Genomic DNA, 55,914 nt, shown 5'->3' on the forward strand with positions numbered 1-55,914 from the left:
CCGCCTCCGCCACGTCGCGCGCCGAGCGCGACTTCTGGTCGTACACCGCATGCATGGCACCGAGCGCGAAGCTGCGTCCCGAGCCGATGCTCCAGAACTGCTTGAACTCGAACACCTCGCGGTAGCTGTAGATGCCGTAGATCCCGCTCGCGTTGGCAAGCAGCATCGTGAACTGGCTCGACTCGTAGGGCTCGTGGTCGTCTTCCTTGGTCTCCATGAAGAACGAGCTCTTGAGCACCGGATGCAGCATCGTGAAGGTGCGGAACACCTCGTGCTTGCTGCCGAACAGCAGCGACTCGCGCGGCTGCGCGGCCAGTGCATGCTGCAGCACCAGGAAGTGCGCCGCGGCGCCGGCCATCGCGAACAGGCTGTGGCCGGCGGCGTCCTCGATCGAGAAGATCTTCTGGTTCGCCTCCTGCCGGTGCGTGAGCCGCGTGTCCCCGAAGGTCACGAGCGCGTCGGCCGCCATGGCGACCTGGCCGTTCTTGCGGACGGCCACGACCGTGGTCATGGGGCCTCGCGCCGGTTCGCCAGGGGCGCCGAGGCCGCCGAGGCCGCCGAAGCAGCCTGGGCGCTCATAGCAGCACGCGGCGGAAGTCGGCGAGCACCTGGCCCAGGTAGGCGTTGAAACGCGCCGCCGAGGCACCGTCGATGACGCGGTGGTCGTACGACAGCGACAGCGGCAGCGTCAGGCGCGGCACGAACTGCTTGCCGTCCCACACCGGCTTCATCGCGCTCTTCGAGAGGCCGAGGATGGCCACTTCGGGAGCATTGATGATCGGCGTGAAGTGCGTGCCGCCGATGCCGCCGAGCGAGCTGATCGAGAAGCAGCCGCCCTGCATGTCGGCCGCGCCGAGCTTGCCGTCGCGCGCCTTCTTGGCGAGCTCGCCCATCTCCTGGCTGATCTGCAGGATGCCCTTCTTGTCGGCATCGCGCAGCACGGGCACGACCAGGCCGTTGGGCGTGTCGGCCGCGAAGCCGATGTGGAAGTACTGCTTGTAGACCAGCGTGTCGCCGTCGAGGCTGGTGTTGAACTCGGGGAACTTCTTGAGCGCCGAGACCGCCGCCTTGATCACGAAGGCCAGCATCGTGACCTTCACGCCCGACTTCTCGTTCTCCTTGTTGGTGGCAACGCGGAAGGCTTCGAGCTCGGTGATGTCGGCATCGTCGTTGTTCGTGACGTGCGGGATCATCACCCAGTTGCGGTGCAGGTTCGCGCCGCTGATCTTCTTGATGCGCGACAGGTCCTTGCGCTCGACCGTGCCGAACTTCGTGAAGTCGACCTTCGGCCAGGGCAGCAGGCCCAGCGCGGCGCCGTCGGCACCGCCACCGGCCGCGGGCTTGGCCGCGGCGGAAGCCTTGGTGGTCGCCTGACCGCTCATCACGGCCTTGGTGAAGCCCTGGACGTCTTCCTGCGTGATGCGGCCCTTGGGACCGGAACCCTTGACCTCCTCGAGCGGCACGCCGAGCTCGCGCGCGAACTTGCGCACCGAGGGCGAGGCGTGCGGCAGGCCGGCCGACGGGCTCTTGGTGGGATCGTGCGGCGCGGCGGCCGCCGGCGCGGGAGCAGCCGGAGCCGGTGCGGGCGCGGAGGCCGAAGCCGTGGCGGGCGCAGCGGCGGCTGCAGCCGCGGGAGCCGGCGCCGGTGCGGGCGCGGCGCCTGCAGCGGGGGCAGCGCCTTCGATCACCGCGATCAGGTCGCCGATGTTGACGACGTCGCCGACCTTGACCTTGAGTTCCTTGAGCGTGCCGGCGGCCGACGACGGGATCTCCATCGAGGCCTTGTCCGATTCGACCGTGATCAGCGACTGCTCGACCTTGATGGTGTCGCCGGGCTTGACCAGCACCTCGATGACCGCGACGTCCTTGAAGTCGCCGATGTCGGGCACCTTCACGTCGACCGGGCCCGCTGCGGCGGCCGGTGCAGCCGCCGCAGCAGGTGCGGGTGCCGCAGCGGCCGGTGCCGGCGCGCTGGCCGCGGGTGCCGGAGCACTGGCCGCGGGCGCCGGCGCGGCGGCCTGGCCGGCCCCTTCGGCCTCGAGCACCAGCACCACCGAACCTTCCTTCACCTTGCTGCCGACCTCGACCTTGAGTTCCTTGACCACGCCGGCGGACGACGACGGAATCTCCATCGAGGCCTTGTCCGACTCCACGGTGATGAGCGACTGCTCGGGCTTGACCGTGTCGCCCACTTTCACCAGCACCTCGATCACAGCGACTTCATCGAAATCGCCGATGTCGGGTACCTTGACTTCCACTGCTGCCATATCGTTTGTCTCCCGCCGGAAGGCGCGTCTTGGTTGTGGGGAATCGTGATTACGCGTAGAGCGGGTTCACCTTGTCGGCATTGATGCCGTACTTCTTGATCGCCTCGGCCACCTTGGCGGCCGGCAGCACGCCGTCCTCGGCCAGGGCCTTGAGCGCGGCCACCACGATGTAGTGGCGGTTGACCTCGAAGTGCTCGCGCAGCTTGTTGCGGAAGTCGCTGCGGCCGAAGCCGTCGGTGCCCAGCACCTTGTAGTTGCGGCCCTTGGGGATGAAGGGACGGATCTGCTCGGCGTAGGCCTTCATGTAGTCGGTCGAGGCGACCACCGGGCCGGTGCTCGCTGCGAGCTGCTGCGCCACGAAGGGCACGCGCGCTTCCTCGGTCGGGTGCAGCAGGTTCCAGCGGTCGGCGTCCTGGCCGTCGCGCGTCAGCTCGTTGAAGCTCGGGCAGCTCCACACCGATGCCGAGACGCCCCAGTCCTGTTCGAGCAGCTCCTGCGCGAAGAAGCTCTCGCGCAGGATGGTGCCGCTGCCGAGCAGTTGCACGGTCGGCGCTTCCTTGCCCTTGGCGGCCTTGATCGCCGGGCCCTGACGCGTCAGGTACATGCCCTTGATGATCTGTTCCTCGGTGCCGGGCTGCAGGCCGGGCATCGGGTAGTTCTCGTTGAGCAGCGTGATGTAGTAGTAGACGTTGTCCTGCTTCTCGACCATGCGCTTCAAGCCATGGTGCAGGATCACGCCGACTTCGTGCGCGAAGGTCGGGTCGTAGCTCACGCAGTTCGGGATGGTGTTGGCCAGGATGTGGCTGTGGCCGTCCTCGTGCTGCAGGCCTTCGCCGTTGAGCGTGGTGCGTCCCGAGGTGCCGCCGAGCAGGAAGCCGCGCGCCTGCATGTCGCCGGCCGCCCAGGCCAGATCGCCGATGCGCTGGAAGCCGAACATCGAGTAGTACACGTAGAACGGCACCATGATGCGGTTGTTGGTGCTGTACGAGGTCGCCGCCGCGATCCAGCTCGACATGCCGCCGGCTTCGTTGATGCCCTCTTGCAGGATCTGGCCGGCCTTGTCTTCCTTGTAGTACATGACCTGGTCCTTGTCGACCGGGGTGTACTGCTGACCGTGCGGGTTGTAGATGCCGATCTGGCGGAACAGGCCTTCCATGCCGAAGGTGCGCGCCTCGTCCACGAGGATCGGCACCACGCGCGGGCCCAGGGCCTGGTCGCGCAGCAGCTGCGTGAGGAAGCGCACGTAGGCCTGCGTGGTCGAGATCTCGCGGCCTTCGGCGGTGGGTTCGAGCACCGCCTTGAAGGTGTCGAGCGCGGGCACGGTGAAGCTCTCCTCGGCCTTGACGCGGCGGTGCGGCAGGTAGCCGCCCAGCGCCTTGCGACGCTCGTGCAGGTAGCGCATTTCCGGCGTGTCGTCGGCCGGCTTGTAGAACGGCAGCTCGGCGATCTGGCTGTCGGGGATCGGGATGTTGAAGCGGTCGCGGAAGGCGCGGATGTCGTCGTCGTTGAGCTTCTTGGTCTGGTGGACCGTGTTCTTGCCCTCGCCGATCTTGCCCATGCCGAAGCCCTTGACGGTCTTGACGAGCAGCACCGTGGGCTGGCCCTTGTGGTTCTGGGCCGAGTGGAAGGCCGCGTAGACCTTCTGCGAGTCGTGGCCGCCGCGCTGCAGGTTCCAGACCTCGTCGTCGCTCAGGTGCTCGACCATCTTCAAGGTGCGCGGATCGCGGCCGAAGAAGTTCTTGCGCACGTAGGCGCCGTCGTTGGCCTTGAACGACTGGTAGTCGCCGTCGTTGCACTCCATCATGATCTTGCGCAGCGCGCCGTCATGGTCCTTCTCGAGCAGCGCGTCCCAGCCCTTGCCCCAGATCAGCTTGACCACGTTCCAGTTGGCGCCGCGGAACTCGCCTTCGAGCTCCTGGATGATCTTGCCGTTGCCGCGCACCGGGCCGTCGAGGCGCTGCAGGTTGCAGTTGATGACGAAGATCAGGTTGTCGAGGTTCTCGCGCGCCGCCAGGCCGATCGCGCCCAGCGATTCGACCTCGTCCATCTCGCCGTCGCCGCAGAAGACCCAGACCTTGCGGTTCTCGGTGTTGGCGATGCCGCGGGCATGCAGGTACTTGAGGAAGCGCGCCTGGTAGATCGCCATCAGCGGGCCCAGGCCCATCGACACCGTGGGGAACTGCCAGAACTCGGGCATCAGCTTGGGGTGCGGGTAGCTCGACAGGCCCTTGCCGTCGACTTCCTGGCGGAAGTTGAGCAGTTGCTCCTCGGTCAGGCGGCCTTCGAGGTAGGCGCGGGCATAGATGCCGGGCGAGACGTGGCCCTGGATGTAGAGCAGGTCGCCGCCGTGGTTCTCGCTCTCGGCGTGCCAGAAGTGGTTGAAGCCGGCGCCGAACATGCTGGCCAGCGAGGCGAAGGAGCCGATGTGGCCGCCGAGGTCGCCGCCTTCGGCCGGGTGGTGCCGGTTGGCCTTGACCACCATCGCCATCGCGTTCCAGCGCATGTAGGCGCGCAGGCGCTGTTCGATCTCGAGGTTGCCGGGGCTGCGGGCTTCCTGCGAGGTTTCGATGGTGTTGACATAGCCCGTGTTGGCCGAGAACGGCATGTCGACCGTGTTCTGGCGGGCGTGTTCCAGAAGCTGTTCGAGCAGGAAGTGCGCACGCTCGGGGCCCTCGCTCTGGATCACGGCGGACAGGGCATCCATCCACTCGCGCGTTTCCTGGGAATCCGCGTCGTTCGCGGCCGGGCCGAATTGCTTCTCGGGATTTGCCGACATGCTTGTCTCTCCTTTTGGGGCTGTGGGCGTAATTTAGGCGCTCTGCGTGTGAGCGCGCGGAGTGTCGCACAGAAATAATGAGATTTCAAATAGTGCGTATAGATTTCTTAATGTGACATTCTGACGATTTTCAGCCAGCCCTAGACCGTGCCGGGACCAGTGCCACCGTCGATAACCCGGGCCTTGGGAAGCCCGCCACCTAATAAACTCCCGCAATGCCTTTTTCCTCCCCGCTGGCCGTGGCCCGCAGTGCCGTCAACGCCTCGCCGCTGTCGTGGTGGCGCCGCTGGTGGCGCCGCCAGACCCCGGTGCTGCAGGACGCCGTCGCGATGCTGGCCCCGATGGCCGCCGTGCTGCTGTTCCTCGCGGCGATCGTCACCGCCTTCTGGTACCTGCGCACCGAGGAGGTCGAGCGCGAGCAGGAATCGGTGCGCCGCGACGTCGAATACGCCCAGCAACGCCTGCGGCTGCGGTTGCTGGAACGCCAGGAGCAGCTGATGCGCATCGCGCGCGATGCCTCCAACCGCGAGATCGACCCGATCGAGTTCACCAGCCGCGCCGAATCGCTGGTCAGCCAGTTCCCCGAGCTGCAGACCATCACCTGGATCGACGACCGCCGCCGCTTCAAGGCCGGCTATGCCGCGCCCAGCGTGCATCCGGCGCAGCAGCACCTGATCGGCGACGTGCTGCGCCCCGGCGACATCGAGAGCAACTACGCGCTGGCGCGCGAACTGCGCCAGCCGGTGTTCTCCCAGCCCGCGGCCGGCGGCGATCCGCCGGCCATGCTGCAGCTGCACATCCCGCTGTTCGACCAAGGCCTGTTCGCGGGCGTGGTGCTCGGCGAGTTCTCGGTCGACGGCCTGCTGCGCTACGGCATGCCTTCCGAGGTGCAGGCGCGCTACGCGGTGTCGCTGCTCGACGCCAAGGGCAAGGTGATCGCGGGCAACACCGCCAACCTGCGCGAGACCGGCGCGCGCCTCCTGCCCTGGAGCGAACGCACCAACGAATACGAAGTGCCGGTCTCGCCCGTGGGCAACGCGCTGGTGCTGCGCGCCCAGGCCTACCGCACCTCGCAGGGCGTGGTCGGCAACGGGCTGTTCTGGCTGGTCTGCGCGCTCAGCGTGCTCACCAGCTGGATGCTGATCGGCACCTGGCGCCACACGCGCCGCAGGCTGCAGGCGCAGCAGCGGCTGGTGGCCGAGACCAACTTCCGCCGCGCGATGGAGAACTCGATGCTGACCGGCATGCGGGTGCTCGACCTGCAGGGCCGCATCACCTACGTCAACGCCGCCTTCTGCGCGATGACCGGCTGGGCCGAGGAGGAGCTGGTCGGCCAGACACCGCCCTTCCCCTACTGGCTCGAGTCCGACCGCGAGATCATGAACGAGCGGCTCGAGGAGGAACTGCACGGCCGCGCCCTGCCCGGCGGCTTCCAGGTGCGCGTGAAGCGCAAGAACGGCAGCGTGTTCGATGCGCGGCTGTACGTGTCGCCGCTGATCGACGCGCGCGGCCACCAGACCGGCTGGATGACCTCGATGACCGACATCACCGAGCCCACGCGCATCCGCGAACAGCTGTCGGCCTCGTACGAGCGCTTCACTACCGTGCTCGAGGCGCTCGACGCCGCGGTGTCGGTGGCGCCGATCGGCAGCGAGGAGCTGCTGTTCGCCAACAAGCTCTACCGCCTGTGGTTCGGCTCCGACACCGTCGGCCACCTGGGCATGGTGGCGCAGGCCGGCGTGCCGGCCTCGAACGCGCACGACGAAGGCCTGGACGACGTCGACCCCTACGCCGGCCTGCCGATCGACACGCTGACCGCGGCGCAGGCGGCCAACAACGAGATCTTCGTGCCCGAGCTCGGCAAGTGGCTCGAGGTGCGCTCGCGCTACCTGACCTGGGTCGACGGCCGCCTGGCGCAGCTGGTGATCGCCACCGACATCACGCCGCGCCGCGATGCCGAGGAACAGGCCGCCGCGCAGGCCGACCGCGCGCAGTCCGCGAGCCGGCTGATCACCATGGGCGAAATGGCCTCGAGCGTGGCGCACGAACTCAACCAGCCACTGACCGCGATCAGCAACTACTGCAACGGGATGATGTCGCGCATCAAGAGCCAGTCGATCGACAACGATGCGCTGCTGGCCGCGCTCGAGAAGACCTCGAAGCAGGCCCAGCGCGCGGGCCAGATCATCCAGCGCATCCGTTCCTTCGTGAAGCGCAGCGAACCCAACCGAACGCCGGCCGACGTCGCGACCATGGTCAGCGAGGCGGTCGAGCTGGCCGGCATCGAGCTGCGCCGGCGCAACGTGCGCCTGAACCACTACGTGGCGGCGCGGCTGCCGATGGTGCGCGTCGACCCGATCCTGATCGAGCAGGTGATGGTCAACCTGCTGAAGAACGCAGCCGAGTCGATCGACCTCGCCGAGCGCCCGCTGGCGCGGCGCAGCGTCGAACTGCGCGTGCTGCCGAAGGTGATCGAGGGCCACAACGCGATCGAGTTCTCGGTGCAGGACACCGGCAAGGGCCTCGCGCCCGAGGTCATGGACCGGCTCTACGAGGCCTTCTTCTCGACCAAGCCCGAGGGCATGGGCATCGGCCTGAATCTGTGCCGCACCATCGTCGAGTCGCACCGCGGCCGGATGCAGGCGGAGAACATCTACAATGGCCCGGATGTGATCGGATGCCGTTTCTCCTTCTGGATTCCGGTGTTGGACGCTATCAGTTCCCTAGCAAGTGACGAGGTAAAGGTACCTGCATGAGTTTGATTCCGAAAAAGGGCACTGTGTATGTCGTCGATGACGACGAAGCGGTACGCGATTCGCTCCAATGGCTGCTCGAAGGCAAGGACTACCGGGTCCGCTGTTTCGATTCCGCCGAGTCCTTCCTCTCCCGCTACGATCCCCGCGAGGTGGCCTGCCTGATCGTCGACATCCGCATGGGTGGCATGACGGGCCTGGAGCTGCAGGACCGGTTGATCGAGCGCCGTTCGCCGCTGCCGATCGTGGTCATCACCGGCCACGGCGACGTACCGATGGCCGTCGACAGCATGAAGAAGGGCGCGATGGATTTCATCCAGAAGCCCTTCAACGACGAGGAACTCGTCGCGCTGGTCGAGCGCATGCTCGAACACGCGCGCGGCGCCTTCACGCAGCACCAGCAGTCGGCCAGCCGCGACGCGCTGCTGTCCAAGCTCACGGGCCGCGAGGCGCAGGTGCTCGAGCGCATCGTCGCCGGCCGCCTCAACAAGCAGATCGCCGACGACCTCGGCATCAGCATCAAGACCGTCGAGGCGCATCGCGCCAACATCATGGAGAAGCTCAACGCCAACACCGTGGCCGATCTGCTGAAGATCGCGCTCGGACAGGCGGCGCCCGCTGCCAAGGCCTAGAAGCCAGCTATCTGCCTGATAGCGATGCATGACCCCCACGCCTGCGCAAGCGGGCGTTTTTACTTGGAAAATCGAAACCGATGACCGCCCAACTGATCGACGGCAACGCCCTCGCCAAAACCATCCGCGCCGAAGTCGCCGGCCGCACCGCGGCGCTCAAGGCCCGCGGCGTGAACCCGGCCCTTTCCATCATCCTCGTGGGCGAGGACCCGGCCAGCCAGGTCTATACCAAGCACAAGGTCAACGACAGCACGCAGACCGGCCTCTCGGCCACGCTCGAGACCTACCCGGCCGACCTGAGCGAGGCCGACCTGCTCGCGCGCATCCGCGTGCTCAACGACGACCCGGCGGTGCACGGCATCCTGGTGCAGTTGCCGCTGCCCAAGCACATGGACAGCCAGAAGGTCATCGAGACCATCTCGCCCGCGAAGGACGTCGACGGCTTCCACGTCGCGAGCGCCGGCGCGCTGATGACCGGCGCGCCGGGCTTCTGGCCCTGCACGCCCTTCGGCTGCATGAAGATGCTCGAGTCCATCGGCTACGACCTGCGCGGCAAGCACGCGGTGGTGATCGGCCGCAGCAACATCGTCGGCAAGCCGATGGCCATGATGCTGCTGGCCAAGAGCGCCACCGTGACCATCTGCCACAGCGCCACGCAGGACCTGGGCGCCATCACGCGCCAGGCCGACGTGATCGTGGCCGCCGTTGGCAAGCTCAACCTCCTCACGGCCGACATGGTCAAGCCCGGCGCGGTGGTCATCGACGTCGGCATGAACCGCAAGGAAGACGGCAAGCTCGCGGGCGACGTCGATTTCGACGGCGTGAAGGAAGTCGCCGGCTGGATCACGCCGGTGCCCGGCGGCGTCGGCCCGATGACGCGCGCCATGCTGCTCGCCAACACCCTTGAAGCGGCCGAACGCGTCGCCAAGTGAACACCATGGCCACCTCGAACAACCCCCTCCTCGATTTCACCGACCTCCCGCTGTTCGACCGCATCCGGCCCGAACACGTCGCCCCCGCGGTCGACGTGCTGCTCGCCGATGCCGAGACCGCGCTGCAGACGGTGACGGCCCCCGACTTCCCCGCGAGCTGGAGCGCGATCTCCAAGGTGCTCGACGTGGCCTCGGAACGCTTCAGCCGCGCCTGGAGCGCGGTCGGCCATCTCAACGCCGTGGCCGACACGCCCGAGCTGCGCGCCGCCTACAACGAGGCGATGCCGCGCGTGACCGCGTTCTGGACCCGCCTGGGCTCCGACGAGCGCCTGTACGCGAAGTACAAGTCGATCGACGTCGCCACGCTCGATGCCGAGCAGCGCCAGGCGCATCGCAACGCGGTGCGCAACTTCGTGCTCGGCGGCGCCGAGCTGCAGGGCGAGGCCAAGCAGCGCTTCGCCGAGATCCAGGAACGCCAGGCCGAGCTGAGCCAGAAGTTCAGCGAGAACGCGCTCGATGCGACCGATGCCTTCGCCTACTACGCGCAGTTCGGCGAGCTCGAGGGCGTGCCCGAGGACGTGGTCAACGCCGCGCGCGCCGCGGCCGAAGCCGAGGCCAAGGACGGCTACAAGCTCACGCTCAAGATGCCCTGCTACCTGCCGGTGATGCAGTTCGCCAAGAGCAGCGCACTGCGCGAGACGCTCTACCGCGCCTACGTCACGCGCGCCAGCGAACTCGGCGACCCGGCCTTCGACAACACGGCCCTGATCAGCGAGATCCTCGCGCTGCGCGAGGAAGAGGCCAAGCTGCTGGGCTACCGCAACTTCGGCGAGCTCTCGGTGGTGCCGAAGATGGCCGAGTCGCCCGAGCAGGTGGTGAAGTTCCTGCGCGACCTGGCCGCCAAGGCCCGCCCCTACGGCGAGCGCGACCTCGCCGACCTGCGCGTTTTCGCGTCCACCCAGCTGGGCCTGGCCGATCCGCAACCCTGGGACTGGAGCTACGTCGGCGAGAAGCTCAAGGAAGCGCGCTACGCCTTCAGCGAACAGGAGGTCAAGCAGTACTTCCCGGCGCCCAAGGTGATGGCGGGCCTGTTCAAGATCGTCGAGACGCTGTTCGAGGTCTCGATCCGCCGCGACAGCGCGCCGACCTGGCATCCGAGCGTCGAGTTCTACCGCATCGAGCGCGCCGGCCAGAAGGTCGGCCAGTTCTACCTCGACCCCTCCGCGCGTGCCGCCAAGCGCGGCGGCGCCTGGATGGACGACGTGCGCGCGCGCTGGCTGCGGCCCGACGACGGCCGGCTGCAAACGCCGATCGCGCAACTGGTCTGCAATTTCGCCGAGGGCGTGGGCGGCAAGCCGCCGCTGCTCACGCACGACGACGTGACCACCCTGTTCCACGAGTTCGGCCATGGCCTGCACCACATGCTCACGCAGGTGAACGAGCGCGACGTCTCGGGCATCAGCGGCGTCGAATGGGACGCGGTCGAACTGCCGAGCCAGTTCATGGAGAACTTCTGCTGGGAGTGGGACGTGCTGAGCCACATGACGGCCCACGTCGACACCGGCGAGCCGCTGCCGCGCGCGCTGTTCGACAAGATGACCGCGGCCAAGAACTTCCAGAGCGGCCTGCAGACGCTGCGCCAGATCGAGTTCTCGCTGTTCGACATGCTGCTGCATACCGAGTACCACGCCGCGGCCGCGAAGCCCGGCGACGTGCTCGCGCTGCTGGCCCAGGTGCGCGCCGAGGTGGCCGTGATGCCCTCGCCGCCCTTCAGCCGCACGCCGAACACCTTCAGCCACATCTTCTCGGGCGGCTACGCGGCCGGCTACTACAGCTACAAGTGGGCCGAGGTGCTGAGCGCCGACGCCTACGCGGCCTTCGAGGAAACCGTGGGCGCCAACGGCGAACCCAGCATCGAGACCGGCCGCAAGTATCGCCAGGCCATCCTCGAGGCCGGCGGCAGCCGCAGCGCGATGGAGTCGTTCAAGGCCTTCCGCGGCCGCGAACCCCAGCTTGATGCGCTGCTGCGACACCAGGGCATGGCCGAGCCGCAGCCGGCTTGATGCGGCGCTGAAGCTTGAGATACTCGGGCCATGCGCCCGATTTACAAATTCTCACCAAGTCGCCTGACCGGTTTCGTCCTCCTGCTCGCCGTCGCGGGCGCGATGGCGCAACCGGTCTACCGGCAGGTCGACAAGAACGGCCGGGTCACCTTCTCGGACCGCGCGCCCACCGCCAGCACCGAACCAGCCGCCAATGCGCAGCCGGCGCCCGGCGCCGCCGCCAATGCGGGCCTGCCCTACGAGCTGCGCCAGATCGCCCAGCGCTATCCCGTGACGCTCTACAGCGGCGACGACTGCAGCCCCTGCGCGATGGCACGCACGCTGCTCACCACGCGCGGCATCCCGTTCCAGGAACGCACGGTGAACGGCAACCAGGACGTGGAGGCGCTGCAGAAGCTCAGCGGCCAGACCTCGCTGCCGCTGTTGACCATCGGCACGCAGCAATTGCCCGGCTTCTCCGACACGCAATGGGGGCAATACCTCGACGCGGCCGGCTATCCCAGGAGCAACGGCCTGCCCAGCGGCTACCGCAATCCGCCGGCGCAGCCGATGGTCGCGCAGGTCACGCGCGCGCCGGTGCCCGCACCCGCCGCCGCGCGCGCGGCCCCCGACGAGCAGCCGCTGCCCGCGGCACCGCCGAGCGGCCCGACGCCGGAGAACCCGGCCGGCATCAAGTTCTGATCAGGCGAAGTCCAGCGTGCGCACGCCCTCGGGCGTGCCGAGCAGGCACACATGCGCCTTCTGGTGCGCGAACACGCCGACGGTGACCACGCCGGGCCACTGGCTCACCTCGGATTCGAAGGCCAGCGGATCGGCGATCTTCAGGCCCGTCACGTCGACGATGTGCTGGCCGTTGTCGGTGACCAGCGGCAGGCCGTCCTTCTCGCGCACCTGGGCCTGGCCGCCGAGCGCCGCGAACTGCCGCATCACGCGGCGCGCCGCCATCGGGATCACCTCGACCGGCAGCGGAAAGGCACCGAGCGTGTCGACCAGCTTCGAGGCATCGGCGATGCAGACGAAGCGGCGCGACTGGGCCGCGATGATCTTCTCGCGCGTGAGCGCGGCACCGCCGCCCTTCACCATGAAACCCCGTGGATCGATCTCGTCGGCACCGTCGATGTAGACGCCCAGCTCCTCGACCTCGTTGCTGTCGAACACCTGGATGCCCAGCGCCCGCAGGCGCTCGGTGGAGGCGATCGAGCTCGAGACGGCGCCGCGGATCTGGTCCTTGATCGTGGCCAGCGCGTCGATGAACTTGTTGACCGTCGAGCCGGTGCCCACGCCCACGATCTCGCCCTTCACCACGTAGGCCAGGGCGGCGCGGCCCACCTGGGCCTTGAGTTCGTCCTGGGAGATGGTGGCGGGTGCGGCGGAAGAAGAAGGAAGGGGTGCGGTCATCGCGGAGAATCCTGGGCTCATTGAAGCCCCGAATTATCCGACGATGTCCCTGCTGCCCTCCTCGCTCTACGGCCTGGCCCGCCCTTTCCTGTTCGGTTTCGACCCGGAGCACGCCCATGAACTGACGCTCGACGGGCTCGCGCGCACGCAGAACACGCCGCTGGCCTGCGCCTACTCGGCGCCGCGCGTCGACGATCCCGTCACCCTGGCCGGCCTGCAGTTCCCGAACCGCGTCGGCCTCGCCGCCGGCCTCGACAAGAACGCGCGCTGCATCGACGCCTTCGCCGCCATGGGCTTCGGCTTCGTCGAGGTCGGCACCGTCACGCCCAAGGGCCAGCCCGGCAATCCGCGCCCGCGCATGTTCCGCCTGCCCGAACGCCAGGCGCTGATCAATCGGCTCGGCTTCAACAACGACGGACTGGCCGCCTTCCTGGCCAACGTGCAGAAGGCGCGCTTCCGCCGCAACGCGGGCCGCGCGAAGGCGCCGATGCTGCTGGGCCTGAACATCGGCAAGAACGCCGCCACGCCGATCGAGCGCGCGGTGGACGACTACATCGCCTGCCTCGATGGCGTGTACCCGCATGCCGACTACGTGACGATCAACATCTCGAGCCCCAACACCGCCAACCTGCGCAGCCTGCAGAGCGACGAGGCGCTCGACGCGCTGCTGGGCGCCGTGGCCGAGCGGCGCGAGACGCTGGCGCGCCAGCCTCTCGGCGGCGCGCCGCGCCGCGTGCCACTGTTCGTGAAGATCGCGCCCGACCTCGACGAGGCGCAGGTGGCCGTCATCGCCGCGACGCTGCGCCGCCATGGCATGGACGGCGTGATCGCCACCAACACCACGCTGGCGCGCGACGCGGTCGAGGGACTGCAGCATGCGAAGGAAGCCGGTGGCCTGTCGGGTGCGCCGGTGCGCGAATCGAGCAACCGCGTGATCGCCCAGCTGCGCGCCGCATTGGGCAAGGACTTCCCGATCGTCGGCGTGGGCGGCATCCTCGGCGCGGCCGATGCCAAGGCCAAGATCGCGGCGGGCGCGGACGTGGTGCAGATCTACACCGGCCTGATCTACCGCGGCCCGGCACTGGTCCATGAAACGGCGCAGGCGCTGCAGCGGGATCGCGGCAGCGCCTGAGTTTTTTCAGCGGGACATCAGGCGAGCGTGGCTCGCCGGCCGTTTCAGCGCATGCGCCAGAGGATCGGCGCGACGAAGGTCGCCCAGCGCAGCAGGCGCTTCGGGCGAACCACCACCAGCGCCGCAGCCACGGCAACGCCCGTAGCCACCGGATGCTCGCGCGCGATGCGCAGCGCCGTGGCGGTAGGGGTTTCGTCGGGCGGCGGAGGTGCCGACCGCTCCTCGCCTTGCGCCGCGGCGGTACCGCCACCCTGCAAGGTCGCGATGCGCAGGCGCTGGCGCTCGATGCGTTCGATCAGTTCCTCGCGCGTGGCCGGACGGCGGGGCGCCGGCTCATCCTCTTCCCCGGGCTCGTCGCCGAGCCCGAAGCGCTCCTGCACCCAGGTCCAGTCACGCGCCAGTTCCTCGCGGGTCGGCGTGAAGCTGTTCGAGGCACCACGCAGCTGGGTCCACAGGCCCCAGGCGGCCGCGAGCCACAGCACGATCCAGAGCGCGGCCACCGACCAGGCGGCGGTGGTGCGCTGCGGCGTGTCCCAGAAATGGACCACGACGGCCACGGACAGCAGTGCGACGGCGATCGTCGTCAGGCCCAGCAGCACGATCGCGAGGACCAGCACCAGCTTGAGCCGCTGCTTCTCCTCCTCCCAGGCCATGCGCAGCAGCTGCACACGGTCTTCGGCGGCCATCGCGCCTTCGGCCGCGGCAATGCGCAGCCGGCGCAGGCGCCGGTCCAGTCCGAGCAGGGAGAGCAACCTCATCGGCAGCCCCCCGTCATCATGGTTCGATCAGCGGCGACCAAGCAGCAGGCCCACCAGCACACCGACGGCCAGCGCGCCTGCGGCGATCTGCCAGGGTTCGTCGTGGGCATAGGCGTTGGTGGCCGAGGCGGCTTCGCGGGCCTTCTTGGCGGCGAGGCGGCTCTTCTCGGCGGCGAGCTCGCGGGCGATCGCGAGCTTGGTGTCGATGCGCTGGCGCAGCGCCTTGATGTGGGGAACCGAATCCAGGTCCTTGCTGGCGAGCACGCCACGCACGTCGCTCGCGATGTCCTCGGCTGCCGCCTCGAGATTCTTGGATGCACTCATTGGAAACCTTCCTCCGTGATGACACCGGCACCGCGCCGGCGGCTTCACGCCTACAAATGGCGTGCTGTCATGTTACAGGCTCCATCGGCCACACAGGCCTGCATCCACAAAGAGTTCTGCAAGAGATCGTTCGCGATCGACGCGGAATTCAGTCCTCGGCCGCGAGCAGATCCACCACATGGCGGCCGATCGCGAGACTGCTCGTGAGCCCCGGCGATTCGATGCCGAACAGGTTGACGAGACCTCGCACGCCATGCTCGCGCGGTCCGTCGATGCGGAAGTCGGCCGCGGGATCGCCGGGGCCCGAGATCTTCGGCCGCATGCCCGCATAGCCCGGGATCAGCGCGCCATCGGGCAGCGCGGGCCAGTACTTGCGCACCTCGGCATAGAAGGCATCGCCGCGCGCCGGGTCCACCACCAGGTCGTCGGGCGAGCTCACCCATTGCACGTCGGGTCCGAACTTGGCCTGCCCGCCAAGGTCGATCGTCAGGTGCACGCCGAGGCCGCCGGGCTCGGGCACCGGATAGACCAGCCGGCCGAAGGGCGCGCGGCCCGACAGGGTGAAGTAGTTGCCCTTCGCGAAATGAGCGGTGGGAACGGTCTCGGTGGCGAGTCCTCCGAAGTGGCGCGCCAGATCGGGCGCTCCCAGGCCGGCTGCGTTGACCACGCTGCGGCAGCGCAACCGCGTGCCGTCTTGCGCCGTCAAGACGATGCCGCCCTCCTCCAGGTCAGCCCGCGTCACGGCCGACTTCAACGCCAGCATGCCGCCCGCATTCTCGAGATCGCCAAGCAGGCTCAGCATCAGCGCATGGCTGTCGACGATGCCCGTGCTCGGCGAGACCAACGCGGCCATGCAGCGCAGTTGCGGTTCCAGCACGACGGCCTGCGCCGCCGAAATCTGTTCGAGGTCGTCGACACCATTGGCCGCGGCCTTGAGACGGATCGCCTCGAGCTCCACCACCTGTTCGACCGAGGTCGCGACGATCAGCTTGCCGCAGCGCCGGTGCGGCACGCCGCGCGCTTCGGCGTAGGCATACAGCAGTTGCTTGCCCTCGACGCAGAGCGTCGCCTTCAGCGAGCCTTTGGGGTAGTAAATCCCCGCATGAATGACTTCGCTGTTGCGCGAACTCGTGCCGGTGCCGATGGCGCCTTCGGCCTCGAGCACCATCACTTCACGGCCCGCGAGCGCGAGTGCGCGCGCCACGGCCAAACCCACCACACCACCGCCGATGACGGCGCAATCGAGATCGTCCATGCGGCGAGCTTAGCGCGAGCGCCGCACCGGGGAAGATCAGGTCGCGGTCGGCGGCGGCTCGGGATCGGTGGGCTCGTCGGGCGCCTTGTTCGGCCCCTCGTCGGGCTCCACGGGCAGGCCCGGCGTGGGCGTGATCGGCGTCGGAAGATCGGGTGCGGTCGCCATGATCTGTTCTCCTGGGTTGCGGTCGTGCCATCGGTTCTAGGCGCGAAGGCACGCGAAACCAGCAGCACGCGACGGCACTTGGCGTCGGTGCGCGCCGACAGGCCAACGGCAATGCCGTCGGGGCAGATGCGCCGACGGAAAAGAGAAATGGAACCTGGAAATTGGTGGGCGGTGGAGGTTTCGAACCTCCGACCCCAGCAGTGTGAATGCTGTGCTCTACCCCTGAGCTAACCGCCCCTGACGCCTCTGCCCGATCTTTTCGATGGGCTTCAGCGCCTGGATGAATCGCGTTCTGCGAAGCCTTAGATTATGCCACAGCTTTTCAAGCGTTTTGGCGAAAGAGTGTGCGACCGTTGCTCGATTTGTCGAGCTGCGACAACACGGCGTCGTGCTCGGCCAGTTCGTGCTCGGTTGCCACCAGCACCGGCAGCTCGATGCTGCGCAGGTCGATGGCAATCACCGTGGTGCCCACTTCGGGCTCGGTGGTGGCCACGTCGATCAGCAGCGCGTCCTGGCCGCGCGTGAGGTTGATGTAGACGTCGGCCAGCAGCTGGGCGTCGAGCTTGGCGCCGTGGAAGGTCCGGTTCGAGCGGTCGACGCCGAAGCGGTCGCACAGCGCGTCGAGCGAGTTGCGCTTGCCCGGGTACACCTGCTTGGCCATGGCCAGCGTGTCGGTCACTTCGCTCACGAAGGTCTTGAGCGGCGGCAGGCCGGCGCGCTCGAATTCCTTGTTGAGGAAGCCCACGTCGAAGGCCGCGTTGTGGATGATCAACTCGGCGCCGCGCAGGTACTCCACGATGTCGTTGGCCAGGGTGGCGAACTTCGGCTTGTCGCGCAGGAAGTCGGTCGTCAGGCCGTGCACCTTGAGCGCGTCCTCGTGGCTCTCGCGCTCGGGGTTGAAGTAGATGTGCAGGTCGTTGCCGGTGAGCTTGCGGTTGAACAGCTCCACGCAGCCCAGCTCGATGACCCGGTCGCCGTTCTCGGCCGACAGGCCCGTGGTTTCCGTATCGAGAACGATCAGACGACTCATCAGTGGTTTTCCTTCGCGTGGTTGATCGAGTACTTCGGAATCTCGATCGTCACATTCTCCTGCGCCAGGATCGCCTGGCAACTCAGGCGCGATTGCGGCTCCAGGCCCCAGGCGCGGTCGAGCAGGTCTTCCTCGCCCTCCGCCGCCTCGTTGAGCGAGCCGCCGCCCACGCGCACGATCACGTGGCAGGTGGTGCAGGCGCAGCTCATCTCGCAGGCGTGCTCGATGTTGATGTCGTTGTCGAGCAGGGCCTCGCAGATCGAGGTGCCCGCGGGCGCGGTGATCTCGGCGCCTTGCGGGCAGTACTCGGGGTGCGGATAAATCTTGATCGTGGGCATGCAGTGCTGCGTTGTCGTTCTTGCGGTGTTCTGGACCGTGGACTAAAGCGATTCGACCTTGCGCCCCGAGAGCGCGCGGGCGATGCCGGCATTCATGCGCTGCGCGGCGAAGGGTTCGGTGATCTCGGCCAGCGCCTTGGTCGCGGCTTCGATCGCGGCCGCGTCGCTGCCCTGGGCACCCAGGCGCAGCGCGTCCATCGAGGCATCGATGGCTGCGCGCTCCTCGGCGTCGAGCAGGTCGCCGTCGGCATCGAGCGCGCTCTTCGTCGCGAGCAGCATGCGCTCGGCATCGACGCGGGCCTCGACCAGCGCGCGCGCCTGCATGTCCTGCTGCGCGGTCGAGAAGCTCTCCTGCAACATGGTCGCGATCTGGTCGTCCGAAAGCCCATAGGAAGGCTTGACGGTGACGCTGGCTTCGACGCCGCTCATCTGCTCCTTGGCGCTCACGCTCAGCAGGCCGTCGGCGTCGACCGTGAAGGTCACGCGGATGCGCGCGGCGCCCGCGGTCATCGGCGGAATGCCGCGCAAGGTGAAGCGCGCGAGGCTGCGGCAATCGGCCACCAGGTCGCGCTCGCCCTGCACCACGTGCAGCGCCAGCGCGGTCTGGCCGTCCTGGTAGGTGGTGAAGTCCTGCGCCATCGCGGTCGGGATGGTCTGGTTGCGCGGCACGATGCGCTCGACCAGCCCGCCCATGGTCTCGAGGCCCAGCGACAGCGGAATCACGTCGAGCAGCAGCAGCTCGCCCGCGCCGTTGTTGCCGGCCAGCTGGTTCGCCTGGATCGCGGCGCCGAGCGCGACGACCTCGTCGGGGTTGAGGTTGACCAGCGGCTCGCGCCCGAAGAACTCGGCAACGGCCTCGCGAACCTGCGGCATGCGCGTCGACCCGCCCACCAGCACGATGCCCTGCAGGTCGTCGGCCTTGAGCCTGGCATCGCGCAGCGCCTTGCGCACGGCGGCCAGGGTGCGGTCGGTGAGTGCCTTGGTGGCCGTGTCGAACTGCGCGCGCTGCAGCGCGAAGCGAAGCGGCTGGCCGCCCACGTCGGCGGCGAAGGTCACGGTGTCGGCATCGGTCAGCGCTTCCTTGGCGGCGCGCGCCGCCACGAGCACGGCGGCCTTGTCGGTCTCGCTCGCGGTCTGGACACCGCTTTGCGCCAGCACGAAATCGGCCAGCGCATGGTCGTAGTCGTCACCACCGAGCGCCGAATCGCCGCCGGTCGCGATGACCTCGAACACACCCTGCGTGAGCCGCAGGATGGAGATGTCGAAGGTGCCACCGCCCAGGTCGTAGACGGCGTAGACGCCCTCGCTCGCGTTGTCGAGGCCGTAGGCGATGGCGGCCGCGGTGGGCTCGCTGATCAGCCGCAGCACGTTGAGGCCGGCCAGTTGCGCCGCGTCCTTCGTGGCCTGGCGCTGGCCCTCGTCGAAATAGGCGGGCACGGTGATGACCGCGCCGTAGAGCTCGTCGTCGAAGGTGTCCTCGGCGCGGTAGCGCAGCGTCGCGAGGATCTCGGCGCTGATCTCGACCGGCGACTTGTCGCCCGCCGCGGTGTGCACCTGCACCATGCCGCCGTCGCCACCGCCGATGGCGTAGGACATCGCTTCGCGGTGGGTCACGTCGGCCAGCCCGCGGCCCATGAGCCGCTTGACCGAGGTGATGGTGTTCGAGGGGTCCTGCGCGCGCGCGGCGACCGCGTCGAAACCGATCTGGCGGCGTTCCTTGTCGAGGTAGCGCACCACCGAGGGCAGCAGCACGCGGCCCTGGTCGTCGGGCAGGCATTCGGCGACGCCGTTGCGCACCGAGGCCACCAGCGAATGCGTGGTGCCGAGGTCGATGCCGACGGCGATGCGGCGCTGATGCGGGTCGGGGGCCTGGCCGGGTTCTGAAATCTGGAGGAGAGCCATGCCCTTATTGTCCCAATTGATCCGATTTGGCTTCGACGTCGTGGCCGAAGCGCTCAATGAACATGAGGGCTCTCACCTGCTGCGCGGCGGCGGGGTAGTCGCCCTTCTCGTCGATCAGCCAGTCGAGCGACGAGAGCGCGCGGGCGCGGCCTGCGTCGACCTCGGCTTGCAGCTTGTCGAGCGCGGCGATGGTCTCGACCTCGTCGAGCGCCTCGCGCCATTCCATCTGCTGCATCAGGAAGTCAGGCGGCATCGCCGTGTTGTTTTCGGCATTGACCGGGGCGCCATGGAGCTCGCAGATGTAGCTCGCGCGCCGCACCGGGTCCTTGAGCCGCTGGTAGGCCTCGTTGATGCGCACCGACCATTGCATGGCCACGCGCTGCGCGGCCGCGCCCTGCGCCGCGAAACGGTCGGGATGGGCTTCGCGCTGCAGTTCTTTCCAGCGCGCGTCCAGCGCCGCGCGGTCCTGCGCGAAAGTCGCGGGGGCGGCGAACAGCTCGAAGTCGGTGTCGTTCAGGTTCATGGCAAGAAAAAACCGCCAGCACATGACATGGTGGCGGCTGTTGTCGCGGTCAGCGACTGCGCATCAGATGCGGAAGCTTTCCCCGCAACCGCAGCGGTCGCGCTCGTTCGGGTTGTTGAACTTGAAGCCCTCATTGAGGCCCTCGCGCACGAAGTCCAGCTGCGTGCCGTCAATGTAGGCCAGGCTCTTCGGGTCCACCAGCACCTTCACGCCGTGGTCCTCGAACACCACGTCTTCTGGCGTCAGCTCGTCCACGTACTCGAGCTTGTAGGCCAGGCCCGAGCAGCCCGTGGTCTTCACGCCCAGCCGCACGCCCACGCCCTTGCCTCGCTTGCCGAGGTAGCGATTCACATGGCGCGCGGCGGCTTCTGTCAGCGTGACGGCCATCTCAGTGCACTGCCGCGGCTTCGGCGCTCTTCGCGCCGTGCTTGGCCTTGTAGTCGCTCACGGCCGCCTTGATCGCGTCCTCGGCGAGGATCGAGCAGTGGATCTTGACCGGGGGCAGCGCCAGTTCCTCGGCGATCTGCGCGTTCTTGAGCGCGGCGGCTTCGTCGAGCGTCTTGCCCTTGACCCATTCGGTCACGAGCGACGACGAGGCGATCGCCGAGCCGCAGCCGTAGGTCTTGAAGCGCGCGTCTTCGATCACGCCGGTTTCGGGGTTGACCTTGATCTGCAGCTTCATCACGTCGCCGCAGGCCGGCGCGCCGACCATGCCGGTGCCGACCGAGTCGTCGCCCTTTTCGAAGGAGCCGACGTTGCGCGGGTTTTCGTAGTGGTCGATGACCTTGGAAGAATATGCCATGGTGTACCTCTCAAACTGTGTTCAATCGTGGAGCTTCGGAGCGATCTCGCGTCACTGCCTCAGTGCGCCGACCACTGGATCGTGCTGATGTCGACGCCGTCCTGGAACATTTCCCACAGGGGGCTCAATTCGCGCAGCTTGGCCACGTTGTGCTTGATGGTCGAGATGGCGTAGTCGATCTCTTCCTCGGTCGTGAAGCGGCCGATGGTCATGCGCAGGCTGCTGTGGGCCAGTTCGTCGCTGCGGCCCAGGGCGCGCAGCACGTAGCTGGGCTCGAGGCTGGCCGAGGTGCAGGCCGAACCCGACGACACCGCCAGGCCCTTGATGCCCATGATCAGCGACTCGCCCTCGACGTAGTTGAAGCTCATGTTCAGGTTGTGCGGCACGCGGTGCTCGAGGTCGCCGTTGATGAAGACCTGCTCCACGTCCTTCAGGCCGTCGAGCAGGCGCTTCTGCAGCCGCGCGGCCTTGGCGATGTCTTCCTTCATCTCGAGCTTGGCGATGCGGAAGGCCTCGCCCATGCCCACGATCTGGTGCGTGGGCAGCGTGCCCGAGCGCATGCCGCGCTCATGGCCGCCACCGTGCATCTGGGCCTCGAGCCGCACGCGCGGCTTGCGGCGCACGTACAGCGCGCCGATGCCCTTGGGGCCGTAGGTCTTGTGCGACGCCAGGCTCATCAGGTCGATCGGCAGCTTCGCGATGTCGATCTCGACCTTGCCGGTGGCCTGCGCGGCGTCGACGTGGAAGATCACTCCCCTCTCGCGGCAGATGTTGCCGAGCGCCACGACGTCCTGCACCACGCCGATCTCGTTGTTCACGAACATCACGCTCGCGAGGATGGTGTCGGGACGGATCGCGGCCTTGAATTTCTCGAGGTCGAGCAAGCCGTCTTCCTGCACATCGAGGTAGGTGACCTCGAAGCCCTGGCGCTCGAGCTCGCGCATGGTGTCGAGCACGGCCTTGTGCTCGGTCTTCACCGTGATCAGGTGCTTGCCCTTGCCCTTGTAGAACTGCGCCGCGCCCTTGAGCGCGAGGTTGTTCGACTCGGTGGCGCCCGAGGTCCAGACGATCTCGCGCGGATCGGCGCCAATCAGTTCGGCCACGTAGCCGCGGGCCTTCTCGACCGCCTCTTCCGCTTCCCAGCCCCAGGCGTGGCTGCGCGACGCCGGGTTGCCGAAGTGCTCACGCAACCAGGGAATCATGGCGTCGACCACACGCGGGTCGACCGGCGTGGTGGCGCCGTAGTCGAGATAGATCGGGAAATGAGGAGTTACGTCCATGGCTGGCTCGTGCTGGCGTGGGGGGTTGTTCTTGGTCGCTGTTCGTTCGCTGGCGGCGCCCGGTGGGCGCCGCGTCGGTCTACTCGAAGCTTCGGCGTCGCGCGGTCCTCAGGACTTGGCGAAGACGTTGCCCAGGGCAAACACCGAATTCGGTGCATTGACGCGGATCGGCTTGACCACCGGCTGCGCGGAAATGGCGCGCTTGACGACCGGCTTGTTCTCGATCTGCACGCCCTTGGCGATCTGATCGTCGACCAGCTTCTGCAGGGTGACCGAATCGAGGAACTCGACCATGCGCTGGTTCAGCGAGGCCCAGAGTTCATGGGTCATGCAACGGCCTTGTTCGCCGAGGCAGTTTTCCTTGCCGCCGCACTGGGTGGCGTCGATCGGTTCGTCGACCGACACGATGATGTCGGCCACGGTGATGTCGGCGGCCTTGCGGCCCAGGCTGTAGCCACCGCCCGGACCCCGGGTGGATTCGACGAGTTCGTGACGGCGCAGCTTGCCGAAGAGTTGTTCGAGGTACGACAGCGAAATCTGCTGCCGCTGGCTGATCGCGGCCAGCGTGACCGGACCGGTGTTCTGACGCAGAGCCAGATCGATCATGGCTGTGACCGCAAAACGGCCTTTGGTAGTGAGACGCATCGCAAGCTCCTTTTTAGCGCTTACCGTTGAAATGACACCGTTGCCCGGGAGCCACGGTGATCTCGTCTCCGCCCTGCCCGACTCTTGACACTGGTGAGCCAGTGGTTGTGAGTCGGTCCTTCATCGCGAAGTTTCTTTTTTGTTGAGTGTTTCGCTCAAGTATATCAGAAGCCCCCCGAGTTTGCTCGGGTAAACCCGATTCCGGGCGATCAGGGGCGCCGGCGGCGCAAACCTTCGGCCTACTTGGCCGGCGATATCGCGATGTTGTCGCTGCCCGCGGCGCCGAAGGCCTGCTCGCGCAGCAGTGCCAGTTGGTCGCGCACCCGCGCCGCCTTCTCGAACTCGAGGTTGCGGGCGTGCTCGAGCATCTGCTTCTCGAGCCGCTTGATCTCGCGCGCGATGTCCTTCTCGCTCATGTCCTCGACCTTGGCGCGCTCGAGGTCCAGCTTGGCCATTTCCTTGCCAGTCTTCTCGCTGTAGACGCCGTCGATCAGGTCGCGCACCTGCTTCACGATGCTGCGTGGCGTGATGCCGTTGGCTTCGTTGTGGGCGATCTGGCGCGCGCGCCGGCGCTCGGTCTCGCCGATGGCGCGCTTCATCGATTCGGTCATCCGGTCGGCATACAGGATGGCCTTGCCGTTCAGGTTGCGCGCCGCCCGGCCGATGGTCTGGATCAGCGAGCGCTCGGCGCGCAGGAAGCCTTCCTTGTCGGCATCGAGGATCGCCACCAGCGACACCTCGGGAATGTCCAGCCCCTCGCGCAGCAGGTTGATCCCCACCAGCACGTCGAAAGTGCCCAGGCGCAGGTCGCGCAGGATCTCCACGCGCTCGACCGTGTCGACGTCGCTGTGCAGGTAGCGCACCTTCACGCCGTTGTCGCCCAGGTAGTCGGTGAGCTGTTCGGCCATGCGCTTGGTCAGGGTGGTGATCAGCACGCGCTCGTTCTTCTCGACGCGCACGTGGATCTCCTGCAGCACGTCGTCGACCTGGTGGGTGGCCGGCCGGACCTCCACCTCGGGATCGATCAGGCCGGTGGGCCGCACCAGCTGCTCGACCACCTGGCCGGCGTGCTGCTTTTCGTAGTCGGCCGGCGTGGCCGACACGAAGATGCACTGGCGCATGCGCTTCTCGAATTCCTCGAGCTTGAGCGGCCGGTTGTCGAGCGCGCTCGGCAGCCGGAAGCCGTACTCCACCAGCGTGGTCTTGCGCGCCCGGTCGCCGTTGTACATGCCGCCGAGCTGGCCGATCATCTGATGGCTCTCGTCGAGGAACATCAGGGCATCCTTCGGCAGGTAGTCGGTCAGCGTGGGCGGCGGGTCGCCGGGCGCCGCGCCCGAGAGGTGGCGCGTGTAGTTCTCGATGCCCTTGCAGTGGCCGATCTCGGCCAGCATCTCGAGGTCGAAGCGGGTGCGCTGCTCGAGGCGCTGGGCCTCCACCAGCTTGCCCGCGGCCACCAGTTCCTTGAGCCGCCCGTCGAGCTCGATCTTGATGGTCTCCACGGCCGCCAGCACCTTGTCGCGCGGCGTCACGTAGTGGCTCGAGGGGTAGACCGTGAAGCGCGGCACCTTCTGGCGGATGCGCCCGGTCAGCGGGTCGAACAGCTGCAGCGACTCGATCTCGTCGTCGAACAGCTCGAAGCGGATGGCGAGCTCGCTGTGCTCGGCCGGGAACACGTCGATGGTGTCGCCGCGCACGCGGAAGGTGCCGCGCGCGAAGTCCTGCTCGTTGCGCGTGTACTGCATGCGGATCAGCTGGGCGATCAGGTCGCGCTGGCCGACCTTGTCGCCCACGCGCGCGATCAGCCGCATCTCCATGTAGTCCTCGGGCGTGCCGATGCCGTAGATCGCGCTCACGGTGGCCACGATCACGGTGTCGCGCCGCTCCAGCACGCTCTTGGTGGCCGACAGCCGCATCTGCTCGATGTGCTCGTTGATCGAGGAGTCCTTCTCGATGAACAGGTCGCGCTGCGGCACGTAGGCCTCGGGCTGGTAGTAGTCGTAGTAGCTGACGAAGTACTCGACGGCGTTCTTCGGGAAGAACTCGCGAAATTCGCTGTAGAGCTGGGCCGCCAGGGTCTTGTTGGGCGCGAACACGATGGCCGGGCGCCCGGTGCGGGCGATCACGTTGGCCATGGTGAAGGTCTTGCCCGAGCCAGTCACGCCCAGCAGGGTCTGGAACACCTCGCCGTCGCTCACGCCCTCGACCAGCTGGTCGATGGCCTTCGGCTGGTCGCCGGCCGGCGGATAGGGCTGGTACAGCTCGAAAGGCGAGCCCGGGAAGCTGATGAATTCGCCCTGGGGAGCCGGCCCCACGGGTTCGGCATTGTTCGAGTCTGCTATGGCTTCGTTGATCTCTGGCATGGCTGTACCCGTCAGGTGGCGTGGCGCCGGTAAAATTCAAGGCAACCGCAAAGCTTAAAGCCTCGAGCGGTTGCCAGCGAAGCTTTCATCCCAAAGGACCTTTCCATGTCTATGTTCACCGCGGTCGAGATGGCACCGCGCGATCCGATCCTCGGCCTCAACGAGCAATTTGCCGCCGATACCAACCCCAGCAAGGTCAATCTCGGCGTCGGCGTCTACTACGACGACAACGGCAAGCTGCCCCTGCTCCAGTGCGTGCAGGCGGCCGAGCAGAACATGATGAAAGCGCCCACGGCGCGCGGTTATCTGCCCATCGACGGCATCGCCGCGTACGACAACGCCGTGAAGGTGCTGGTCTTCGGCGCCGACAGCGAACCCGTCACCTCGGGCCGCGTGGCCACGATCCAGGCCATCGGCGGCACCGGCGGCCTCAAGGTCGGCGCCGACTTCCTCAAGAAGCTCAACCCCGCCGCCAAGGTGCTGATCAGCGACCCGAGCTGGGAAAACCACCGCGCGCTGTTCACCAACGCCGGTTTCGAGGTCGAGAGCTACCCCTACTACGACGCCGCCAAGCGCGGCATCGACTTCGACGGCATGCTGGCCGCGCTCAACGCCGCCCCGGCCGGCACCGTGGTCGTGCTGCACGCCTGCTGCCACAACCCGACCGGCTACGACATCACGCCCGCGCAGTGGGACCAGGTCGTCGCCGCCGTCAAGGCCAAGGGCCTGGTGCCCTTCCTCGACATGGCCTACCAGGGCTTCGGCTACGGCCTGCAGGAAGATGGCGCGGCCGTCGCCAAGTTCGTCGACGCCGGCCTGACCTTCTTCGTCTCGACCTCGTTCTCCAAGAGCTTCAGCCTCTACGGCGAACGCGTGGGCGCCCTGTCGGTGCTGTGCGAGAACAAGGAAGAAGCCGCGCGCGTGCTGTCGCAGCTCAAGATCGCGATCCGCACCAACTACAGCAACCCGCCCACGCACGGCGGCGCCGTGGTGGCCGCGGTGCTCGGCAACCCCGAGCTGCGCGCCCTGTGGGAGAAGGAACTGGGCGAGATGCGCGTGCGCATCAAGGCCATGCGCCAGAAGCTGGTCGATGGCCTCAAGGCCGCCGGCGTGAAGGAAGACATGAGCTTCATCACGACCCAGATCGGCATGTTCAGCTACTCGGGCCTGACCAAGGACCAGATGGTGCGCCTGCGCAACGAGTTCGGCGTCTACGGCACCGACACCGGCCGCATGTGCGTGGCCGCGCTCAACAGCAAGAACATCGACCACGTCTGCGCGTCGATCGCCAAGGTCATTTGAGACCCCGCGCCGCGGGCGCGTGAGTGGTTGCGGCCGCGGGTGACTCGCTCGAGTCACCTGCGCGACACAACTTGTTCACGGAAGCCCGCGGCCATCTCCGAGGGCCTTCCCGGGCCTAGGGTTAGGCCCCCTGCGCGTGTCGAAATGCGCTGATATATTGCACCGCAACATTCCAACTCGACACAGCGATGCTCTACCAACTCTACGAAGCCCAGCGTTCCCTCATGGAACCATTCGCGGACTTCGCCCAGGCCGCCTCCAAGCTCTACAGCCCCGGCGCCGTCTGGAGCCAGCTGCCCGGAGCGCAGCGCATGGCGGCGAGCTACGACCTGCTCTACCGCCTCGGCAAGGACTACGAGAAGCCCGAGTTCAACATCAAGTCGGTCAAGGTCGACAGCGACGACGTCGTGATCCAGGAAGTGATCGAGCTGGAAAAGCCGTTCTGCCAGCTGCGGCGCTTCAAGCGCTTCACCGACGAACCGCACATCCTCAAGACGCTCAAGAGCCAGCCCGTGGTGCTGGTGGTGGCGCCGCTGTCGGGCCACTACGCCACCCTGCTGCGCGACACGGTGCGCACCCTTTTGCAGGACCACAAGGTCTACATCACCGACTGGAAGAACGCGCGCCTGGTGCCGCTGTCGGACGGCGAGTTCCACCTCGACGACTACATCAACTACGTGCAGGAGTTCATCCGCCGCCTGCAGGCCGAGTACGGCAACTGCCACGTGGTCAGCGTGTGCCAGCCCACGGTGCCGGTGCTGGCCGCCGTGTCGCTGATGGCCAGCCGCGGCGAGGCGCTGCCGCTCACCATGACGATGATGGGCGGCCCGATCGACGCCCGCAAGTCGCCCACGGCGGTCAACAACCTCGCGATGAACAAGAGCTTCGAGTGGTTCGAGAACAACGTGATCTACCGCGTGCCCCAGGGCTTCCCGGGCGCGGGCCGGCGCGTCTACCCGGGCTTCCTGCAGCACACGGGCTTCGTCGCGATGAACCCCGACCGCCACGCGAGCAGCCACTACGACTACTTCAAGGACCTGATCAAGGGCGACGACGCGAGCGCCGAGGCGCACCGCAAGTTCTACGACGAGTACAACGCCGTGCTCGACATGGACGCCGATTACTACCTCGAGACGATCCGCACCGTGTTCCAGGAATTCGACCTGGTCAACGGCACCTGGGACGTGAAGAGCCCCACGGGCGAGGTCGAGCGCGTGCGCCCGCAGGACATCCGCGCCACCGCGCTGCTCACGGTCGAGGGCGAGCTCGACGACATCTCGGGCTCGGGCCAGACCGAGGCCGCGCACGAGCTGTGCACCGGCATCGCCGATGCGAAGCGCGAGCACTACGAGGTCAAGGGCGCGGGCCACTACGGCATCTTCAGCGGCCGCCGCTGGCGCGAACTGGTCTATCCGAAGATGCAGAAGTTCATCGCCGCCAACGACCAGCCGCAAAGCCGCGCCGGTGAACGCGAGAGCCTGCCGGCCGAGGACAAGGTCAAGCCCGGCCGCAAGCTGGCTACCACCACCGCCAAGGCGCCCGCCAAGAAGTCGGTGCCGGCCAAGAAGGCGGCACCCACCGCGAAGCGCGCGCCCGCCCCGAAGAAGACCGTGGCGCGCAAGACCGCCGCCGCGGCGCGCTGAGCGCCCTCCTCCTCCCGTGAACGGACTGGCCGCACGCATCCACGCCGCACTGCCCCAGACGCAGTGCACCCGTTGCGGCTACCCGGACTGCGAGGGCTATGCGCAGGCCGTGGCGAGCGCCGAGGCCGAGATCAACCAGTGCCCGCCGGGCGGCGCCGAAGGCGTCGAGCGGCTCGCGCGGCTCACCGGCCGCCCCGTGCAGGCGCTCGACCCGGCCTTCGGCACCGAGGGCCCGCGCAGGCTGGCGGTGATCGACGAGGCCTGGTGCATCGGCTGCACGCTGTGCCTCGATGCCTGCCCGACCGACGCCATCCTCGGCATCAACAAGCGCATGCACACCGTGATCGACGCGCACTGCACGGGCTGCGAACTCTGCATCCCGGTCTGCCCGGTCGACTGCATCTCGCTCGAGGACGCCACGCCGGGCCGCACCGGCTGGCAGGCCTGGTCGCCCGCGCAGGCGGCCCATGCCCGCGCGCGCTATGCCCTGCACGGCCAGCATCGGCCCACCGATGCGCGCCAGGGCAAGAAGCGCCCCGAAGCCGAGGTCGCGGCGCCCAGCGCCGAGGCCCGCAAGCGCTCGGTGGTCGAGGCCGCGCTCGCGCGCGCCCGTGCCGCCTCCCAACGTCCTTCCACACCCAAGCCATGAACCTCGACACCCTGCTCGTCTTCGTGCTCGCCTCCCTCGCGCTCGCTGTGATCCCGGGCCCGACCATGCTGCTCGCGCTGTCGAACGGCATCGACGGCGGCATGCGCCGCGCGAGCTGGGGCATCGTCGGCGCCTCGCTCGGCAGCAGCATCGTGATCGCGGTGGTCGCGCTGGGCCTGGGCTCGCTGCTGGCGGCTTCGGAATGGCTGTTCAACGCGATCCGCGTGGCCGGCGTGGCCTACCTCGTGTGGCTCGGCATCAAGCTCTGGCGCAGCGACGCCACCGACCTCGGCGCCGCGCTCGCGAAGTCCTCGCCCGAGAGCCGGCTGCACGGCCGCATCGCCCTGCTGCGCAGCCTCGCGGTGGCGCTGTCGAACCCCAAGTCGCTGCTGTTCTTCGCGGCCTTCCTGCCGCAGTTCGTCGACATCGCGCAGCCGCAGGGCCCGCAGTACCTGCTGCTGGGCGGCATCTTCGTGCTGCTCGACACCTGCGTGATGCTGGCCTATGCCGGTGCCGGCACGCAGGCCGTGCGCTGGCTCTCGAAGCGCGGCCTCAAGGCGCTGAACCGCGGCTGTGCCGTGGGCATGTGGCTGCTCGCGGCCACGCTCGCCGTGTGGCGCCGCCCGGGCGCCTGAGTCACGGGCCCGTTCAGTTCCTGGCCGAGCGCTTGAGCAGCAGCATCAGCACGCCCGCCAGGATCACCGTCACCGCGTACCACTCGAAGCGCGTGACCGTCTCGCCCGCGATCCACACGCCCAGCAGCATCGCGATCACCGGATTGACGAAGGTGTAGCTGGCGGCCAGCGCGGCCGGCGCGCGCGCCAGCAGCAGCATGTAAGCGTTGAAAGCGATCAACGAGCCGAACACCACCAGGTAGAACCAGGCCGCCGTGGCCTGCGGCGCGGGCGGCCACGCCAAGCTTTCGCCCGAGACCGCCGCCAGCACCAGCAGCACCACGCCGCCGCAGATCATCTCGCTCGCGAAGCCCATCGCGCCCGGCGCGAGCGGCAGCGCGCGCTGGCTCAGCACGCTGCCGGCCGACCAGCAGACGCAGGCGATGGAGATCGCGGCCAGCCCGGCCGGCGAGGCCTGGAAGCCGCTGCCCTGGGTCAGCATCAGCACGCCGACCAGGCCCAGCGCGATACCGATCGCCTCGAGCTTCGTCGGCACGATGCCCCAGATCAGGTTGAGCAGCGCGATGATCAGCGGCACCACCGCGATGAAAGCCACCACCAGGCCCGAACCCACCGAGACCTCGGCATGCGCGGTGCCGCCCATGCCGCCGCCCAGCATCAGCGTGCCGACCACCAGCGCGTTGCGCCACTGCAGCCGGTTCGGCCAGGGCGCGCCGCGCCAGCGCATCCAGGCCGCGAGCAGCAGGCCCGCGAACAGAAAGCGCGAGCCCATCTGCAGGAAGGGCGGGAAGCTGATCAGCGCGTACTTGATCGCGAGGTAGGTCGAACCCCAGACCAGCCAGGTGGCGGCGAGGCAGAGCCAGATGATCGGCGGCAGTCCGCCGCGCGCGGACGGCGTGGAAGTAGCGAGCGAGAGCATGTCGAGGGTGTCTGTTGTTGTGGTCCTGAGCCGGTCCATGGTATGAAGGCCGCCACCGCGCTTCCATGCGCAAATCACGGTTATGGCGGCTCGCGGCCGTCGATTTGAAGGACTTCAATGGAATCCACCTTGAACCCCACGCTCGATGCCCACGACACCCGCATCCTGGCCGAGCTGCAGAAGGACGCGCGCCTCACCATGGCCGAGCTCGGCCGCCGCGTGCACCTGAGCCAGCCGGCGGTGACCGAGCGCGTGAAGAAGCTCGAGGCCGCGGGCGTGATCAGCGGCTACCGCGCCACCGTCAACCTGGGCAAGCTGGGCTACGGCATCCGCGCGATGATCCGCGTCGGCCGCGCCGACTACGACCGCGTCGTGAAGCTGGTGCAGGACACGCCCGAATGCGTGAATGCCTACAACGTGACCGGCGAGGACAGCTGGATCCTCGAGATCGCGGTGATCGACGTGAGCCACCTCGACGCGGTGGTCACCAAGTTCTGCATCCTCACCGAGACCGCGACCTCGATCATCCTGAACCCGGCGCGCGAGCACCAGCCGATGCTGCCGCCACACCGCTCGGACGTGAAGCCGCCCATCCGCAAGGTCGTGAACGCCTGAAGGCGCCCGGGCTCAGCGCCCGGCGAGCGCGTCGAAGGCCTTCACCACCTCGGGCGGCGCCTGCACCATCTCGATCAGCACGCCCTCGCCCGCGATCGGGAACTCGTCGCTCGCCTTCGGATGCAGGAAGCAGATGTCGAAGCCCGCCGCGCCCTTGCGGATGCCGCCGGGCGCGAAGCGCACCCCCTGCGACGTCAGCCATTCGACGGCCGTCGGCAAGTCGTCGATCCACAGGCCCACGTGGTTGAGCGGCGTGGCATGCACCGCGGGCTTCTTCTCGGGATCGAGCGGCTGCATCAGGTCGACCTCGACTTTGAACGGGCCGGTGCCGATCGCGCAGATGTCCTCGTCGACGTTCTCGCGCTCGCTTCGGAAGGTGCCCGTGACCTCGAGCCCCAGCATGTCGACCCAGAGCTTCTGCAGCCGGGTCTTGTCGGGACCGCCGATCGCGATCTGCTGGATGCCCAGCACGCGGAAGGGACGTTGGATGGCGCTCATTGGCAGGACTCCGGGTTCGTTTCGGTCGAGGCGCGGTGCGAGCGCAGCCCCAGCTTGCGCAGCAGCTGCACGTCGGCCTCGACGTCGGGATTGCCCGTGACCAGCAGCTTGTCGCCGTAGAAGATCGAATTCGCGCCGGCCATGAAGCACAGCGCCTGCACCGCCTCGCCCATCTGCTGGCGGCCGGCCGACAGGCGCACGCGCGCGGTCGGCATGGTGATGCGCGCGACCGCGATCATGCGCACGAAGTCGAAGGGATCGATCGGTTCCGAGTCGGCCAGCGGCGTGCCGGGCACGCGCACCAGGCTGTTGATCGGCACCGACTCGGGGTACGGATCGAGGTTGGCCAGCTGCGCGATCAGCCCCGCGCGGTGCACCGGCGCCTCGCCCATGCCCACGATGCCGCCGCAGCACACGCTGATGCCGGCGCTGCGCACATGGGCCAGCGTGTCGAGCCGGTCCTGGTAGCTGCGGGTGTCGACGATGTCGGTGTAGTACTCGGGCGCGGTGTCGAGGTTGTGGTTGTAGTAGTCGAGGCCGGCGACCTTGAGCTGCTGCGCATGGTGCGGCTCGAGCATGCCGAGCGTGGCGCAGGTCTGCAGGCCCAGGCCCTTCACGGCCTCGACCAGCACCGCCACCTTCTCGACGTCGCGGTCCTTGGGCGCGCGCCAGGCCGCGCCCATGCAGAAGCGCGTGGCGCCCGCGTCCTTGGCGGCCTGCGCGGCGCGCAGCACCTCGTCGACCTCCATCAGCTTCTGCGCCTTCACGCCGGTGTCGAACTCGGCCGACTGCGGGCAGTAACCGCAGTTCTCGGGGCAGCCGCCGGTCTTCACCGACAGCAGCGTGGCCAGCTCGATGTCGCCCGCGGGAAAGTGCTGGCGGTGCACCGTCTGGGCCTCGAACAGCAGCTCCATCAGCGGCTTGTCGAGCAGCGCCTGGATCGCCTCGACCGACCAGCGGCCCCCGGGCGCCGGCTTCGCGGGCCGGTGCAGCACCACCGCCTGCAGGTCGCTGGCCCCCATCAGTTGAACTCCAGGATGATCTGGTCGACCGCGAGCGACTCGCCCTTGGCCGCGGAGATCTTGCCGACCACGCCGTCCTGCGCGGCGAACAGCACGTTCTCCATCTTCATCGCCTCGATCACCGCGAGCTTCTCGCCGGCCTGCACCTGCTGGCCCGGCTGCACGGCCACCTCGACCAGCAGGCCCGGCATCGGCGACATCAGGAACTTGCTGAGGTCCGGCGGTGCCTTGTGCGGCATCAGCGCGAGCAGGCGCGCGCCCAGCGGCGACAGCACCATGGCCTCGATCTGGCGGCCGTCGTTCGACACCCGCAGCGCCAGCGGATTCTTGCCGGCGCCGCGCTCCACCTGCGCGGTGAAGGGCTTGTCGTTGACGATGCCCTGCACGCGCACCGCGCCCAGCGCGAGGCTGCTGTCGATCTTGTAGGTCTTGCCGTTGACCGTGACCGCGCTCGCGCCGGTCTTGCCGTGGAAGTCGCTCACGGTCACCGGGTGGTGCACGTGCTCGCCCTGCGCGCCGAGCTCGACCACCACGAACTGCTCGCCCACCTTCACGCCGTGGCCTTCGAGCTGGCCGCTGATGCCGGAGGCACGCGCGCGATAGCGGCGGTGCACGTAGGCCGCCAGTGCGACCAGGAAATCGGGCTCGCTGTGCGGCACGTCCTCGGCATGGAAGCCCTTGCCGTAGTGCTCGGCGATGAAGCCGGTGTTGAAGTCGCCGGCCACGAACTTCGGATGCGCGAGCAGCGCGGCCTGGAACGGGATGTTGCTGCTGATGCCGCGGATCACGAAGCCGTTGAGCGCCTCGCGCATGCGGGCGATCGCGTGGTTGCGGTCCTTGCCGTGCACGATGAGCTTGGCGATCATCGAGTCGTAGTACATCGGGATCTCGCCGCCCTCGTACACGCCGGTGTCCACGCGCACGCCCTGCAGGTGCTGGGTGTCGCTCGCGAACATGGTCTCGGCCGGCGGCTGGAATTTCACCAGCCGGCCGGTCGAGGGCAGGAAGTTGCGGAACGGATCCTCGGCGTTGATGCGGCACTCGATCGCCCAGCCGTCGCGCTTGACCTGCTCCTGCGTCAGCGGCAGTTCCTCGCCGGCCGCCACGCGGATCATCAGCTCCACCAGGTCGAGGCCCGTGATGCACTCGGTCACCGGATGCTCCACCTGCAGCCGGGTGTTCATCTCGAGGAAGTAGAAGCTCTGGTCCTTGCCGACCACGAACTCCACCGTGCCCGCGCTCTGGTAGTTCACGGCCTTGGCCAGCGCCACCGCCTGCTCGCCCATCGCCTTGCGCGTGGCATCGCTGATGAAGGGCGACGGCGCCTCCTCGATCACCTTCTGGTGGCGGCGCTGGATCGAGCATTCGCGCTCGTTGAGGTAGATCACGTGGCCGTGCGAGTCGCCGAGCACCTGGATCTCGATGTGGCGCGGCTCCTCGACGAACTTCTCGATGAACACGCGGTCGTCGCCGAAGCTGTTGCGCGCCTCGTTGCGGCAGGAGGTGAAGCCCTCGAAGGCTTCCTTGTCGTTGAAGGCCACGCGCAGGCCCTTGCCGCCGCCGCCGGCCGAGGCCTTGATCATCACCGGGTAGCCGATGTCCTTCGCGATCTCGACCGCGCGCTCGGCGGTCTCGATGGCGTCGTTCCAGCCCGGAATGGTGTTGACCTTGGCCTCGTTGGCGAGCTTCTTCGAGGCGATCTTGTCGCCCATGGCCGCGATCGAATAGTGCTTGGGGCCGATGAAGGCGATGCCCTCTTCCTCGACTCTCTTCGCGAAGCTTTCGTTCTCCGACAGGAAGCCGTAGCCCGGATGCACCGCCTCGGCACCGGTCTTCTTGCAGGCTTCGATGATGCGGTCGGCCAGCAGGTAGCTCTCGCGGCTGGGCGCGGCGCCGATGTGCACGGCCTCGTCGGCCAGCTCGACGTGGCGGGCTTCCTTGTCGGCGTCGGAATAGACGGCGACCGTGAGGATGCCCATCTTCTTGGCAGTTTGGATAACTCGGCAGGCGATTTCCCCGCGGTTCGCAATCAGGATCTTCTTGAACATGTTCTTCTCCGTGCGGCTCAAAGCGGAATGTTGCCGTGCTTGCGCCACGGGTTCTCGAGCTTCTTCTCGCGCAGCATCACCAGCGAGCGGCAGATGCGCTTGCGCGTCTCGTGCGGCAGGATCACGTCGTCGATGTAGCCGCGCGCGCTCGCCACGTAGGGATTGGCGAAGCGGGCCTTGTACTCGGCCTCGCGCGCCGCGAGCTTGGCCGGATCGTTCTTGTCCTCGCGGAAGATGATCTCGACCGCGCCCTTGGCGCCCATCACCGCGATCTCGGCGCGCGGCCAGGCCAGGTTGACGTCGCCGCGCAGGTGCTTCGAGGCCATCACGTCGTAGGCGCCGCCGTAGGCCTTGCGCGTGATGACGGTGATCTTCGGCACCGTGCACTCGGCATAGGCGTAGAGCAGCTTGGCGCCGTGCTTGATGATGCCGCCGTACTCCTGGCCGGTGCCGGGCATGAAGCCGGGCACGTCGACGAAGGTCACGACCGGGATGTTGAAGGCATCGCAGAAGCGCACGAAGCGCGCGGCCTTGATGCTGCTCTTGATGTCGAGGCAGCCCGCCAGCACCAGCGGCTGGTTGGCGACGATGCCCACGGTCTGGCCTTCCATGCGCGCGAAGCCGATCACGATGTTCTTCGCGTAGTCGGGCTGCAGCTCGAAGAAGTCGCCGTCGTCCGCGACCTTGAAGATCAGCTCCTTCATGTCGTAGGGCTTGTTCGCGTTCTCGGGCACCAGCGTGTCGAGCGAATAGTCGGGCCGGTCGGCCGGGTCGCCCTGGCCGTTGTTGCCCAGGCGCACCGGCGGCTTCTCGCGATTGTTCAGCGGCAGGTAGTTGTAGAGGCGGCGCAGCATCATCAGCGCCTCGACGTCGTTCTCGAACGCCATGTCGGCCACGCCGCTGCGCGTGGTGTGGGTCACGGCGCCGCCCAGTTCCTCGGCCGTCACGCTCTCGTGCGTCACGGTCTTCACCACCTCGGGGCCGGTGACGAACATGTAGCTCGAGTCCTTCACCATGAAGATGAAGTCGGTCATGGCCGGCGAATACACCGCGCCGCCCGCGCACGGGCCCATGATCATGCTGATCTGCGGCACCACGCCCGAGGCCATCACGTTGCGCTGGAACACGTCGGCATAGCCGCCGAGCGAGGCCACGCCTTCCTGGATGCGCGCGCCGCCCGAGTCGTTGAGGCCGATCACCGGGGCGCCGACCTTCATCGCCTGGTCCATCACCTTGCAGATCTTCTCGGCATGCGCTTCGCTGAGCGCGCCGCCGAAGACGGTGAAGTCCTGGCTGAACACGAACACCAGGCGGCCGTTGATCATGCCGTAGCCCGTGACCACGCCGTCGCCCGGGATCTTGTTGTCGGCCATGCCGAAGTCGGTCGAGCGGTGCTCGACGAACATGTCCCATTCCTCGAAGGTGCCGTCGTCCAGCAGCAGCTCGAGGCGTTCGCGCGCCGTGAGCTTGCCCTTGGCATGCTGCGCGTCGATGCGCTTCTGTCCACCGCCCAGGCGGGCCTGCGCACGGCGCTTTTCGAGTTCGTCGATCAGTTCTTGCATGAGAAAAGCCTCTTTGAAAAATCAGCAGTCATAGGTTTCGCTGTACTGGAACGATGCCCCCGGCATGGTGGCCAGGATGTCCATGAATTGCGCGATCGCGCCGCACCGCTCGCGCGGGCGATAGGGCGACGTGTTGGCGAGCGGGCCGAACGAGAGATCGGTGCTGCCGCCGCCCTTGGCCGGCAGCACCTGCACCCATTGCGCCGCGAGGCTTTCGCCGCGGCGGCAGAAGACGGTGTTGTGGATGTCCGATACGCCCCAGGCATCGCCCGCGGCCGACGACCACAGCATCAGTCGGTGGTTGGCGGCGCCCTCGCCCTGCAGCAGCGCGAAGCCGGGCACGGTGAAGTGCAGCGCGGGCATGCGCAGCACGCGCTGCGCCGCACTCCGCGCGAATTCGCGCGCGGGACCGGCCTCGAGCCTCGCCACCGCATGCGCCCCGCGCAGCATGGCGTCGAGCGCCGACTGCTCGCGCTGCCAGGCCTCGGCCCAAGGCGCGGCGGCCGCGACCTCGTCGTCCCAGTCGACGAACAGGATGCCGCTGGTCTTCCCGGCCGCTTCGTCGTCGCGCGGCGCGCCGTACCACGAGACGCCCACGCGCACGCTCCCCAGGCGCCACTCGGCGTTGACGGCCACGCTCCAGGCGTTCTCTTCCTTGAAGCGCGCGGGCCGCGCGTCGCCGCGATCGGGCTCGCCGAACCGTTCGACCAGTTGCGCATGCGCGCGCAGCGCGAAGTCGACATGCGACTCGCCCGCGGGCAGGTCCAGCCGGTGCCACGCCTGCATCACCGGACGCCCGGGCCGCGGCACCATGAGTTCCATGCGGCTGCTGCGCAGCCCGAGCACGTCCGCGCCCGCCACATGCCAGACATTGACGCCCGCGGCCGCGTACGCGGGCCGCAGCCCGCGTGCCTCCAGCTGCTCGAAGGTCGTGCCCCAGGCAAAGCGTCCCGCCGCGGTGTCGAAACCGCGCGCGAAGCCGTGGTCGTTCAGCTGGCCCATGCGCTCTCGTCGCCTGCATAGAGGCCGAGCAGGCGGCGCGCCGCGGTCGACGGCGCCAGCTCGAGCGCGCCCACCTGGCCCAGCAGCGCCGGCAGCTCTTCCTTCACGCGCGGGTGATGGCGGAAGGCATGGCGCAGGCCCGCTTCGATGCGGTCCCACATCCACGACTTGGCCTGCTGCTGGCGGCGGCCCATGAGCCGGCCATTGGCTGCCTGCAGCGCGCGAAAGCGCTCGACCTGGGTCCAGAACGCGTCGACGCCCTGCCCCAGCAATGCGCTGAGCTGGATCGCCTGCGGATGCCAGAAGCTCTCGTCGTGGCGCGCATGGTCGGGATGGCCGTGCTGGCCGAACAGCCGCAGCGCCGAGGTGATCTGCGCCTGCGCGCGCGTGGCGGCGTCCTTGTCGATATCGGCCTTGTTGATGACGACCAGGTCGGCGATCTCCATCACGCCCTTCTTGATGGCCTGCAGGTCGTCGCCGGCGTTGGGCAGCTGCATCAGCACGAACATGTCGGTCATGCCCGACACCGCGGTTTCGCTCTGGCCCACGCCCACGGTCTCGACGATCACCACGTCGTAGCCCGCGGCCTCGCACACCAGCATCGCCTCGCGCGTCTTCTCGGCCACGCCGCCGAGCGTGCCGCTCGAGGGGCTGGGGCGGATGTAGGCGCGCTCGTGCACCGAGAGCCGTTCCATGCGCGTCTTGTCGCCGAGGATGGAGCCGCCCGAGACGGTGGACGAGGGGTCGATGGTGAGCACCGCCACGCGGTGGCCCTTGTCGATCAGCAGCAGGCCCAGGGTCTCGATGAAGGTCGACTTGCCCACGCCGGGCACGCCCGAGATGCCGAGCCGGAACGAATGGCCGGTGCGCGGCAGCAGCGCGGTGAGCAGCTCGTCGGCCTGCGCGCGATGGTCGGCGCGGGTGGATTCGAGCAGCGTGATGGCCTTGGCGATGGCGCGGCGCTGCGCCATGCCGTCCGTCTCGGCGATCGCGCGCTGCAGCGCCTGCGCCGTGTTCAGCACGCGGCCTCCACGGCCAGGCGCCAGCGGTAGTGCAGGTCGACGCCCTCCTCGCCCTCGAGCACGAAGCCGTGCCGCAGGTAGAAGCGGTTGGCATCGCTGCGCACCAGCGCCGTGAGCTTGATGTCGCGCTGCTGCGCGCGCGCCTGCGCCTTGGCCCAGCGCATCACCCATTCGCCGATGCCCAGGCCCTGGAAGCCGGTGCGCAGGTACAGGTGGTCGAGCCGCAGCGCATCGGCGCCCTCGGGCTTGAGCGTGACGAAGCCGATGCGCCCGTCGCCGTCGAGCACGATGTGGTGCATGAACGGGATCACGAAGCCGGCGCTCAGCCGCTCGCGCGAGCGCGCGAGGTCGAAGCGGCCGACACGCTCGAGGCTCGGTCGCATCGCATCGATGCGCAGCGCCAGCATGTCCTCGAAATCGCTGGATTCCACGGGCTGCAGCGACAGCCGCGACAGGAGATCACCCACGTCCGCTCTCGTCAGGCCGCGACCGCCGCGCGAATCTGCTCCAGCACGTCCTTCGCGCTCGCCGGGATCGGCGTGCCCGGTCCGTAGATGCCCTTCACGCCGGCCTCGTAGAGGAAGTCGTAGTCCTGGCGCGGGATCACGCCGCCGACGAACACGATGATGTCGTCCGCGCCCTGCTTGCGCAGCTCCGCGATGATCGCGGGCACCAGCGTCTTGTGGCCGGCCGCGAGCGTGCTCACGCCCACCGCATGCACGTCGTTCTCGATCGCCTGGCGCGCGCACTCCTCGGGCGTCTGGAACAGCGGACCCATGTCGACGTCGAAGCCCAGGTCGGCGAAGGCCGTGGCCACCACCTTGGCGCCGCGGTCGTGGCCGTCCTGGCCCAGCTTGGAGATCATCACGCGCGGACGGCGGCCCTGCTCTTCGGCGAAGGCGTTGATCTCGGTCTTGAGGGTCTCCCAGCCCTCGGCGGAGTCGTAGGCGGCGGCGTAGACGCCGGTCACCTTCTGGGTGTCGGCGCGGTGGCGGCCGAAGGACTTCTCGAGCGCGTCGGAGATCTCGCCGACGGTGGCGCGCAGGCGCACCGCGTCGATGCTCAGCGCCAGCAGGTTGCCGCTGCCGTTTTCGGCCGCCTCGGTCAGCGCGTCGAGCGCGGCCTGCACCTTGGCGCCGTCGCGCGCGGCGCGGATCTTCTGCAGCCGCGCCACCTGCTGGTCGCGCACCTTCACGTTGTCGATCGAGAGGCTCTCGATCGCGTCCTCGTTCTTGAGCTTGTACTTGTTGACGCCGACGATCACGTCCTTGCCCGAGTCGATGCGCGCCTGCTTCTCGGCGGCCGCGGCCTCGATCTTGAGCTTGGCCCAGCCGCTGTCCACCGCCTTGGTCATGCCGCCCATGGCCTCGACCTCCTCGATGATGGTCCAGGCCGCGTCGGCCATGTCCTGCGTGAGCTTCTCCATCATGTAGCTGCCGGCCCAGGGGTCGATCACGTTCGTGATGTGCGTCTCTTCCTGGATGATGAGCTGCGTGTTGCGCGCGATGCGGGCGCTGAACTCGGTCGGCAGCGCGATGGCTTCGTCGAGCGCGTTGGTGTGCAGGCTCTGCGTGCCGCCGAACACCGCGGCCATCGCCTCGATGGTGGTGCGCACCACGTTGTTGTAGGGGTCCTGCTCGGTCAGGCTCCAGCCCGAGGTCTGGCAGTGGGTGCGCAGCATCAGGCTCTTGGGGTTCTTCGGTTCGAACTCCTTCATGATCCGGCACCACAGCAGGCGCGCGGCGCGCATCTTGGCCACCTCGAGATAGAAGTTCATGCCGATGGCCCAGAAGAAGCTCAGGCGCCCGGCGAAGCCGTCGACATCGAGGCCCTTGGCCAGCGCGGTCTTCACGTACTCCTTGCCGTCGGCCAGCGTGAAGGCCAGCTCCAGCGCCTGGTTGGCGCCGGCTTCCTGCATGTGGTAGCCGCTGATCGAGATCGAGTTGAACTTCGGCATGTTCTGCGCCGTGTACTCGATGATGTCGCCGATGATCCGCATGCTGGGCGCGGGCGGGAAGATGTAGGTGTTGCGAACCATGAACTCCTTGAGGATGTCGTTCTGGATGGTTCCGCTTAAGCTGTCCTGCGCCACGCCCTGTTCCTCCGCCGCCACCACGTAGCCCGCGAGCACCGGCAGCACCGCGCCGTTCATGGTCATCGACACGCTGACCTTGTCGAGCGGGATCTGGTCGAACAGGATCTTCATGTCCTCGACCGAGTCGATCGCCACGCCGGCCTTGCCCACGTCGCCGGTCACGCGCGGATGGTCGCTGTCGTAGCCGCGGTGGGTGGCGAGGTCGAAGGCCACGCTCACGCCCTGCCCGCCGGCGGCCAGCGCCTTGCGGTAGAAGGCGTTCGATTCCTCGGCGGTCGAGAAGCCCGCGTACTGGCGGATGGTCCACGGGCGCACCGCGTACATCGTGGCCTGCGGGCCGCGCAGGTAGGGCTCGAAGCCCGGCAGCGTGTCGGTGTACTTCAGGCCCTGCAGGTCGGCCGCGGTGTACAGCGGCTTGACGCTGATGCCGTCGGGCGTGATCCAGTTCAGCGCGGCGACGTCGCCGCCGGGCGCCGACTTGGCGGCGGCCTTGGCCCAGGCCTCGAGAGTGGCGGGCTTGAAGGAGGGTTCGGGTTTGCTGCTCATGGAGGCGCCGCTTCGCAGTGTGTCGTGCAGGGGGTGTGCTGCTGGAGGAAAGGATTCGCTGGAATCGCTGGGGGTCCGCAGGGATTTGCAGGCCGGCCGCGAGTCTAACCGATCCATAATTATTAATTCAAACGCGATTTTTGAAGTACAGTCCCGCCCATGTCCGCCGTCACCCTCACCCCGCGCGCCCTCTATGAAGAGGTGGCCGAGCTGCTGCGCCAGCGGATCTTCCGCCGCGAGCTCGAACCGGGTAGCTGGATCGACGAACTCAAGCTCGCCGAGGAGTACGGCATCAGCCGCACGCCGCTGCGCGAGGCCCTGAAGGTGCTGGCCGCCGAGGGCCTGGTGACGATGAAGGTGCGCCGTGGCGCCTATGTGACCGAGGTGTCGGAGCAGGACCTGGCCGACGTCTACCACCTGCTCTCATTGCTCGAGAGCGATGCCGCCGGCGTGGTGGCCGAGCGCGCCACCGAGGCCCAGCTCGCCGAGCTGCGCGCGCTGCATGCCGAACTCGAGGCCGCGGCCGCGCCCGAAGACCGCGAGCATTTCTTCGCGGTCAACGAGCGCTTCCACATGCGCCTCTTGGCCATCGCCAACAACAAGTGGCGCGACCAGATGGTGGCCGACCTGCGCAAGGTGATGAAGCTCAACCGCCACAACTCGCTGCTCAAGGCCGGGCGGATCGGGGAGTCGCTGGCCGAGCACCGCTCGGTGATGGCCGCGATCGAGGCGCGCGACGGCGAGGCCGCCATGGCGCGCATGCGCGAGCACTTCAGCAACGGGCTGGAAGCGGCGGCCTAGCGTCCGCCACGGGGCCGCGCGGCGGCCCGCTTCGCTTCACTCAATCGAGATCGACCGTGCCCGCCTCGGCCGCGATGCGCTGCGCCGTCTCGAGCAGCCGCGGCGCCACGCGCGCGAGCATGGTGTCCTTGGGCAGCAGGTAGGCCGGGCCGCCGCAGCTCACCGCGTAGCGCTCGCCGCGCGGACCGCGCAGCGCGAAGCCCAGTGCGTGGATGTGCGGATGCCATTCGCCGAACGAGCCGCAGTAGCCCACGCGCGCGTACTCCTCGATGCTGGCGATCAGCCCCGGCTCGATGCGCGGCCAGTTCTCGCCGCTTTCCTGCCGGATCTGCGCCAGCAGCGCCTCCTGCTCGGGCGCCGCGAGCGAGGCCAGGTAGGCCCGTCCGGCGGCCGAGGTGGCGATCGTCATGCGCGAGCCGACCTCGATGCGCGAGCTGATCATCACCGAGCGCGGGCGCAGCGAATCGATGATCAGCATGTCGAGCTCGTCGCGCACGCCCATGTGCACGCTCGCGCCCGCGAAGTCCGACAGCGCCGCGAGATGCGGGCGCGCCACCGTGCGCAGGTCGAAGTGCCGCAGGTAGCGGCTGCTCATGTCGAGCAGCGCCGGCCCCAGGCTGAAACGCTCGCTGTCCTGCGACTGCCGCAGGTAGCCCGCCCCGACCAGGGTGGCCGTGAGCCGCGACACCGTCGCCTTGGGAATGCCCGTCGCATCCGCCAGTTCGCGATTGCCCATCGGCGCCGCTGCCATCCCGATCACCTTCAGCAGGGCCAGTCCCCTGGCGAGCGCGCTCACCTCTTCCCTGCCGCCAATCGCGTCATTCATTTTTAGAAACCTTTGCTTCCCTGATTGATCTTTGTTGCCATTTTTCAGCAAAAACGGGTTGACGCGAGAACTTTGGGAGATCATTATTTCGGAACACAGTTTCAAAATAATGAGATGACGAGACAAAACCCCCACTTCTCCCCGCCGTCGCCGCGCCGCCGCGAACTCCTTGGCACCGGCCTCGGCCTGCTGGCCGGCGCCGGCCTTCCGGGTTTCGCGCGGGCCGCCGTGCCCGTTGCATTTCCCAAAGGACCGGTAAAGCTCATCGTGCCGTTCGCCCCCGGCGGGCCGACCGACACCGTCGGCCGGCTCATCGCCATGAAGCTGCAGGAGGGCTGGGGCCAGCCGGTCATCGTCGACTACAAGCCCGGCGCCGGCACCGCCATCGGTGCCGACTTCGTCGCCAAGGCGCCGCCCGACGGGCTGACCATCGGCATGGTGAATTCCTCGTTCGCGGTGAATCCCTCGCTGCGCAAGACCCTGCCCTACGACACGCTCAAGGACATCACGGGCATCACGCAGATCGCCAACCTGCAGCTGGCCATCGTGGCCCGACCCGACGCGCCCTTCAACACGCTGGCCGAGCTGATCGCCTATGCGAAGAAGAACCCGGGCAAGCTGACCTACGGCACGCCCGGTGCCGGCAGCACCACGCACCTGGGGGCCGAGCTGCTCAAGCGCGAGGCGGGCTTCGACATGCTGCACGCGCCCTTCAAGGGCAGCTCGCCCGCGCACACCGAGCTCATGGGCGGGCGCATCGACCTCGTGGTCGACCCCTTCCTCTCGGTGCTGCCCTTCGTGAAGGCCGGCCGCATGAAGCTGATCGCCACCCTCGGCGACAAGCCGGTGCCCGGCTTCAGCTACCCGACCGTCGCGCAGACCCTGCCCGGCTTCCACGTCAACGCGCTGCTGGGCTTCATCGCGCCGCACGGCACGCCGCCGGCCGTCATCGAGAAGATCCAGTCGGACACGCGCCGCGTGCTGCTCGACCCCGAGATGCGCAAGCGCGTGGAGGAACAGGGCATGGAGGTGGTCGCCTCCACGCCCGCGCAGTTCGACGCCTACGTGCAGTCGGAGATGAAGCGCTGGGCGCGCGTCATCGCCGACGCGGGCATCCAGCCCGAGTGAGCCCCTCTTCCATCCGGACACCCTTCCCATGCCCCTAGCACTCACCCCCCTGCATCCGCATTTCGCCGCCGAAGCGCGCGGCATCGACATCGCCCGGCCGCTCTCGAGCGACGAGGTCAGGCAGATCAACGCCGCGATGAACCGCTACGCCGTGCTGGTGTGGCGCGGCCAGTCGCTCACGGGCCAGCAGCAGATCGATTTCGCCAAGGCCTTCGGGCCGCTGGACCTCGGCCTCAAGAAGGTGTTCAAGCGCCCCGAGCGGCTCGAGGACGAGCGCCTGATCGACATCTCGAACGTCGACGCGCAAGGCAACGTCGCGCGCCGCGATTCGCCGAAGAACCTCTCGAACTTCGCCAACCAGCTCTGGCACAGCGACAGCTCGTTCCAGAACCCGCGCGCCGCCTATTCGATGCTGCATGCGCTGGTGCTGCCGAGCTGGGGCGGCAACACCGAGTTCACCGACCTGCGCGCCGCCTACGACGCCCTGCCCGAGCGCGACAAGACCGAGCTCGAGGGCCTGAGCGCCGAGCACTACGCGCTGCACACGCGCATCCTGCTCGGCGACGAGGCCTACACCGACGAGCAGAAGAAGACCATCCCGCCGGCCGCCTGGCCGCTGGTCCAGACGCACCCGGGCTCGGGGCGCAAGCTGCTGTTCGTGGGCGTGCATGCGCGCGAGATCGTCGGCTGGCCCGTGGCCGAGGCCCGCATGCGGCTGTCGGACCTGCTCGAGCACGCGACCCAGCGCGAGTTCGTCTACCGCCACGAATGGCAGGTGCACGACCTCGTGATGTGGGACAACCGCAGCACCCTGCACCGCGGCCGGCGCTACGACATCGCCGAGCGCCGCGAGCTGCGCCGCACCACCATCGAGGACGTGCCCGAGGCCACGCTGATGGCGGCCTGAGAAGAAACGGGAGAGCGGCTCAGGCCGCCTGCGCCACCGGCTCGTGCGCGATCGCCATCACCTCGTGCGGCGACTTGCTCTTCATGCGGTGGTCGCTCCACACCTGGCGCCAGCGGCGCGCGCCCGGCAGCCCGTTGCGCAGGCCCAGCATGTGGCGCGCGATGTTCGACCACGGCGTGCCGTGCTCGGCCGCCTCGCGCACCATGTAGTCGCACATCAGGGTCTCGACCCCCTCGCGCGTGCGTTCCGAGGGCGCCGCGCCGAAGAACTCCGCGTCCCACTCGGCCAGCCACCAGGGGTTGTGGTACGCCTCGCGCCCCACCATCACCCCGTCGAGCAGCCGCAGGTGCTCGTGCACCTGCGCATTGAGCGTGATGCCGCCGTTGATCGAGAACTTCAGCGCCGGAAAGTCGTGCTTGAGCCGGTGCACCAGCGCGTAGCGCAGCGGCGGGATCTCGCGGTTCTGCTTCGGGCTCAGGCCCTTGAGCCAGGCATTGCGCGCATGCACGATGAAGGTGCCGCAACCGGCCTCGCTGACCTGGCCCACGAAGTCGCGCACGAACTCGTAGCTCTCGATCTTGTCGATGCCGATGCGGTGCTTCACCGTCACCGGCACGCTGCTCGCGTCGACCATCGCCTTCACGCAGTCGGCCACCAGCTGCGGCTCGTTCATCAGGCAGGCACCGAAGGCGCCGCGCTGCACGCGCTCGCTCGGGCAGCCGCAGTTGAGGTTGATCTCGTCGTAGCCCCATTGCTCGCCGAGCTTCGCGCAATGCGCGAGATCGGCCGGCTCGCTGCCGCCGAGCTGCAGCGCCAGCGGATGCTCCTCGGCGTTGAAGCGCAGGTGCCGCGGCACATCGCCATGCACCAGCGCGCCGGTCGTCACCATCTCCGTGTAGAGCAGCGCGTGGCGGCTCAGCAGGCGGTGCAGGTAGCGGCAGTGGCGGTCGGTCCAGTCCATCATGGGCGCGACAGACAGGCGCATCGCCTCGAGTGCCCGGGCCGCTTCAGGGCCTCGCACTGGATCGGGCCCGGGCCCGGCGTTTTCTGGGTTCTCGTTCGGTGTCATTCGATGTCTTTGGGCGCCGCCGCTTCTGTCGGTTGCAAGCGCGCAGGGCGCGAGCGTAGCGCACCTGGCCATTCCGCTCCGTGCCGACAGCGCTTGACCTCAAGCTTGGTTGAGGTTTTACAGTCCGCCGCGCTCACCCGAATACCCGCGTGGGCTTCACCGATGAACCCATGGCGGCAACGAATGTCCCGCCGAAATCAGGAGCTGTGTTGATGAGGTCGTGGATCGATGCCGCGTTGGAAAGCCAACTGCTGTGGCTGGCCGCCCGGATACTGCTCGCCGTGGTCTTTGCCGCGTCGGGTCTTGCCAAGGCGCTGAACTTCGCGGGCGGGGTGGGCGAGATGCGCGCGGCGGGCCTCGAGCCGGCCTGGGCCTTCAATGTCGCCACCATCTTCGTGCTGCTGGCCGGCTCGCTGCTGCTGCTGGTCGACCGCGCCGTGTGGCTGGGCGCCGGCGCGCTCTCGGTGTTCCTGCTGCTCACGATCGCGATCGTGCATCGCTTCTGGTCGCTGCCCGAACCGCGCGCCACGCTGTCGCTGTACTTCGCGCTCGAGCACGTCTCCATCATCGGCGGGCTGCTCGCGGCGGCGATCGCGAGCCACCTGCGGCGGCAGCTCGGCGGCTGAGCGCCACACCGCCTCCGCCTGTATCGCCTATAAGACGCCGATCCGACTCCGAGCCTTTCCGCCATGCCAGAGAACCATCCCGCCGAGCCCGCCAAGGTACTGACCGTCGGCGAGGTCGCCCGGCGCAGCGGCGTCGCCGTCTCGACGGTGCACTTCTACGAATCGAAGGGGCTGATCAAGGGCTGGCGCAGCGAGGGCAACCAGCGCCGCTATCCGCGCGAGGTGCTGCGCCACATCGCGGTGATCCGCGTGGCGCAGCGCACGGGCATTCCGCTCGAGACCATCCGCGATTCGCTGTCGCGGTTGCCCGAAGGACGCATCCTCAATGCCGCGCAGTGGAAGGCGCTGTCCGCCCACTGGCGCGACGAGCTCGACGCGCGCATCCGCGTGCTGACCCGGTTGCGCGACGACCTCGGCGAATGCATCGGCTGCGGCTGCCTGTCGATGACCGACTGCCCGCTGCGCAATCCCGGCGACAGGCTGGGCGCCACGGGGCCGGGGGCGGTGCTGCTCGACGACCCGCCTTGAGCCCGCGTGCCGCTCGGACATGGCGCGCGCACTAGACTCCTGTCGCGCATGACCTTGCTCGACACCCCCGCCCTCCGCCGGCTCGCCGAAGCCGCCACGCCCACGCGCCCCACCTGCGCCTGCCGCCTGCAGGACGCCAGGGCCTGGGAAAGCATCACCGAGGAGCGCTGGCCCAAGGCGTTGATGGAACAGGTCGGCACGCTGCGCGACCCCGATACCTACGAACCCACGTTCGAGGAATTCCATCCGGCCGGCACGCGCTACGACTCGCCCGAGGCGCCGATCTCGGTCGCGCACTTTCCGTACAACCGCTGCGACGTCTACCGCTGCAGCGCCTGCGCGCGGCTGGTGCTGCGCTACACCGAGTTCGGCGGCTACTACATCGACCATCGCGTGCGGGTGGTCGATGCCGCGCTGATCGCCGGCTGATCAGCCCTCGCCCATGAGGTGCGCGGCCAGCGCGCGAAAGGCCGGCATCGAGGTCGGCAGGTGCGCATGGGCCGCCAGCGGATGCGAGGCGAAGCGCGCCACCACCATCTCGGCCACCGGATCGATGTGCAGCGCCTGGCCATGGATGCCCTGCGCGGTGAAGCTGCCGTGCGCGTCGTGCGCCACCCACCACATGTTGCGGTAGCTCCAGCCGGCCAGCCGGGTGTAGCCCGCGAGCGCGAAGCGCGCCGGGTCGGCGCCGCGGCGGATGTCGGCCACCACGGCCTCGGGCACGATCTGCGCGCCGTTGTAGAAGCCGCCCAGCCGCATCGCCTCGCCGAAGCGCGCGAGGTCGCGCAGGCCGGTGCACAAGCCGCCGCCCGCGAACTCGGCACCCTGGCCATCGAGCGCGAAGCTGGCGTCCTGCTCGGCGCCCAGGCGCGACCAGATCAGTTCGCCCAGCAGGCCGGCCACCGATTGCCCGGCCGCGCGCGCGATCAGCCAGCCCAGCACGTCGGTGTTGACGGTGCGATACGCGAAGGCCTGGCCGTGCACGGTGCCGTCACGCGCCGCGCCCACGCTCTGCAAAAACTGCCGGTAGCCCTCGGCGCCAACATAGCCCGCCGGACGCGGCAGCAGTTCGCCGGCGCGCGCATGCTTCCACACGCCCGCATCGGGGTCGGCGTACTCCTCCGAATAGTCGATGGCCGTGGTCATGTCCATCACCTGGCGCACGGTCGCGCTGCCGAAGGCGCTGTCGGCCAGTTCGGGGATGTAGTGCGTGACGAAGGCGTTCTCGTCGAGCATGCCGTCGGCCGCGAGCATGGCGCCGAGCGTGCCCACCACCGACTTGGTGACCGACATCGCCATGTGCTCGCCCTGCGCGTCGAGCGCGCCGAAGTAGCGCTCGTAGACGATGCGCCCGCGGTGCAGCACCACGGCGCCATCGGCATGGATGGCCTCGAGCGCCGCGAGCCAGGTCGTGGGCGCGCCGTCGCCGAAGCGCGCGAAGGGCAGCGCATCGATCTCGCTGCGCATCGCGCGCGGTAGCTCGGCCACCGGCGCGCTGCCGCGCCCCACCCTGCGCGTGGGCTGCAGCTCGCGCAGGTGCGAGAAGGCCCAGCGGTTGTGCGGCGGCTGGAACACCGGGCATTCGCGCGGCCTCGTGACGGGCGCGCCGGCCGTGGGGAATCCGTCGCGCCAGCCGGCAGCCAGCGCTGTGTTGTCTTGCGTCATGAGAAGAGAAGAGAAAAAGGGTGGGTTGCGGATGCAGTCAATCGCCGAGCACGCCCATCACCCGCCGCTCCAGCAGGTCGCTGGCGCGGCTCAGGTGCAGCCGCATGCCTTCGGCGGCGCGGGCCAGGTCGCCGTCCTCGACCGCGTCGAGGATCTCAAGGTGCTCGCGGCAGGACTTGTGCAGCAGGTCGACGTTCACGAGCGGATAGTCCGAGAGGTCCGACATGCGGCGCAGCCGGTTCTGCTGCTGCACGGTGTCGAGCACGAAGCGGTTGCCCGAGAAACTGGCCAGCAGCTCGTGGAACTGCGCGTTGGCCTCGAAGAAATCCATCCAGTTGTAGCGCGCGGCCTGGGCCAGCAGGCTCTGCTGGCGCTCGCGGCAGGCCAGCAGCCGCTCATGGTCGATGCGGAAACCCGGCTCGCGCAGCGCGGCGCACTCCACGATCAGGCGAAAGCGGTAGCTCTCGCGCTCGCTCTCGACCGAGTCGAGGGTCTCGGTGAACTCCCAGCGCTGGTAGTGGCGCCCGCGCAGCACGCCGTCCTGCAGCAGCGTGGTCAGCACGGTGCGCAGCAAGGGGCGCGGCGCGTCGTAGGCCTGCGCCAGCTCGAGCTCGTTGACGCGCGTGGGCAGCTTGCCCGCGAGGCGGTCGCGCAGCAGCCGGTAATAGAGGGTCTTCTCCTCGTCCTCGGGCATCTCGCGCCGCGCGCGGCCCAGCGCCTCGCGGTCGGCCACCAGCGTGTAGCCGCGGTTGGGCACGTGGGCCAGCAAGGCGCGCTCGTGCAGGAAGCGCAGCGCGGCGCGCACCGGCGTGCGCGAGATGCCGAGCCGGCTCGCGAGATCGGCCTCGGTCATGTGCCGGCCGTTCTCGTAGCCGCCGGCCAGGGCCTGGTCGAGGATGTAGCGGCTCACGCGCTGCGCGAGCGGCGCGATCTGCGACGCCGGCGGCGCCGGGGGCGCCGGGGGCGCCGGGGGCGTGTCCATCTGTGCTTCGGCCATCCAAGGTTCTCCGGGGAGGAATCGCGGGATCGGCGCCGATCATCGCGCCGACTTTGTATTTTTGAGCGCAAAAAACCATGTACATCTTGCGACAAAAATACAATCCACGCTCCAAGATCGGCCCACGACGACCCGAGCGCCGGGTCGCGTCCCAACGGAGAAAACCCTCGTGGCCGCAGCCGACACCCTTTCGAACCCCGACGCCGCGGCGTCGCCCGCCCTGCCCGCGTCGCTCGACGCGTTCTGGATGCCCTTCACCCCCAACCGCAAGTTCAAGCAATCGCCGCGCCTGATCGTCGGCAGCGAAGGCCTCTACTACGACCTCGCCGACGGCCGCCGCGTGCTCGACGCCATCGCCGGCCTGTGGTGCGTGAACGCCGGCCACCGCAACCCGCGCATCAGCGCCGCGCTGAAGGCGCAGATCGACGTGCTCGACTACGCCTCGAACTTCCAGATCGGCCACCCGGCCGCCTTCACGCTGGCCGAGCGGCTCGCCGGGATGGCGCCCGAGGGCATGAACCACGTGTTCTTCACCAACTCGGGCTCCGAGTCGGTCGACACCGCGCTGAAGATCGCGGTGGCCTATCACCGCGCGCGCGGCGAGGCCGGCCGCTACCGGCTGATCGGCCGCGAGCGCGCCTACCACGGCGTGGGCTTCGGCGGCATCTCGGTCGGCGGCATCGGCCGCCAGCGCAGCACCTTCGGGCCGCTGCTCAACGGCGTGGACCACCTGCCGCACACGCACGACCTGGCGCGCAACGCCTTCTCGCGCGGCGAGCCGCCGCACGGCCTCGACAAGGCCGACGCGCTCGAGGCGCTGATCTCGCTGCACGACGCCTCGACCGTGGCCGCCGTCATCGTCGAGCCCGTGGCCGGCTCCACCGGCGTGCTGCCGCCGCCGCGCGGCTACCTGAAGCGCCTGCGCGAGATCTGCGACCGGCACGGCGTGCTGCTGATCTTCGACGAGGTCATCACCGGCTTCGGCCGCCTGGGCACCAACTTCGCGGCCGACCTGTTCGGCGTCAAGCCCGACCTCATCACCACCGCCAAGGGCCTGACCAACGGCGCGGTGCCGATGGGCGCGGTGCTGATGCGCGACGCGGTGCACGACGCCTTCATGCAGGGCAGCGTGAGCGCGGTCGAGCTCTCGCACGGCTATACCTACTCGGGCCATCCGCTGGCCTGCGCGGCCGCCATGGCCACGCTCGACGCCTATGTGCACGACGGCCTGATCGCGCAGGCCGCGGCGCTGTCGCCCTATTTCGAGGAAGGCCTGCACGCGCTGCGCGGCCTGCCTGGCGTGATCGACGTGCGCAACGTCGGCCTGCTGGCCGGCATCGAGCTGCAGCCCTGGGCCGCGGGCGCGGGCACGCACGCCCAGGCCGTGGCGCAGCACTGCCTCGATGCCGGCGTGCTGGTGCGCTCGGTCGGCGACACGATCGCGCTGTCGCCGCCGTTCACGCTCGAGCGCCGGCACGTCGACCAGATCGTCGACAGCCTGCGCCAGGCCATCGCCCAGACCGCCCAGCCCACCGACACGCCCGCCTGAATTCCCGAGGACCGCACCCCATGGACATCGAATCCTTTCCCCTCTACGACATCGAGGGCGACGCCGCCCAGTGCGGCCGCCAGTACGGCCGCGCGGCCGGCGACCGCATCGACCTGAGCCTGCGCACCTACCGCGCCGCCTTCGAGCGCGTGGGCCTGAACTGGGAGCGCACGCGCGCGCTGGCGCGCCGCTTCATGCCGCTGGTCGAGGCCTTCGACGCCGGCATGCTGCGCGAGATCGAGGGCGTGGCCGAGGGCGCGGGCGTGCCGGCCGAGGACATCGTGGCGCTCAACGCGCGCAGCGAGATGCTCTACGCCTTCCAGCAGCTCGAGGCCACCGAGCCGCCCGACGGCTGCACCGGCGTGGTGGTCATGCCCTCGGCCGCGCGCGACGGCAAGCTGATCCACGCGCAGAACTGGGACTGGCGCGTCGAGAGCCTCGAGCTCGGCGTGGTGCTGCGCATCCAGCCGGCCAAGGGCCCGGCCATCCTGACATTCGCCGAGGCGGGCACGCTGGCGCGCGCCGGGCTCAACAGCGCGGGCATCGCGGTTACCGGCAACTTCATCAAGGCCGACAGCGACGGCCGCCACCAGGGCGTGCCGCTGGCGCTGATCCGCCGCGGCATCCTGCAGTCCGAGCTCTACGCCAACGCGCTCGGCGTGGTCTGCCGCAGCGCGCGCTCGATCTCCAACAACATGATCCTGACTCATGCCGAGGGCGAGGCCGTGAGCCTGGAGACCTGCCCCGAGCAGGTGTTCTGGCAGCAGCCCGAGGACGGTGTGCTGGTGCATGCCAACCACTTCAAGACGCCGGCCGCGCTGGCGCGCGTGGTCGACCGCAGCCTCGAGACCACGCCCGACTCGCTCTACCGCGACCGCCGCGTGACCGAGGCGCTGCGCAAGCGCGCCGGCGACCTCACCGAGCAGGACGTGCTCGACGCGCTGCAGGACCGCTTCGGCGCGCCGCGCGCGGTCTGCCGCAGCCCGAGCGCGGGACCGGGCGGCGCCTCCTCGGCCACCGTGGCGACCATCGTGATGGACCCGGCGGCACGGAAGATGCGCATTGCACCGGCGCCGTTCAAGGCCCACCGCTTCACCGAATATTCCCTCTGAGTTCCTCCCGATCCGATCCCGACCGGCCCAGCCCCCGCCAGGAGTGTTTGCCATGAACCCACCCGTGCCCCCCGCCCGCCCGCCTTCCGTCTCGCGCGCCGCCGCCCTGCTGGCGCTCGGCCTCGCCGCCGGCACCGCCTTCGCCCAGGGCGCGCCCGGCGCCGGCCAGACGCTGCGCATCCAGATCAACTCGGACATCCGCAGCACCGACCCCGGCGGCAACCGCGACGACAACACCGACAACGTGCTGCTGCACGTCGGCGAGGGCCTGGTCGCGCTGCGCGAGGACACCTCGGTCGGCCCGATGCTCGCGAGCAAGGTCGACACCTCGGCCGACGGCCTGAGCTACACCTTCACGCTGCGCGACGGCGTGAAGTTCCAGAACGGCGCCACGCTCACGGCCGACGACGTGGTCTGGAGCTGGCAGCGCTACCTCAAGCCCGGAAGCGGCTGGCGCTGCCTCAGCGAGTTCGACGGCAAGGGCATGACCAAGGTGCTCTCGGTGGAGGCGCCGAACCCGAAGACGGTGGTGTTCAAGCTCGACCGCGCGAGCGCGCTGTTCCTCACCATGATGGCGCGGCCCGACTGCGGCGGCGCGGCCATCCTGCACCGCAGCTCGATCGGCGCCGACAGCCAGTGGAAGGAGCCGGTGGGCACCGGCCCCTACAAGCTCAAGGAATGGAAGCGCGGCCAGTACGTGGAGCTCACCCGCTTCGACGGCTACACCTCGCGCGCCGAGCCGCGCGACGGCCTCACGGGCGGCAAGAAGGCCGAGGTCGAGAACCTGCGCTTCGTCGTCATCCCCGACTCGGCCGCGGCCAAGGCCGCGCTCTACAGCGGCGGCATCGACGCCTTCATCAGCCCCAGCCCGTCGGACGTGATCGAGATGCGCGGCCGCGGCGACGTGCGCGTGGACACCACGCCCGTGATGACCATGGTCGCGCTGCTGCTGCAGACCAACGACCCCGTGCTCAAGGACGTGCGCATCCGCCGCGCGCTGGCACTCGCGCTCGACACGCCCGAGATCGCGCGCTCGGTCACCGAGGGCCTGTCGGCCGTCAACAACTCGGTCGTGCCCTCGACCAGCCCCTACTACGACGCGACGCAGGCCGGCGGTTTCAAGCGCGACATCGCCGCCGCGAAGAAGCTGCTGGCCGAGGCCGGCTACCGCGGCCAGCCGATCCGCATGATCGCCAACAAGCGCTACGAGGCGCTCTACTCGGCCGCCGTGCTGGTGCAGGCCATGGCCACCGAGGCCGGCATCAACATCGAGCTCGAGGTGCTCGACTGGGCCACCCAGCTCGACCGCTACACCAAGGGCCAGTACCAGAGCATGGCCTTCGTCTACTCGGCGCGCATCGATCCCGCGCTCAACTACGAGATGGTGTCGGGCGACAAGGCCGCGCAGCCGCGCAAGGTCTGGGACAGCGCCTTCGCCCAGACACGGCTGGCCGAGACCATGGTCTCGCGCGACAAGGCGCGCCGCCAGGTGCTGTTCGACGAGATGCACCAGCAGATGCTGCAGGACGTGCCGATGATCGTGCTGTTCAACGCCAGCGACGCCACCGCCATGCGCAAGAACGTGGTCGGCTTCAAGGGCTGGGCGCCGGCCAAGCCGCGCTTCTGGAACGTGCGGCTGGCCGCCGCCGGCGGCTGAGCGGAGGCCGCGCCTTCATGCCCGCCTACCTCCTGCGCCGGATCGCGATGACGATCCCGACGCTGCTGCTGGTCTCCATCGCGGTCTTCGCGCTGATGCGGCTGATCCCGGGCGACCCGGTGCTGCTGATGCTCGGCGAAGGGGCCGACCCGGCCCAGCTCGAATCGATGCGCCGCCAGATGGGCCTCGATCAGCCGCTGCCGCTGCAGTACCTGGTCTGGCTGCGCCAGGCGCTGGGCGGCGACCTCGGCGTCTCGACCACCAACGGCCTGCCGGTGCTGCCGCTGATCTGGGAACGCTTCCAGGTCAGCGCCGTCATCGTGCTGGTCGCGGTGGCGCTGGCCTCGCTGATCGCCGTGCCCGCCGGCCTGGTCGCCGCCTGGCGCAAGGACCGCCCCGCCGACCTCGCCATCATCGGCGCGGCCACGCTCATGCTCTCGGTGCCGAGCTTCTGGCTCGGCCTGCTGCTGCTGATGTTCTTCGGCCAGTACCTGCACTGGCTGCCGGTGGTGGGCTACGTGCCGCTGTCGGAGAGCTTCTCGCAGGGCGTGCTCTACGTGATCCTGCCGATCGTCACGCTGGTGCTGGTCGAGACCGGCGTGCTCACGCGCATGTCGCGCGCCAGCACCATAGAGATCCTGCGGCTCGAGTACGTGACGCATGCGCGCGCCAAGGGCGTGCCCGAGTCGCAGGTGCTGCGCCGCCACGTGCTGCCCAACGCCTTCAATCCCACGCTGACCATGATCGGGCTGATCCTCGGCCACCTGCTCAGTGGCATCGCGGTGCTCGAGACGGTGTTCACCCTGCCGGGCCTCGGCCGCCTGATGATCGATTCGATCTTCGCGCGCGACTACCCGGTGCTGCAGGGCTGCCTGCTGTTCACCGCCTGCATCTACGTGGTCATCAACCTGGTCGTGGACATGTGCTATCCCCTGTTCGATCCGCGGGTGTCGGTGCAGTGATGAAGATCAAGACCCATACCCTGGTGGGCGGCGTGCTGATCGCCACGCTGCTGGTGCTGGCCGTGGTGGCGGCCGTCTGGACGCCCTACAACCCGGTCGGCATCGACCTCAAGTCCAAGCTGCAGGCGCCCTCGATGGCGCACTGGCTCGGCACCGACGAGTTCGGCCGCGACGTGGCCAGCCGAGCGATGCGCGCCGCCTCCACCAGCTGCCTGGTGGCGCTGCTCACGGTCGCGCTGGCCACCGCCATCGGGCTGGTGGTGGGCGTGGTCGCGGGCTTCGTGCGCGGCTGGACCGACCGCGTGCTGATGGCCTTCAACGACACGCTGCTGGCCTTCCCGGGCCTGCTGCTGGCGCTGGCCGTGATGGTGATCGTGGGCGCCAACCAGTGGGGCATCGTGCTCGCGCTGAGCCTGGCCTATGCGCCCTCGGTGGTGCGCGTGGTGCGCGGCACCGTGCTGTCGCTGCGCGAGCGCGAATACGTCGAGGCCTCGCGCATGATCGGCAACGGCGAGATCTACACCATGTGGCGCCACATCCTGCCGAACTGCGTGGCGCCGGTCGCCGTGCTGGCCACCAGCATGTTCGGCTGGGTGCTGCTGTCGGAGAGCGCGCTGAGCTTCCTGGGCCTGGGCGTGCCGCCGCCGGCGCCCACCTGGGGCAACATGCTCTCGAGCGCGCGGCCCTACATGGTCTCGGCCGTCTGGCTGTGCGTGGTGCCGGGCCTGTGCATCGCGCTCACGCTGCTGGGCATCAACCTGCTGGGCGAATCGCTGCGCGACCGGCTCGATCCGCGGACGGAGAAGTCATGAGCGCGCCTTCCACACCTTCCCCTGCTTCTCCCGTGCTCTCGGTCGAGCACCTGAGGATCGCGCTGCGCCACGGCACCCAGCCGCTGGTGCACGACCTCTCGTTCGAGGTCCGGCCCGGCGAATTCCTCGCCGTGGTCGGCGAATCGGGCAGCGGCAAGACCATGGCCGCGCGCGCCATCCTGCAGCTGCTGCCGCCGGGCATCGCGCAGACCGGCGGGCGCATCGTGTTCGACGGCCAGGACCTGAGCCGGCACGACGCGCAGGCCATGCGGCCGATCCGCGGCCCGGGCATCGGCATGGTGTTCCAGGAGCCGATGGTCTCGCTCAACCCGGTGCACCGCATCGGCGAGCAGATGGCCGAGGGCCTGCGCATGCACCACCG

At 68.5% G+C, this 55,914-nt stretch carries 53 protein-coding genes and 1 tRNA gene (2 of these 54 running past the window's edge); 23 read left to right on the forward strand and 31 right to left on the reverse strand.

The genetic code is table 11. From position 1 onward, the window contains the following. From AC07PU_RS06485 to aceE, 3 genes are all read right to left on the reverse strand, one after another. Positions 1–511: the 5' portion of an Ntn hydrolase family protein gene (locus AC07PU_RS06485; protein WP_057593671.1), read on the reverse strand. The gene continues 83 nt to the left of window position 1, outside the view; only the first 511 of its 594 coding nucleotides appear in the window; its start codon is at positions 509–511; the stop codon falls past the left edge of the window. Positions 512–575: 64 nt separating this feature from the next. Beyond that, positions 576–2,267, reverse strand: a complete 1,692-nt coding sequence (aceF, locus tag AC07PU_RS06490) for a dihydrolipoyllysine-residue acetyltransferase (RefSeq protein ID WP_495316194.1) — start codon at positions 2,265–2,267, stop codon at positions 576–578. Positions 2,268–2,316: 49 nt separating this feature from the next. Next, on the reverse strand, positions 2,317–5,043 hold the full coding sequence (gene aceE / locus AC07PU_RS06495) for a pyruvate dehydrogenase (acetyl-transferring), homodimeric type (RefSeq protein ID WP_208512224.1): 2,727 nt from the start codon (positions 5,041–5,043) through the stop codon (positions 2,317–2,319). Between the two features lie 215 nt (positions 5,044–5,258). Between aceE and AC07PU_RS06500 the strand changes: the two genes are divergently transcribed. The 5 genes from AC07PU_RS06500 (at position 5,259) to AC07PU_RS06520 (ending at position 12,104) form a co-directional block, all read left to right on the forward strand. Continuing rightward, complete coding sequence (locus tag AC07PU_RS06500; RefSeq protein WP_093342651.1) at positions 5,259–7,799, forward strand: PAS domain-containing sensor histidine kinase; 2,541 nt, start codon at positions 5,259–5,261, stop codon at positions 7,797–7,799. Next, positions 7,796–8,428, forward strand: coding sequence for a response regulator transcription factor (locus tag AC07PU_RS06505; RefSeq protein WP_057593667.1), 633 nt, complete (start codon positions 7,796–7,798; stop codon positions 8,426–8,428). Before AC07PU_RS06500 ends, AC07PU_RS06505 begins: the two co-directional genes overlap by 4 nt. 80 nt (positions 8,429–8,508) lie before the next feature. After that, on the forward strand, positions 8,509–9,360 hold the full coding sequence (gene folD, locus AC07PU_RS06510) for a bifunctional methylenetetrahydrofolate dehydrogenase/methenyltetrahydrofolate cyclohydrolase FolD (protein ID WP_296797854.1): 852 nt from the start codon (positions 8,509–8,511) through the stop codon (positions 9,358–9,360). A gap of 5 nt (positions 9,361–9,365) precedes the next feature. Then, positions 9,366–11,423, forward strand: a complete 2,058-nt coding sequence (locus tag AC07PU_RS06515) for a M3 family metallopeptidase (protein ID WP_495316198.1) — start codon at positions 9,366–9,368, stop codon at positions 11,421–11,423. Positions 11,424–11,453: 30 nt separating this feature from the next. Continuing rightward, on the forward strand, positions 11,454–12,104 hold the full coding sequence (locus AC07PU_RS06520; RefSeq protein WP_495316200.1) for a glutaredoxin family protein: 651 nt from the start codon (positions 11,454–11,456) through the stop codon (positions 12,102–12,104). Here AC07PU_RS06520 and rpiA read toward each other — a convergent pair whose 3' ends face one another. After that, positions 12,105–12,821 (reverse strand): ribose-5-phosphate isomerase RpiA, encoded by a 717-nt coding sequence (gene rpiA, locus AC07PU_RS06525; protein WP_398499624.1) that lies wholly within the window; start codon positions 12,819–12,821, stop codon positions 12,105–12,107. A gap of 43 nt (positions 12,822–12,864) precedes the next feature. Here rpiA and AC07PU_RS06530 point away from each other — a divergent pair, with 43 nt between their 5' ends. Further along, positions 12,865–13,953, forward strand: a complete 1,089-nt coding sequence (locus AC07PU_RS06530; RefSeq protein ID WP_495316203.1) for a quinone-dependent dihydroorotate dehydrogenase — start codon at positions 12,865–12,867, stop codon at positions 13,951–13,953. A gap of 44 nt (positions 13,954–13,997) precedes the next feature. On the opposite strand, the gene AC07PU_RS06535 is transcribed toward AC07PU_RS06530, so the two are convergent. The 14 genes from AC07PU_RS06535 to uvrB form a co-directional block, all read right to left on the reverse strand. Continuing rightward, positions 13,998–14,711 carry a phage holin family protein gene (locus AC07PU_RS06535; protein ID WP_493205278.1) on the reverse strand — a complete coding sequence of 238 codons (714 nt, stop codon included), beginning with the start codon at positions 14,709–14,711 and terminating at the stop codon, positions 13,998–14,000. Between the two features lie 27 nt (positions 14,712–14,738). Next, positions 14,739–15,035 carry a glycine zipper domain-containing protein gene (locus tag AC07PU_RS06540; protein ID WP_057593661.1) on the reverse strand — a complete coding sequence of 99 codons (297 nt, stop codon included), beginning with the start codon at positions 15,033–15,035 and terminating at the stop codon, positions 14,739–14,741. A gap of 148 nt (positions 15,036–15,183) precedes the next feature. After that, the gene (locus AC07PU_RS06545; RefSeq protein ID WP_495316205.1) at positions 15,184–16,290 is read right to left on the reverse strand and encodes an NAD(P)/FAD-dependent oxidoreductase; all 1,107 of its coding nucleotides are present in this window, start codon (positions 16,288–16,290) and stop codon (positions 15,184–15,186) included. Between the two features lie 36 nt (positions 16,291–16,326). Beyond that, a complete protein-coding gene (locus AC07PU_RS06550; RefSeq protein ID WP_093343433.1) occupies positions 16,327–16,455 on the reverse strand; it encodes a stereocilin in 129 nt (42 codons plus the stop codon). Positions 16,456–16,617: 162 nt separating this feature from the next. Then, positions 16,618–16,692 (reverse strand) — tRNA-Val (locus AC07PU_RS06555). Between the two features lie 85 nt (positions 16,693–16,777). Continuing rightward, positions 16,778–17,485 (reverse strand): DNA polymerase III subunit epsilon, encoded by a 708-nt coding sequence (gene dnaQ / locus AC07PU_RS06560; RefSeq protein WP_093342661.1) that lies wholly within the window; start codon positions 17,483–17,485, stop codon positions 16,778–16,780. Next, on the reverse strand, positions 17,485–17,823 hold the full coding sequence (fdx, locus tag AC07PU_RS06565; protein ID WP_495316207.1) for an ISC system 2Fe-2S type ferredoxin: 339 nt from the start codon (positions 17,821–17,823) through the stop codon (positions 17,485–17,487). Before fdx ends, dnaQ begins: the two co-directional genes overlap by 1 nt. A gap of 42 nt (positions 17,824–17,865) precedes the next feature. Next, positions 17,866–19,725 (reverse strand): Fe-S protein assembly chaperone HscA, encoded by a 1,860-nt coding sequence (hscA, locus tag AC07PU_RS06570; RefSeq protein ID WP_495316209.1) that lies wholly within the window; start codon positions 19,723–19,725, stop codon positions 17,866–17,868. Positions 19,726–19,729: 4 nt separating this feature from the next. Then, entirely contained in the window at positions 19,730–20,248 is a 519-nt protein-coding gene (hscB, locus tag AC07PU_RS06575) for a Fe-S protein assembly co-chaperone HscB (protein WP_495316211.1), read from the reverse strand. Positions 20,249–20,311: 63 nt separating this feature from the next. Then, positions 20,312–20,635, reverse strand: coding sequence for an iron-sulfur cluster assembly protein IscA (gene iscA, locus AC07PU_RS06580; RefSeq protein WP_057593654.1), 324 nt, complete (start codon positions 20,633–20,635; stop codon positions 20,312–20,314). A gap of 1 nt (position 20,636) precedes the next feature. Then, a complete protein-coding gene (gene iscU, locus AC07PU_RS06585; protein WP_093342667.1) occupies positions 20,637–21,050 on the reverse strand; it encodes a Fe-S cluster assembly scaffold IscU in 414 nt (137 codons plus the stop codon). A 59-nt stretch (positions 21,051–21,109) separates the two neighbouring features. Next, the gene (locus AC07PU_RS06590; RefSeq protein WP_495316214.1) at positions 21,110–22,330 is read right to left on the reverse strand and encodes an IscS subfamily cysteine desulfurase; all 1,221 of its coding nucleotides are present in this window, start codon (positions 22,328–22,330) and stop codon (positions 21,110–21,112) included. A 108-nt stretch (positions 22,331–22,438) separates the two neighbouring features. Next, positions 22,439–22,975 (reverse strand): Fe-S cluster assembly transcriptional regulator IscR, encoded by a 537-nt coding sequence (gene iscR, locus AC07PU_RS06595; RefSeq protein ID WP_056580055.1) that lies wholly within the window; start codon positions 22,973–22,975, stop codon positions 22,439–22,441. Between the two features lie 239 nt (positions 22,976–23,214). After that, on the reverse strand, positions 23,215–25,335 hold the full coding sequence (uvrB, locus tag AC07PU_RS06600) for an excinuclease ABC subunit UvrB (protein ID WP_490875560.1): 2,121 nt from the start codon (positions 25,333–25,335) through the stop codon (positions 23,215–23,217). Between the two features lie 105 nt (positions 25,336–25,440). Here uvrB and AC07PU_RS06605 point away from each other — a divergent pair, with 105 nt between their 5' ends. From AC07PU_RS06605 to AC07PU_RS06620, 4 genes are all read left to right on the forward strand, one after another. Further along, the gene (locus AC07PU_RS06605; RefSeq protein ID WP_093342670.1) at positions 25,441–26,637 is read left to right on the forward strand and encodes an amino acid aminotransferase; all 1,197 of its coding nucleotides are present in this window, start codon (positions 25,441–25,443) and stop codon (positions 26,635–26,637) included. A 188-nt stretch (positions 26,638–26,825) separates the two neighbouring features. Continuing rightward, entirely contained in the window at positions 26,826–28,280 is a 1,455-nt protein-coding gene (locus AC07PU_RS06610) for a polyhydroxyalkanoate depolymerase (protein WP_495316218.1), read from the forward strand. A gap of 16 nt (positions 28,281–28,296) precedes the next feature. Continuing rightward, positions 28,297–28,929 (forward strand): RnfABCDGE type electron transport complex subunit B, encoded by a 633-nt coding sequence (locus tag AC07PU_RS06615; RefSeq protein ID WP_495316220.1) that lies wholly within the window; start codon positions 28,297–28,299, stop codon positions 28,927–28,929. Beyond that, positions 28,926–29,564, forward strand: coding sequence for a LysE family translocator (locus AC07PU_RS06620; protein WP_208512238.1), 639 nt, complete (start codon positions 28,926–28,928; stop codon positions 29,562–29,564). Before AC07PU_RS06615 ends, AC07PU_RS06620 begins: the two co-directional genes overlap by 4 nt. 13 nt (positions 29,565–29,577) lie before the next feature. Here the strand turns inward: AC07PU_RS06620 and yedA are convergent, their stop codons facing one another. Then, positions 29,578–30,483, reverse strand: a complete 906-nt coding sequence (yedA, locus tag AC07PU_RS06625) for a drug/metabolite exporter YedA (protein ID WP_057593646.1) — start codon at positions 30,481–30,483, stop codon at positions 29,578–29,580. 117 nt (positions 30,484–30,600) lie between these two features. On the opposite strand from yedA, the gene AC07PU_RS06630 reads away from it, so the two are divergent. After that, positions 30,601–31,098 (forward strand): Lrp/AsnC family transcriptional regulator, encoded by a 498-nt coding sequence (locus AC07PU_RS06630; RefSeq protein WP_057593645.1) that lies wholly within the window; start codon positions 30,601–30,603, stop codon positions 31,096–31,098. 12 nt (positions 31,099–31,110) lie between these two features. On the opposite strand, the gene AC07PU_RS06635 is transcribed toward AC07PU_RS06630, so the two are convergent. Genes AC07PU_RS06635 through scpA form a run of 8 tightly spaced genes read right to left on the reverse strand, consistent with a single transcriptional unit; the run spans position 31,111 to position 40,893 of the window. Next, positions 31,111–31,596, reverse strand: coding sequence for a VOC family protein (locus AC07PU_RS06635; protein ID WP_495316223.1), 486 nt, complete (start codon positions 31,594–31,596; stop codon positions 31,111–31,113). Further along, positions 31,593–32,618: a biotin synthase BioB gene (bioB, locus tag AC07PU_RS06640; protein WP_495316225.1), complete on the reverse strand. Its 1,026-nt coding sequence runs from the start codon at positions 32,616–32,618 to the stop codon at positions 31,593–31,595. Before bioB ends, AC07PU_RS06635 begins: the two co-directional genes overlap by 4 nt. Then, positions 32,618–34,666: an acetyl-CoA carboxylase biotin carboxylase subunit gene (locus tag AC07PU_RS06645; RefSeq protein WP_495316227.1), complete on the reverse strand. Its 2,049-nt coding sequence runs from the start codon at positions 34,664–34,666 to the stop codon at positions 32,618–32,620. Before AC07PU_RS06645 ends, bioB begins: the two co-directional genes overlap by 1 nt. Positions 34,667–34,683: 17 nt before the next feature. Next, positions 34,684–36,228: an acyl-CoA carboxylase subunit beta gene (locus AC07PU_RS06650; RefSeq protein ID WP_093342678.1), complete on the reverse strand. Its 1,545-nt coding sequence runs from the start codon at positions 36,226–36,228 to the stop codon at positions 34,684–34,686. 21 nt (positions 36,229–36,249) lie between these two features. Beyond that, complete coding sequence (locus AC07PU_RS06655) at positions 36,250–37,230, reverse strand: hypothetical protein (protein WP_495316229.1); 981 nt, start codon at positions 37,228–37,230, stop codon at positions 36,250–36,252. Then, entirely contained in the window at positions 37,218–38,252 is a 1,035-nt protein-coding gene (gene meaB / locus AC07PU_RS06660; protein WP_495316231.1) for a methylmalonyl Co-A mutase-associated GTPase MeaB, read from the reverse strand. The genes AC07PU_RS06655 and meaB overlap by 13 nt, the downstream gene beginning before the upstream one ends. After that, positions 38,246–38,719 (reverse strand): GNAT family N-acetyltransferase, encoded by a 474-nt coding sequence (locus tag AC07PU_RS06665; protein ID WP_093342682.1) that lies wholly within the window; start codon positions 38,717–38,719, stop codon positions 38,246–38,248. Before AC07PU_RS06665 ends, meaB begins: the two co-directional genes overlap by 7 nt. Before the next feature lie 11 nt (positions 38,720–38,730). Then, entirely contained in the window at positions 38,731–40,893 is a 2,163-nt protein-coding gene (gene scpA, locus AC07PU_RS06670) for a methylmalonyl-CoA mutase (RefSeq protein ID WP_495316233.1), read from the reverse strand. Between the two features lie 159 nt (positions 40,894–41,052). Here scpA and AC07PU_RS06675 point away from each other — a divergent pair, with 159 nt between their 5' ends. Continuing rightward, positions 41,053–41,694, forward strand: coding sequence for a GntR family transcriptional regulator (locus AC07PU_RS06675; protein ID WP_057593638.1), 642 nt, complete (start codon positions 41,053–41,055; stop codon positions 41,692–41,694). 40 nt (positions 41,695–41,734) lie between these two features. On the opposite strand, the gene AC07PU_RS06680 is transcribed toward AC07PU_RS06675, so the two are convergent. After that, positions 41,735–42,520, reverse strand: coding sequence for an IclR family transcriptional regulator (locus tag AC07PU_RS06680; protein WP_057593637.1), 786 nt, complete (start codon positions 42,518–42,520; stop codon positions 41,735–41,737). A 267-nt stretch (positions 42,521–42,787) separates the two neighbouring features. Here AC07PU_RS06680 and AC07PU_RS06685 point away from each other — a divergent pair, with 267 nt between their 5' ends. Next, the gene (locus tag AC07PU_RS06685) at positions 42,788–43,648 is read left to right on the forward strand and encodes a tripartite tricarboxylate transporter substrate binding protein (RefSeq protein WP_495316236.1); all 861 of its coding nucleotides are present in this window, start codon (positions 42,788–42,790) and stop codon (positions 43,646–43,648) included. A 28-nt stretch (positions 43,649–43,676) separates the two neighbouring features. Next, entirely contained in the window at positions 43,677–44,555 is an 879-nt protein-coding gene (locus AC07PU_RS06690) for a TauD/TfdA dioxygenase family protein (protein ID WP_495316238.1), read from the forward strand. Between the two features lie 19 nt (positions 44,556–44,574). Here the strand turns inward: AC07PU_RS06690 and dusA are convergent, their stop codons facing one another. Beyond that, positions 44,575–45,624, reverse strand: a complete 1,050-nt coding sequence (gene dusA / locus AC07PU_RS06695) for a tRNA dihydrouridine(20/20a) synthase DusA (protein ID WP_495316240.1) — start codon at positions 45,622–45,624, stop codon at positions 44,575–44,577. Positions 45,625–45,836: 212 nt separating this feature from the next. Between dusA and AC07PU_RS06700 the strand changes: the two genes are divergently transcribed. The 3 genes from AC07PU_RS06700 (at position 45,837) to AC07PU_RS06710 (ending at position 47,207) form a co-directional block, all read left to right on the forward strand. After that, the gene (locus AC07PU_RS06700) at positions 45,837–46,250 is read left to right on the forward strand and encodes a DoxX family protein (protein ID WP_093343438.1); all 414 of its coding nucleotides are present in this window, start codon (positions 45,837–45,839) and stop codon (positions 46,248–46,250) included. A gap of 63 nt (positions 46,251–46,313) precedes the next feature. Next, positions 46,314–46,778 carry a redox-sensitive transcriptional activator SoxR gene (gene soxR, locus AC07PU_RS06705; protein ID WP_093342690.1) on the forward strand — a complete coding sequence of 155 codons (465 nt, stop codon included), beginning with the start codon at positions 46,314–46,316 and terminating at the stop codon, positions 46,776–46,778. A gap of 39 nt (positions 46,779–46,817) precedes the next feature. Next, complete coding sequence (locus AC07PU_RS06710) at positions 46,818–47,207, forward strand: hypothetical protein (protein WP_495317245.1); 390 nt, start codon at positions 46,818–46,820, stop codon at positions 47,205–47,207. Here the strand turns inward: AC07PU_RS06710 and AC07PU_RS06715 are convergent, their stop codons facing one another. Together AC07PU_RS06715 and AC07PU_RS06720 are read right to left on the reverse strand one after the other, a co-directional pair. Beyond that, a complete protein-coding gene (locus AC07PU_RS06715) occupies positions 47,208–48,443 on the reverse strand; it encodes a serine hydrolase domain-containing protein (RefSeq protein ID WP_495316243.1) in 1,236 nt (411 codons plus the stop codon). 37 nt (positions 48,444–48,480) lie between these two features. Continuing rightward, positions 48,481–49,440 (reverse strand): GntR family transcriptional regulator, encoded by a 960-nt coding sequence (locus AC07PU_RS06720; RefSeq protein WP_495316245.1) that lies wholly within the window; start codon positions 49,438–49,440, stop codon positions 48,481–48,483. A 169-nt stretch (positions 49,441–49,609) separates the two neighbouring features. Here AC07PU_RS06720 and aptA point away from each other — a divergent pair, with 169 nt between their 5' ends. The 6 genes in view from aptA to AC07PU_RS06750 are tightly spaced (at most 52 nt apart) and all read left to right on the forward strand, a layout consistent with a single transcriptional unit that may run on beyond the window. After that, positions 49,610–50,989: an omega-aminotransferase AptA gene (gene aptA / locus AC07PU_RS06725; RefSeq protein WP_495316247.1), complete on the forward strand. Its 1,380-nt coding sequence runs from the start codon at positions 49,610–49,612 to the stop codon at positions 50,987–50,989. A 20-nt stretch (positions 50,990–51,009) separates the two neighbouring features. Beyond that, positions 51,010–52,101: a C45 family autoproteolytic acyltransferase/hydrolase gene (locus AC07PU_RS06730; RefSeq protein WP_495316249.1), complete on the forward strand. Its 1,092-nt coding sequence runs from the start codon at positions 51,010–51,012 to the stop codon at positions 52,099–52,101. A 52-nt stretch (positions 52,102–52,153) separates the two neighbouring features. After that, positions 52,154–53,758, forward strand: a complete 1,605-nt coding sequence (locus AC07PU_RS06735) for an ABC transporter substrate-binding protein (protein WP_495316251.1) — start codon at positions 52,154–52,156, stop codon at positions 53,756–53,758. A 17-nt stretch (positions 53,759–53,775) separates the two neighbouring features. Then, entirely contained in the window at positions 53,776–54,720 is a 945-nt protein-coding gene (locus AC07PU_RS06740; protein WP_422097319.1) for an ABC transporter permease, read from the forward strand. Further along, entirely contained in the window at positions 54,720–55,532 is an 813-nt protein-coding gene (locus tag AC07PU_RS06745) for an ABC transporter permease (RefSeq protein ID WP_057595421.1), read from the forward strand. The genes AC07PU_RS06740 and AC07PU_RS06745 overlap by 1 nt, the downstream gene beginning before the upstream one ends. After that, on the forward strand, positions 55,529–55,914 hold the start of the coding sequence (locus AC07PU_RS06750; protein WP_495316254.1) for an ABC transporter ATP-binding protein. Its footprint extends 1,291 nt past the window's final position; 386 of the gene's 1,677 nt are visible here — the first part of the coding sequence; the start codon lies at positions 55,529–55,531; its stop codon lies beyond the right edge, outside the window. The genes AC07PU_RS06745 and AC07PU_RS06750 overlap by 4 nt, the downstream gene beginning before the upstream one ends.

Source organism: Variovorax sp. GW821-FHT10D07, assembly GCF_059415325.1.

Excerpts from the sequence above, each read along its gene's own strand:
- aceF (WP_495316194.1), bottom strand. The coding sequence starts at position 2,267 with ATGGCAGCAGTGGAAGTCAAGGTACCCGACATCGGCGATTTCGATGAA.
- aceE (WP_208512224.1), bottom strand. The coding sequence starts at position 5,043 with ATGTCGGCAAATCCCGAGAAGCAATTCGGCCCGGCCGCGAACGACGCG.
- AC07PU_RS06500 (WP_093342651.1), top strand. The coding sequence starts at position 5,259 with ATGCCTTTTTCCTCCCCGCTGGCCGTGGCCCGCAGTGCCGTCAACGCC.
- AC07PU_RS06505 (WP_057593667.1), top strand. The coding sequence starts at position 7,796 with ATGAGTTTGATTCCGAAAAAGGGCACTGTGTATGTCGTCGATGACGAC.
- folD (WP_296797854.1), top strand. The coding sequence starts at position 8,509 with ATGACCGCCCAACTGATCGACGGCAACGCCCTCGCCAAAACCATCCGC.
- AC07PU_RS06515 (WP_495316198.1), top strand. The coding sequence starts at position 9,366 with ATGGCCACCTCGAACAACCCCCTCCTCGATTTCACCGACCTCCCGCTG.
- AC07PU_RS06520 (WP_495316200.1), top strand. The coding sequence starts at position 11,454 with ATGCGCCCGATTTACAAATTCTCACCAAGTCGCCTGACCGGTTTCGTC.
- rpiA (WP_398499624.1), bottom strand. The coding sequence starts at position 12,821 with ATGACCGCACCCCTTCCTTCTTCTTCCGCCGCACCCGCCACCATCTCC.
- AC07PU_RS06530 (WP_495316203.1), top strand. The coding sequence starts at position 12,865 with ATGTCCCTGCTGCCCTCCTCGCTCTACGGCCTGGCCCGCCCTTTCCTG.
- AC07PU_RS06535 (WP_493205278.1), bottom strand. The coding sequence starts at position 14,711 with ATGAGGTTGCTCTCCCTGCTCGGACTGGACCGGCGCCTGCGCCGGCTG.
- AC07PU_RS06540 (WP_057593661.1), bottom strand. The coding sequence starts at position 15,035 with ATGAGTGCATCCAAGAATCTCGAGGCGGCAGCCGAGGACATCGCGAGC.
- AC07PU_RS06545 (WP_495316205.1), bottom strand. The coding sequence starts at position 16,290 with ATGGACGATCTCGATTGCGCCGTCATCGGCGGTGGTGTGGTGGGTTTG.
- AC07PU_RS06550 (WP_093343433.1), bottom strand. The coding sequence starts at position 16,455 with ATGGCGACCGCACCCGATCTTCCGACGCCGATCACGCCCACGCCGGGC.
- dnaQ (WP_093342661.1), bottom strand. The coding sequence starts at position 17,485 with ATGAGTCGTCTGATCGTTCTCGATACGGAAACCACGGGCCTGTCGGCC.
- fdx (WP_495316207.1), bottom strand. The coding sequence starts at position 17,823 with ATGCCCACGATCAAGATTTATCCGCACCCCGAGTACTGCCCGCAAGGC.
- hscA (WP_495316209.1), bottom strand. The coding sequence starts at position 19,725 with ATGGCTCTCCTCCAGATTTCAGAACCCGGCCAGGCCCCCGACCCGCAT.
- hscB (WP_495316211.1), bottom strand. The coding sequence starts at position 20,248 with ATGAACCTGAACGACACCGACTTCGAGCTGTTCGCCGCCCCCGCGACT.
- iscA (WP_057593654.1), bottom strand. The coding sequence starts at position 20,635 with ATGGCCGTCACGCTGACAGAAGCCGCCGCGCGCCATGTGAATCGCTAC.
- iscU (WP_093342667.1), bottom strand. The coding sequence starts at position 21,050 with ATGGCATATTCTTCCAAGGTCATCGACCACTACGAAAACCCGCGCAAC.
- AC07PU_RS06590 (WP_495316214.1), bottom strand. The coding sequence starts at position 22,330 with ATGGACGTAACTCCTCATTTCCCGATCTATCTCGACTACGGCGCCACC.
- iscR (WP_056580055.1), bottom strand. The coding sequence starts at position 22,975 with ATGCGTCTCACTACCAAAGGCCGTTTTGCGGTCACAGCCATGATCGAT.
- uvrB (WP_490875560.1), bottom strand. The coding sequence starts at position 25,335 with ATGCCAGAGATCAACGAAGCCATAGCAGACTCGAACAATGCCGAACCC.
- AC07PU_RS06605 (WP_093342670.1), top strand. The coding sequence starts at position 25,441 with ATGTCTATGTTCACCGCGGTCGAGATGGCACCGCGCGATCCGATCCTC.
- AC07PU_RS06610 (WP_495316218.1), top strand. The coding sequence starts at position 26,826 with ATGCTCTACCAACTCTACGAAGCCCAGCGTTCCCTCATGGAACCATTC.
- AC07PU_RS06620 (WP_208512238.1), top strand. The coding sequence starts at position 28,926 with ATGAACCTCGACACCCTGCTCGTCTTCGTGCTCGCCTCCCTCGCGCTC.
- yedA (WP_057593646.1), bottom strand. The coding sequence starts at position 30,483 with ATGCTCTCGCTCGCTACTTCCACGCCGTCCGCGCGCGGCGGACTGCCG.
- AC07PU_RS06630 (WP_057593645.1), top strand. The coding sequence starts at position 30,601 with ATGGAATCCACCTTGAACCCCACGCTCGATGCCCACGACACCCGCATC.
- AC07PU_RS06635 (WP_495316223.1), bottom strand. The coding sequence starts at position 31,596 with ATGAGCGCCATCCAACGTCCCTTCCGCGTGCTGGGCATCCAGCAGATC.
- bioB (WP_495316225.1), bottom strand. The coding sequence starts at position 32,618 with ATGGGGGCCAGCGACCTGCAGGCGGTGGTGCTGCACCGGCCCGCGAAG.
- AC07PU_RS06645 (WP_495316227.1), bottom strand. The coding sequence starts at position 34,666 with ATGTTCAAGAAGATCCTGATTGCGAACCGCGGGGAAATCGCCTGCCGA.
- AC07PU_RS06650 (WP_093342678.1), bottom strand. The coding sequence starts at position 36,228 with ATGCAAGAACTGATCGACGAACTCGAAAAGCGCCGTGCGCAGGCCCGC.
- AC07PU_RS06655 (WP_495316229.1), bottom strand. The coding sequence starts at position 37,230 with ATGGGCCAGCTGAACGACCACGGCTTCGCGCGCGGTTTCGACACCGCG.
- scpA (WP_495316233.1), bottom strand. The coding sequence starts at position 40,893 with ATGAGCAGCAAACCCGAACCCTCCTTCAAGCCCGCCACTCTCGAGGCC.
- AC07PU_RS06675 (WP_057593638.1), top strand. The coding sequence starts at position 41,053 with ATGTCCGCCGTCACCCTCACCCCGCGCGCCCTCTATGAAGAGGTGGCC.
- AC07PU_RS06680 (WP_057593637.1), bottom strand. The coding sequence starts at position 42,520 with ATGAATGACGCGATTGGCGGCAGGGAAGAGGTGAGCGCGCTCGCCAGG.
- AC07PU_RS06690 (WP_495316238.1), top strand. The coding sequence starts at position 43,677 with ATGCCCCTAGCACTCACCCCCCTGCATCCGCATTTCGCCGCCGAAGCG.
- dusA (WP_495316240.1), bottom strand. The coding sequence starts at position 45,624 with ATGACACCGAACGAGAACCCAGAAAACGCCGGGCCCGGGCCCGATCCA.
- AC07PU_RS06700 (WP_093343438.1), top strand. The coding sequence starts at position 45,837 with ATGAGGTCGTGGATCGATGCCGCGTTGGAAAGCCAACTGCTGTGGCTG.
- soxR (WP_093342690.1), top strand. The coding sequence starts at position 46,314 with ATGCCAGAGAACCATCCCGCCGAGCCCGCCAAGGTACTGACCGTCGGC.
- AC07PU_RS06715 (WP_495316243.1), bottom strand. The coding sequence starts at position 48,443 with ATGACGCAAGACAACACAGCGCTGGCTGCCGGCTGGCGCGACGGATTC.
- AC07PU_RS06720 (WP_495316245.1), bottom strand. The coding sequence starts at position 49,440 with ATGGCCGAAGCACAGATGGACACGCCCCCGGCGCCCCCGGCGCCCCCG.
- AC07PU_RS06730 (WP_495316249.1), top strand. The coding sequence starts at position 51,010 with ATGGACATCGAATCCTTTCCCCTCTACGACATCGAGGGCGACGCCGCC.
- AC07PU_RS06735 (WP_495316251.1), top strand. The coding sequence starts at position 52,154 with ATGAACCCACCCGTGCCCCCCGCCCGCCCGCCTTCCGTCTCGCGCGCC.
- AC07PU_RS06740 (WP_422097319.1), top strand. The coding sequence starts at position 53,776 with ATGCCCGCCTACCTCCTGCGCCGGATCGCGATGACGATCCCGACGCTG.
- AC07PU_RS06745 (WP_057595421.1), top strand. The coding sequence starts at position 54,720 with ATGAAGATCAAGACCCATACCCTGGTGGGCGGCGTGCTGATCGCCACG.